General features: G+C 67.1%; 49 protein-coding genes and 2 CRISPR repeat arrays (2 of these 51 running past the window's edge). Of the genes, 9 read left to right on the top strand and 40 right to left on the bottom strand.

Annotation, left to right across the window (positions count from 1 at the left end):
* The 13 genes from ACFXNW_RS18240 to ACFXNW_RS18180 all read right to left on the bottom strand — a co-directional run.
* Positions 1 to 637: the 5' end (the start) of a vWA domain-containing protein gene (locus ACFXNW_RS18240; protein WP_379418874.1), read on the bottom strand. The gene continues 1,055 nt to the left of window position 1, outside the view; only the first 637 of its 1,692 coding nucleotides appear in the window; the start codon lies at positions 635 to 637; its stop codon lies off the left edge, out of view.
* A 41-nt stretch (positions 638 to 678) separates the two neighbouring features.
* The gene (locus ACFXNW_RS18235; protein WP_379418873.1) at positions 679 to 1,842 is read right to left on the bottom strand and encodes an AAA family ATPase; all 1,164 of its coding nucleotides are present in this window, start codon (positions 1,840 to 1,842) and stop codon (positions 679 to 681) included.
* A gap of 822 nt (positions 1,843 to 2,664) precedes the next feature.
* Entirely contained in the window at positions 2,665 to 4,488 is a 1,824-nt protein-coding gene (locus tag ACFXNW_RS18230; RefSeq protein WP_379418872.1) for a BTAD domain-containing putative transcriptional regulator, read from the bottom strand.
* Positions 4,489 to 4,579: 91 nt separating this feature from the next.
* Positions 4,580 to 4,996: a hypothetical protein gene (locus ACFXNW_RS18225; RefSeq protein ID WP_379418871.1), complete on the bottom strand. Its 417-nt coding sequence runs from the start codon at positions 4,994 to 4,996 to the stop codon at positions 4,580 to 4,582.
* Between the two features lie 332 nt (positions 4,997 to 5,328).
* Complete coding sequence (locus ACFXNW_RS18220) at positions 5,329 to 5,466, bottom strand: hypothetical protein (protein ID WP_379418870.1); 138 nt, start codon at positions 5,464 to 5,466, stop codon at positions 5,329 to 5,331.
* A gap of 25 nt (positions 5,467 to 5,491) precedes the next feature.
* Positions 5,492 to 6,673 carry an acyl-CoA dehydrogenase family protein gene (locus ACFXNW_RS18215; RefSeq protein WP_379418869.1) on the bottom strand — a complete coding sequence of 394 codons (1,182 nt, stop codon included), beginning with the start codon at positions 6,671 to 6,673 and terminating at the stop codon, positions 5,492 to 5,494.
* Positions 6,674 to 6,754: 81 nt separating this feature from the next.
* Positions 6,755 to 7,606: an MBL fold metallo-hydrolase gene (locus ACFXNW_RS18210; protein WP_379419086.1), complete on the bottom strand. Its 852-nt coding sequence runs from the start codon at positions 7,604 to 7,606 to the stop codon at positions 6,755 to 6,757.
* Between the two features lie 2 nt (positions 7,607 to 7,608).
* On the bottom strand, positions 7,609 to 8,703 hold the full coding sequence (locus ACFXNW_RS18205; protein ID WP_379418868.1) for a hypothetical protein: 1,095 nt from the start codon (positions 8,701 to 8,703) through the stop codon (positions 7,609 to 7,611).
* Positions 8,704 to 8,887: 184 nt separating this feature from the next.
* On the bottom strand, positions 8,888 to 9,562 hold the full coding sequence (locus tag ACFXNW_RS18200) for a hypothetical protein (RefSeq protein WP_379418867.1): 675 nt from the start codon (positions 9,560 to 9,562) through the stop codon (positions 8,888 to 8,890).
* A gap of 153 nt (positions 9,563 to 9,715) precedes the next feature.
* A complete protein-coding gene (locus ACFXNW_RS18195; RefSeq protein ID WP_379418866.1) occupies positions 9,716 to 10,219 on the bottom strand; it encodes a hypothetical protein in 504 nt (167 codons plus the stop codon).
* A gap of 371 nt (positions 10,220 to 10,590) precedes the next feature.
* Positions 10,591 to 11,733: a lipase family protein gene (locus tag ACFXNW_RS18190; RefSeq protein ID WP_379418865.1), complete on the bottom strand. Its 1,143-nt coding sequence runs from the start codon at positions 11,731 to 11,733 to the stop codon at positions 10,591 to 10,593.
* On the bottom strand, positions 11,730 to 12,950 hold the full coding sequence (locus ACFXNW_RS18185) for a cutinase family protein (protein ID WP_379418864.1): 1,221 nt from the start codon (positions 12,948 to 12,950) through the stop codon (positions 11,730 to 11,732). Before ACFXNW_RS18185 ends, ACFXNW_RS18190 begins: the two co-directional genes overlap by 4 nt.
* Positions 12,947 to 13,591, bottom strand: a complete 645-nt coding sequence (locus ACFXNW_RS18180; RefSeq protein WP_379418863.1) for a hypothetical protein — start codon at positions 13,589 to 13,591, stop codon at positions 12,947 to 12,949. Before ACFXNW_RS18180 ends, ACFXNW_RS18185 begins: the two co-directional genes overlap by 4 nt.
* A gap of 857 nt (positions 13,592 to 14,448) precedes the next feature.
* On the opposite strand from ACFXNW_RS18180, the gene ACFXNW_RS18175 reads away from it, so the two are divergent.
* Positions 14,449 to 15,255 (top strand): helix-turn-helix domain-containing protein, encoded by an 807-nt coding sequence (locus ACFXNW_RS18175; RefSeq protein ID WP_379418862.1) that lies wholly within the window; start codon positions 14,449 to 14,451, stop codon positions 15,253 to 15,255.
* 605 nt (positions 15,256 to 15,860) lie between these two features.
* The gene (locus tag ACFXNW_RS18170; RefSeq protein ID WP_379418861.1) at positions 15,861 to 16,769 is read left to right on the top strand and encodes an AraC family transcriptional regulator; all 909 of its coding nucleotides are present in this window, start codon (positions 15,861 to 15,863) and stop codon (positions 16,767 to 16,769) included.
* A gap of 180 nt (positions 16,770 to 16,949) precedes the next feature.
* Positions 16,950 to 18,314: direct repeats of the CRISPR family, unit length 28 nt; unit sequence GGACCATCCCCGCGTGTGCGGGACCGAC.
* A 40-nt stretch (positions 18,315 to 18,354) separates the two neighbouring features.
* On the opposite strand, the gene cas2e is transcribed toward ACFXNW_RS18170, so the two are convergent.
* From cas2e to ACFXNW_RS18100, 14 genes are all read right to left on the bottom strand, one after another.
* The gene (cas2e, locus tag ACFXNW_RS18165) at positions 18,355 to 18,726 is read right to left on the bottom strand and encodes a type I-E CRISPR-associated endoribonuclease Cas2e (RefSeq protein ID WP_379418860.1); all 372 of its coding nucleotides are present in this window, start codon (positions 18,724 to 18,726) and stop codon (positions 18,355 to 18,357) included.
* A 4-nt stretch (positions 18,727 to 18,730) separates the two neighbouring features.
* Positions 18,731 to 19,753, bottom strand: coding sequence for a type I-E CRISPR-associated endonuclease Cas1e (gene cas1e, locus ACFXNW_RS18160; protein ID WP_379418859.1), 1,023 nt, complete (start codon positions 19,751 to 19,753; stop codon positions 18,731 to 18,733).
* Position 19,754: 1 nt separating this feature from the next.
* On the bottom strand, positions 19,755 to 20,540 hold the full coding sequence (cas6e, locus tag ACFXNW_RS18155; RefSeq protein WP_379418858.1) for a type I-E CRISPR-associated protein Cas6/Cse3/CasE: 786 nt from the start codon (positions 20,538 to 20,540) through the stop codon (positions 19,755 to 19,757).
* An 11-nt stretch (positions 20,541 to 20,551) separates the two neighbouring features.
* Positions 20,552 to 21,358, bottom strand: coding sequence for a type I-E CRISPR-associated protein Cas5/CasD (gene cas5e / locus ACFXNW_RS18150; protein WP_379418857.1), 807 nt, complete (start codon positions 21,356 to 21,358; stop codon positions 20,552 to 20,554).
* Positions 21,355 to 22,488 (bottom strand): type I-E CRISPR-associated protein Cas7/Cse4/CasC, encoded by a 1,134-nt coding sequence (gene cas7e / locus ACFXNW_RS18145; RefSeq protein ID WP_379418856.1) that lies wholly within the window; start codon positions 22,486 to 22,488, stop codon positions 21,355 to 21,357. Before cas7e ends, cas5e begins: the two co-directional genes overlap by 4 nt.
* 49 nt (positions 22,489 to 22,537) lie before the next feature.
* Positions 22,538 to 23,101: a type I-E CRISPR-associated protein Cse2/CasB gene (gene casB / locus ACFXNW_RS18140; RefSeq protein ID WP_379418855.1), complete on the bottom strand. Its 564-nt coding sequence runs from the start codon at positions 23,099 to 23,101 to the stop codon at positions 22,538 to 22,540.
* Between the two features lie 13 nt (positions 23,102 to 23,114).
* Positions 23,115 to 24,743: a type I-E CRISPR-associated protein Cse1/CasA gene (gene casA / locus ACFXNW_RS18135; RefSeq protein WP_379418854.1), complete on the bottom strand. Its 1,629-nt coding sequence runs from the start codon at positions 24,741 to 24,743 to the stop codon at positions 23,115 to 23,117.
* Positions 24,744 to 24,952: 209 nt separating this feature from the next.
* Positions 24,953 to 27,772 carry a CRISPR-associated helicase Cas3' gene (gene cas3, locus ACFXNW_RS18130; RefSeq protein ID WP_379418853.1) on the bottom strand — a complete coding sequence of 940 codons (2,820 nt, stop codon included), beginning with the start codon at positions 27,770 to 27,772 and terminating at the stop codon, positions 24,953 to 24,955.
* 348 nt (positions 27,773 to 28,120) lie between these two features.
* A CRISPR array of direct repeats spans positions 28,121 to 28,697; the repeat unit is 28 nt; unit sequence GTCGGCCCCGCACACGCGGGGATGGTCC.
* A 331-nt stretch (positions 28,698 to 29,028) separates the two neighbouring features.
* Complete coding sequence (locus ACFXNW_RS18125) at positions 29,029 to 31,602, bottom strand: DEAD/DEAH box helicase (protein WP_379418852.1); 2,574 nt, start codon at positions 31,600 to 31,602, stop codon at positions 29,029 to 29,031.
* A 482-nt stretch (positions 31,603 to 32,084) separates the two neighbouring features.
* Positions 32,085 to 32,591, bottom strand: a complete 507-nt coding sequence (locus ACFXNW_RS18120; protein ID WP_379418851.1) for a hypothetical protein — start codon at positions 32,589 to 32,591, stop codon at positions 32,085 to 32,087.
* A 177-nt stretch (positions 32,592 to 32,768) separates the two neighbouring features.
* The gene (locus ACFXNW_RS18115) at positions 32,769 to 33,302 is read right to left on the bottom strand and encodes a hypothetical protein (protein ID WP_379418850.1); all 534 of its coding nucleotides are present in this window, start codon (positions 33,300 to 33,302) and stop codon (positions 32,769 to 32,771) included.
* Positions 33,303 to 33,712: 410 nt separating this feature from the next.
* On the bottom strand, positions 33,713 to 34,138 hold the full coding sequence (locus ACFXNW_RS18110; protein ID WP_379418849.1) for a hypothetical protein: 426 nt from the start codon (positions 34,136 to 34,138) through the stop codon (positions 33,713 to 33,715).
* A gap of 172 nt (positions 34,139 to 34,310) precedes the next feature.
* Positions 34,311 to 34,586, bottom strand: a complete 276-nt coding sequence (locus ACFXNW_RS18105) for a TIGR02391 family protein (protein WP_379418848.1) — start codon at positions 34,584 to 34,586, stop codon at positions 34,311 to 34,313.
* Positions 34,587 to 36,254: 1,668 nt separating this feature from the next.
* Entirely contained in the window at positions 36,255 to 37,145 is an 891-nt protein-coding gene (locus ACFXNW_RS18100; RefSeq protein ID WP_379418847.1) for a GNAT family N-acetyltransferase, read from the bottom strand.
* A 225-nt stretch (positions 37,146 to 37,370) separates the two neighbouring features.
* On the opposite strand from ACFXNW_RS18100, the gene ACFXNW_RS18095 reads away from it, so the two are divergent.
* The 4 genes from ACFXNW_RS18095 to ACFXNW_RS18080 all read left to right on the top strand — a co-directional run bounded on the left by ACFXNW_RS18095 (position 37,371) and on the right by ACFXNW_RS18080 (position 40,120).
* On the top strand, positions 37,371 to 37,886 hold the full coding sequence (locus ACFXNW_RS18095) for a phenylacetaldoxime dehydratase family protein (protein WP_379419085.1): 516 nt from the start codon (positions 37,371 to 37,373) through the stop codon (positions 37,884 to 37,886).
* A gap of 160 nt (positions 37,887 to 38,046) precedes the next feature.
* The gene (locus ACFXNW_RS18090; RefSeq protein ID WP_379418846.1) at positions 38,047 to 38,673 is read left to right on the top strand and encodes a low molecular weight phosphatase family protein; all 627 of its coding nucleotides are present in this window, start codon (positions 38,047 to 38,049) and stop codon (positions 38,671 to 38,673) included.
* 96 nt (positions 38,674 to 38,769) lie between these two features.
* Positions 38,770 to 39,177, top strand: a complete 408-nt coding sequence (locus tag ACFXNW_RS18085; RefSeq protein ID WP_379418845.1) for a hypothetical protein — start codon at positions 38,770 to 38,772, stop codon at positions 39,175 to 39,177.
* A 130-nt stretch (positions 39,178 to 39,307) separates the two neighbouring features.
* Positions 39,308 to 40,120: a CPBP family intramembrane glutamic endopeptidase gene (locus ACFXNW_RS18080; protein WP_379418844.1), complete on the top strand. Its 813-nt coding sequence runs from the start codon at positions 39,308 to 39,310 to the stop codon at positions 40,118 to 40,120.
* On the opposite strand, the gene ACFXNW_RS18075 is transcribed toward ACFXNW_RS18080, so the two are convergent.
* The 9 genes from ACFXNW_RS18075 to ACFXNW_RS18035 form a co-directional block, all read right to left on the bottom strand.
* Entirely contained in the window at positions 40,092 to 40,961 is an 870-nt protein-coding gene (locus ACFXNW_RS18075; protein ID WP_379419084.1) for an acyl-CoA thioesterase, read from the bottom strand. The genes ACFXNW_RS18080 and ACFXNW_RS18075 overlap by 29 nt on opposite strands.
* A 40-nt stretch (positions 40,962 to 41,001) precedes the next feature.
* Complete coding sequence (gene pyk / locus ACFXNW_RS18070) at positions 41,002 to 42,420, bottom strand: pyruvate kinase (protein ID WP_379418843.1); 1,419 nt, start codon at positions 42,418 to 42,420, stop codon at positions 41,002 to 41,004.
* A gap of 76 nt (positions 42,421 to 42,496) precedes the next feature.
* The gene (locus tag ACFXNW_RS18065; protein WP_379418842.1) at positions 42,497 to 43,126 is read right to left on the bottom strand and encodes a hypothetical protein; all 630 of its coding nucleotides are present in this window, start codon (positions 43,124 to 43,126) and stop codon (positions 42,497 to 42,499) included.
* 194 nt (positions 43,127 to 43,320) lie between these two features.
* Positions 43,321 to 44,841, bottom strand: coding sequence for a prolipoprotein diacylglyceryl transferase (gene lgt / locus ACFXNW_RS18060; RefSeq protein WP_379418841.1), 1,521 nt, complete (start codon positions 44,839 to 44,841; stop codon positions 43,321 to 43,323).
* A 42-nt stretch (positions 44,842 to 44,883) separates the two neighbouring features.
* Entirely contained in the window at positions 44,884 to 45,684 is an 801-nt protein-coding gene (gene trpA / locus ACFXNW_RS18055; protein ID WP_379418840.1) for a tryptophan synthase subunit alpha, read from the bottom strand.
* A complete protein-coding gene (trpB, locus tag ACFXNW_RS18050) occupies positions 45,684 to 46,955 on the bottom strand; it encodes a tryptophan synthase subunit beta (protein ID WP_379418839.1) in 1,272 nt (423 codons plus the stop codon). Before trpB ends, trpA begins: the two co-directional genes overlap by 1 nt.
* Positions 46,955 to 47,773, bottom strand: coding sequence for an indole-3-glycerol phosphate synthase TrpC (gene trpC / locus ACFXNW_RS18045; RefSeq protein ID WP_379418838.1), 819 nt, complete (start codon positions 47,771 to 47,773; stop codon positions 46,955 to 46,957). Before trpC ends, trpB begins: the two co-directional genes overlap by 1 nt.
* Before the next feature lie 175 nt (positions 47,774 to 47,948).
* Entirely contained in the window at positions 47,949 to 48,689 is a 741-nt protein-coding gene (locus tag ACFXNW_RS18040) for a TIGR02234 family membrane protein (RefSeq protein ID WP_379418837.1), read from the bottom strand.
* Positions 48,686 to 50,254, bottom strand: a complete 1,569-nt coding sequence (locus ACFXNW_RS18035) for an anthranilate synthase component I (RefSeq protein WP_379418836.1) — start codon at positions 50,252 to 50,254, stop codon at positions 48,686 to 48,688. The genes ACFXNW_RS18040 and ACFXNW_RS18035 overlap by 4 nt, the downstream gene beginning before the upstream one ends.
* A 62-nt stretch (positions 50,255 to 50,316) precedes the next feature.
* Between ACFXNW_RS18035 and ACFXNW_RS18030 the strand changes: the two genes are divergently transcribed.
* The 3 genes from ACFXNW_RS18030 (at position 50,317) to ACFXNW_RS18020 (ending at position 52,108) form a co-directional block, all read left to right on the top strand.
* Positions 50,317 to 50,778 carry a peroxiredoxin gene (locus ACFXNW_RS18030; RefSeq protein ID WP_379418835.1) on the top strand — a complete coding sequence of 154 codons (462 nt, stop codon included), beginning with the start codon at positions 50,317 to 50,319 and terminating at the stop codon, positions 50,776 to 50,778.
* 99 nt (positions 50,779 to 50,877) lie between these two features.
* Positions 50,878 to 51,501: a permease gene (locus ACFXNW_RS18025; protein WP_379418834.1), complete on the top strand. Its 624-nt coding sequence runs from the start codon at positions 50,878 to 50,880 to the stop codon at positions 51,499 to 51,501.
* Between the two features lie 172 nt (positions 51,502 to 51,673).
* The gene (locus tag ACFXNW_RS18020; protein ID WP_379418833.1) at positions 51,674 to 52,108 is read left to right on the top strand and encodes a MarR family winged helix-turn-helix transcriptional regulator; all 435 of its coding nucleotides are present in this window, start codon (positions 51,674 to 51,676) and stop codon (positions 52,106 to 52,108) included.
* 13 nt (positions 52,109 to 52,121) lie between these two features.
* Here the strand turns inward: ACFXNW_RS18020 and hisI are convergent, their stop codons facing one another.
* The 4 genes in view from hisI to ACFXNW_RS18000 are tightly spaced (at most 7 nt apart) and all read right to left on the bottom strand, a layout consistent with a single transcriptional unit that may run on beyond the window.
* Positions 52,122 to 52,469 carry a phosphoribosyl-AMP cyclohydrolase gene (gene hisI, locus ACFXNW_RS18015; protein ID WP_379418832.1) on the bottom strand — a complete coding sequence of 116 codons (348 nt, stop codon included), beginning with the start codon at positions 52,467 to 52,469 and terminating at the stop codon, positions 52,122 to 52,124.
* Positions 52,470 to 52,476: 7 nt separating this feature from the next.
* Positions 52,477 to 57,156: an aminotransferase class I/II-fold pyridoxal phosphate-dependent enzyme gene (locus ACFXNW_RS18010; RefSeq protein ID WP_379418831.1), complete on the bottom strand. Its 4,680-nt coding sequence runs from the start codon at positions 57,154 to 57,156 to the stop codon at positions 52,477 to 52,479.
* On the bottom strand, positions 57,153 to 57,467 hold the full coding sequence (locus tag ACFXNW_RS18005; RefSeq protein ID WP_379418830.1) for an acyl carrier protein: 315 nt from the start codon (positions 57,465 to 57,467) through the stop codon (positions 57,153 to 57,155). The genes ACFXNW_RS18010 and ACFXNW_RS18005 overlap by 4 nt, the downstream gene beginning before the upstream one ends.
* On the bottom strand, positions 57,464 to 57,671 hold the 3' portion of the coding sequence (locus ACFXNW_RS18000) for a fatty acyl-AMP ligase (protein WP_379418829.1). 1,475 nt of this gene lie beyond the right edge of the window; only the last 208 of its 1,683 coding nucleotides appear in the window; its start codon lies off the right edge, out of view — the gene reads right to left on this strand; it ends in the stop codon at positions 57,464 to 57,466. Before ACFXNW_RS18000 ends, ACFXNW_RS18005 begins: the two co-directional genes overlap by 4 nt.

The raw sequence follows: 57,671 nt of genomic DNA, 5'->3' as shown, positions 1-57,671 counted from the left end.
CGGCGAGTTTGTCGGTGCCGAGGATGGATTCGATCGCGGTGGCGGCCGGTGCGCATTCGGCCGGTTCGAGGATGCCGCCGTCGGCGCGGCCCAGGATCAGCGCGGCCGATTGGGCGGCGGCGTAGTCGGTGGCCGGTAGCGCGGCGATGGCGTCGGGGCCGCCGTTGTCGCCGATGACGATTTCGGTGGCGCTGGCGCGGAGCCAGTGGCGGTCGTCGGGGCGGCGGCGGATGTGGGCGGCCTCGATGCGCGATTCCTCGAGCAGCATGGCGGCCTCCACCACCCCCGGGTGCGCCAGTTGCGGCGGTTCCCAGCGGGAATGCTGGGCGTGGGCGCATTCGTGGGTGAACGCGCCCCACACGGCCGAATAGCGGGCGCGGTCGCTGTTGCGGTCGGGGCGCGCGGTCGCCGGGTCGATACCCAGGCGGGTGCCGTCGATCTCGATGGCCGCGCTGTGGGGCATGAACACGGCCGGGTGCCCGTAGGCCGCGCCGGGGGCGATCGTGACGACCAGGTCGTCACGATCGGCGATCGGCGGGGCCTCATCGGTCAATGCGGCCGACAGCGTTTCCCAGGCGGTCGTGGCGGGCGGCGCGGCGGGGGCGGTGGCGGGGTCGACGATCACGTGGGTGGTCATGGCGTGGTGGTCCTTTCAGCGATATGCGGGCGCGCGCGGGGTTAGCGGCGGGTGCCGAGGGCGAGGGGCTCCAGAGCGGTGCCGAACACGGTTTTGACGACGTCGGCGACGATGGCGCGGTCGTCCTCGGGGGCGGTGCCGATGAGGTTGGCGGCAGCGGTATGCGGGTCGGTGGCGTCGGCGATTTTCTGGAACGCCAACAGTTCCCGCAGTTGCGGGGCCCACCCGATTTCGCCCTTGGTGTGGCGGGTGGCCAGATTGCGCGCCACCCGAACCGCTTTCGGGTGCACACCGAGCCCGGCGGCGAGGTCGTAGTCGCTGCCGACCTGCACCTGGAACGCGAACCGCGACGCGAGCGCGTCGGACAGGATCGCCCCGTGTACGCCGGGGTTGTGTCCGGCCACCACGAAGAACCCCGGTGCGGCGGTGACGATTTCGCCCCCGTTGGCTTTGATCACGATTTCGCGGCGGCCGTCCATCGCGGGGTATACGCACGACAGCACGGTCGGCGGGATGAGGGTGGCGTCATCGACGAACAGCACCCGGCCCTCGCGCATCGCCCGGACGAGCGGGCCGTGTACGAAAACGAACGTCCCGTCGGGGGCCTGGGTGTATTCGCCCACGAAATCGGCGACCGTGGTGTCGCCGTCACCCTGCACGGTCAACAAGCCACCGAACGCCGCCTCGATCAGCGACGTTTTCCCGGTCCCGGGCGGCCCGTACAACAGCACCGGCACCTCGTTGTCGCGCATGGTGCGCAACACGTCCACATCGGCGCGGCCCGCCAACGTACGCGGGTGGTAGAGCTGCCCGTTCGGACGCGTCACCGGGCCACTGGCGGCCCGGGTGGGCGCGGCGGGCCGGGCGGAGGTCGGGGCGGCGGGCCGCTTCCGTGAGCCGCTGGCGGGCCGGGCGGGGGCGGTGGCCGGGGTGGGTGCGGGTGCTCCGGCCGCTGCGGTGTGGGTGGTGGCGGTGGCGCGATAGCGGCGCGGTTTGTCGTTGGTGCGGTCGGCATGACCGGCGGCGGTCAATGCCTCGAGCGCGTTGCCGACCGCACCCGATGAACGGCCCAGAATATGGGCGATTTCGCGCGGCCCGTAGTCGGTGGCGGAATTGTCGGCGAGCACCTTGGCGACCATGCGGCGCAGCTCGCCATTGCCCAATCGGGGCGCGGTTGCGGGGGTCGGTGCGGCGGGTGTGGTCATTTCTGTTCGTCTCCTCATGCTGGCGAATTATCTGATTTCGGGACGCCACCGACGGCGCATCGTTGCACACGGGTGGCGAATCGCCCTAATCGAATTCCGATTGTCATGATTTCCCCGGGGAATACGTCGACGCTATCTCGACTCGCCATTCGTCTCAACCGAATTCCGCCACCAATTTCGACTAATTTCCGCAGGCCAGGGCGTACTCGCGCAAGCAACAGGACGGAACAAGAATCTAACGCCGGCGGACACAGCATCCGATAGGAATTGCAGGAGCAGAATTGAATGGCAATGAAACGGGTATGACGACGGCAGCGAGGACGGTCACCTTATCAGCCGTCAAGCCCGAGAGCATCTGTCGATCGGCACCGGTCGAGGGCCGCGCCGCCCCGGCCGACCATGTCCTTTTGTGTCCCCGTACGGGGAGCCTGGGAGCCGGTGGCGCCACGAAGCGGGCCGTGAGCTGGGCTTATCGTCGGCGCACATGGGGCGTCTTAATGGCCCCACCGACTGCCCCACCGAGCGCCCCACCGACTGCCCCACCGAAGAGCCACAGTCCACACCCCGAGCAGGAATCAATATTCGACACCTATCAAAACTGTGCGCAGCGAAAGTCGACCTACGCGAATATCGACCCATTTTCAGGAATTCGAGAAATAACATTTGAACCTACGATGGCAGCGAAATAGGTGGCTGAAACCGTGGCGGTATGCTGTCAATTTAGCAGTTTTCCCACTAGATATCGATGCCCGCAAAACTGCCCAATCCCACTCAAACAGAAGGGGAACGAGATGTTTGTTGCGAGGCTTAGCCCGAGGGTGCTCAGTTCTCACCCCGACCGCCTGGGTGGTCGTTTGCCTTCTCCTCGTCAACCGTGTTACCCGTTTCCGGTGGCTTCCTGAGTCGTTGTGCGAGTTCGCGGGTCTCGCGGCTCGGGTGTTCTTCGATTTCCGCGAGACGCCTGGTCAGGAGTTCCAGCGTCGCGTCGATGGCGCCGGTTTCACCCATTCGCGTATAGAGCCGAAGAATGTCTTGGTAGATCTGTTCGTTGTAGGGGTCGGCCTCGATTGCCGATTCGAGCAGGTCGAGCGTTTCCCGTGGGTGGTGGTCGACGAGCATGCCCGCCAGCGAGCCCAGGGCGATGGCGGCGTCGCGGCGGACGGCCTCACGCAGCGGGAGAACCCATTCACCGGCCACGTCCTCGGCGAGAGTGCCGCGCCACGCGAGATCGAGGACGCGGCGCGCAGCTGCCGTACGGTCGGAGTCCGAGTCGCTGACGCGCCGTCGACGCACCGCCTCGGCGAATTCCCAGTAGTCGACGGCGACCTGGCGCGGGTCGAGCCGGTAGCGCAGCGGATCGTCGGCCAGGATGTCGCCGACGCGGCCTCCGGTAGCGGCGGTGATCGTCTCTCTCAGGCGATGCAGCGACATACTGAATGCGTTGGTGGGGCGGCGGGGACTGTGGTCGTGCCACAGCGCGGCAATCAGCTCGTCACGACTCATGCCGTCGGGATGAGTGGCCAGCAGCGCCAGCAATTCCCGGCTGCGCGGCTGAAGAGACGCGGTGATCTCCCCGCCCGGGCCCTCAGAGCCGATTCCAGGGCCCCAACGCACTCGCAGCGGCCCGAACAGCTCGATCGCCACTATCGGTCCGGGCTTGCCAGATTCGCGCACGGGCGCCGGCGATGCTGAAGGGGGCTCGCCGGGGCGATCGGTAGAGGTCTGTGCGGCAGCAGTTTCCATGCCGACGCCCTCACCGACGTCGGCGCTGGCACCTCTCGTCGAGTCACGCAGCGGAGCAGGCGCGGGAGCGGGAGCGGGTGCCGGCCGGGCGCGTGGCTCCGCGCGCGTGGCGGGCGCTGCATGGGGTGGCTCGCTCAACCCGTAGACCGACGGGCCGCCGCGGCGGCGCCCCGCGGCAGCGAGGGGCGATACTCGCCCGCGCCGCCAGACCGGCCCGCGGATCGGCACGGGTGATGCATGGTGCAGGCACTCACGCACCGCAGTGGCCACTGGACGCGCCGCCATGATCAGACGTGAGGCTTCGGTGCCGGGCGATTCGAGGAGCGCGACTGCTGCCTGCTCGTCGTGCGGGAGCATCCCGAGTACCGGCAGACCGGTCGGCGGCGGGATCCACCCGCGGCCAGATCCGATCACCACCACGCCGACGAGGTTCGGGCACCACCGGCGGATCTCGTGGAACGTCCGAGCGGCATCGTCGCTGCCCGTGTGATCCAGGACCAGCACGGTCGCGTCGGCGCCGGTCAAGATCGGACGGGCCACCGAACTCGCCTCGGCCCGACCGCAATCTGCGAGGAACACCACCGGGGTACCGCCAGCTCGCATCACGGCAGGTTGAGAAGGCGGCATCGAGGAGACCCGCGCTGTCAGCGCAGCCCGCGCCTCGATGCCCTCGCGCGGTGCCGCCACAACCAGCACACCCGCCGGAATCACCTGGACATGCTCGCCCAACTCCCCGCCGTCAGGAGCATGGGAGGAGGCCACCTCCTCGCTCAGGCTGACCAGGCCGCGTCGGTCGTCGACACCGAGTCCGGCGAATCGTCCGCCGGTCGGATCGGCCTCGATCACCACGGCACGCTCGTCTCGCGGCCACGCCGCCGCCAGCGCGACAGCGGTGGTCGTCACACCGGCGCTTGGACCAACACCCATGACCGCTATCAGCATCACAACCAAACCCAGCAGCCATAGGCAACCAATGGGCGACAAGACGTATCACTCATTTCTGTGGCCCATCCTGTTCGATGATCGCGATGATCAACGCACGGCCATCAGTCGAAGTCGTGGCGATCCGCTGCCGCCACACCACCGTCGGCTGGCCAGGTCGATACTCGACCAGCTCGAGGTGATACCAGCCCGGCAAGAGCGCCTCAATCCAGGCGCAATAGGCCGTTCCCGGTGGAACGGCGTCGATCCGCGCCTGAATCGACGCCGCATTCCCCACCGCCGCCTCGGGCGCCACCATTTTCAGCGCCAGCCCGCCGTTGCGTACGTCGTAGAAGGCAGCCACGAACGCGGCGATTGCTTCCGCACCCGAACGGGCCCGTGTACCCGCCTCGAGCGCAGCGACCGCGGGCACCGTGTCCGCGCCGCAAACTGCCGCTGTCCCAGTGACCAGCTCCGGGTCGCCGGCCACATCAGGGTCTCCGCCACCGCCTTTCGGCGCCACCGACGCCGCAGTCTCCCGCGCCGCGGATTCCTCGGGATCCGCGGCGCCAAGCCGGACCGCTGCGACGAAGACAGCGGCGAGGACCACTACGACCACAGCAACTGCAGCACCTCGGATACCGAGGCCACGAACCCCGCCGCCACGCCCGCGTGCCGGCGCGTGGCCGGACGTCGGGTCCGGACGGGTCGCGGTCGCCGCGACCAACCACTCCGCGAACCCGATGGTGTCGGTTGCCGAACCATCGCTCATACCCCGGCAGTTACGACCGAGCGGCGCGTCCTCGTCTACCCCGGCCATCATCAGCGTCCGAGGACCAGATGCTGGGTGGGCAGCACCGCGTCCACACCCTGCTGGATCTGCCGTGCCACCACAACAAGGACGTGCTCGACCGGTGACGCACTGACCGACACCACCGCCCTCGCGACCAGCGAAGCCACCGCAGCCACCTCGGGGACCACCGGGTTAGTAGATGGGATAGGTGGGTTCGAGTCCGGCGAGGACACGGCCATATTGCTCCGCGGCGCTGTCGTAGGCGAGGAAGGCATGGACAGACAGAGCCTGCATGTCCCGCAAGAGAATGGTGAGGGGACTGTGTCGGGTGTGGGCGGTGGCACCGGAGGCGGTGTCGATGATGTCGCAAGCCGTCCGGCAGAGGCGCACTGCACGGGCGGCATCGAAACGGCTTCGTACTCGTTCGACGATCGTCCAGGGTTCGCCGGTGGCGATGTGGTGGTCGACCGCACAGGCGAGGCGGGTGCCGAAGTAGTCGGCGGTGTCGATCAGCGCCTGGATTTCGGCGACCTGGTAGGCCGTGTTGGGTGCGTGGGCTTGTATCTGGTGCGGGGAGTAGGCGATTGCCCGGTGGTGGATGAGGTTGCTGAAGTAGCGGGAGGCGGCGGTGGCGATGCCGATGGCGGGGCCGGCCGATAGCGCGCAGATGATCGGGACGAGGGGTTGACCGTAGTAGGGGTCGTCATCGATGCGGGCGTCACGGCCGGTGGCGTCGAGGACGTTCTGGAATGTGATCGCGTGATGGTCGGGGACGAATGCGTTGTCGAGGCGTAGTGGGTGGGATCCGGTGCCGACGAGGCCGGTCATGTCCCAGGTTCCGGCGAGGTCGAACGCGCTGCGGGGCACCAGGAGCGCCAGGGGCTGGTCGTCGTGGTCGGAGTGGGCGGGTGCGACAACCCAGCCGGAATGGTGTTGTCCGGAAACGAACGGCCAGGCCCCGGTGACGGTGTAGCCGCCAGCGGTTTTGGTGGCGGTGCCGGTGATGGAGAAGACCCCGGCGGCGCGCGTGTTGTCGCTGGCGAGGAACTCGTTGAACACGTCGTTGCCGAACAGTCGGATCATGTGGGGTGTGGCGGTCCAGATCGCGGTGATCCAGGCGGTGGAGCCGTCGCGACCGGCCAGGGCGGTGAGCACCCGGTGTTGTTCGAGCATGCTCAGCTGCGCTCCACCGCGCGAGCGCGGCCAGCTCATCCGGGTCAGCCCGTTCGATTCGAGAGCCTCGGCAACTGTGTCGGTAGCGCGGCGCAGCCGCAACGCCTCCGGCTGAGAACTGGTGATGAGGTCACCGATCTCATCGACACGGGCGATGAGATCGGTGCCGGCGGATGCGTGAATGTCGGTGGTCAGGGTCATGACTTCTCCTCAGTGTGAAAGTGTCTGGGGTTGGTGTGTTGATGGACGGCGCGGGCGTATGGACCCCTCGGCGCCGGCGGTTCAGGTGGTGGGTTGCCAGGTTTGGGTGCCGTCGGGTGCGGTGGTGACGCGCCCGAATTGGGCGTCAGCGAAGTGCAGTCCGAAGCCGTCGGTGCCGGGGCCGGTGAGGTCATCGACGAGTGCTCGGGCGGTCGTGCGCGCGGCGGTGTGGTCGTCGTCGATGGCGGCGGTGAGGTCGGGGTGGCGGATTTGGATCGGGGATTGCAGGGCATCGCCGAAGCACACGAGCCGCCGGGTGCCGGTGGTGAGGGTGTAGGCGAGGTGGCCGAGGCTGTGGCCGGGTGTCGCGGTGGCGTGAAAGCCCGGCAAGATGGCGGTGCCCGGATCGATCGTGCAGACACGCTCTTTGAAGACGTCGAGCATTTCCGGGGCGACTCCGTCACTGACCGCGAGATCGCGGTGCTGCCATTCGGTGTCGCCGACCAGGACCGGGATGTCGGCGAACGGCGTGGATGAATGCCAGAGCCAGCCGATGTGGTCCAGGTGCAGGTGGGTCACGGCGATGGCATCGATGTCGCTTGGCATCTTGCCCGCCTGGGTGAGGCTGTGCAGGAGCTGGCCGCCGCGCATCAGCCCGAATGGTGTCAGGGTGGCCATCGGGCCGAATCCGGCGTCGATGAGCACGCACCGGTTGTCGTGTTCGATCAGCAGGGCGCCGATGCTGGCGACGAGCCATCCGTCGCGGTTGACGAGATGGGCGTGCTCGGCCCACATTTCGTCGGTGGAGGCGGGATACCACGTGTGGGGGTCGAGGTAGGCGGTGCCGTCTGGGAGGTAGGTGAGCCGATAGTCGCCGAGCTGATGGTGGTGCAGGGCGGCGGGGCTGGTGTAGCGGTCCAGGGCGAGGGTCATGATCACGCGACCTCCACATCGAGGCGGCGTGCACCGCGGCCGCCGTGGACGACGGGGCCATCGACCACCCAGACATCGACGCGGTTGAGGACCGATCCACTGCTCGTCGCGGCATCGCCTGTTGCGTTCGCCGGGTGCCGTGTTTCGAGGTCGGCGGTGCTGGTTTCGTCTTCGGAGGCCCCGTCAGTGTCACGTGCGGGGCCTGTCGGACGTACTGGTGGTTTCCAGTGCTGGCCGTCACTGCCGGCCCGGTAGGCGGCCTCGATATTGGCGGCGGAAACTCCGGCCGCCGCGGCGGCGCGGCGGGCGCTGCGGATGGCTCCCAACAGGGACTCCAGGCGGGCGACGAGGGTGTCGACCGCCTCGGGTGGTCCGTCCCACTCCCCTGCCAGGCGCGCGTGTTCGGCGGTGAGGTTTTGCAGCGTGATCAGCGTGTTGATCCGGTGGGTTTCGGGCGCGTCGGTGGCTGCGGTCGGTGCGGGGCGCAGCTGGGGCGGGAGCACCCCGGTGTGGTCGTCGCCGCCGGTGTCGAGGTCGCCGCAGAGTTCTTCGATGGCGAGGAGGCGATCGGTTTGGGCGATCACCGCGTCGACCTCGTCCAAGCTGACAGTCTCGGCTGCGCGCCCACCGAGGGCTCGATCCAGCAGGCTGCTGCCGCTCGTGCTGGGCGTGCCGACCGCGAGTGGCGGGGTCCAGCGGGCGCTGTCTTGGTTCGAGCCGGTGATTGTGGTGTTGAGGTGGCCGGTGAGTTCGGCGGCCTGGCTCAGGGTCTGCCACGTTCGATCCTCGATCGGGAGGTCTGCGGCGTTGCGGGCTTGGGACAGTCGCCGGAAGGCTCGGGCTGTGGTTTCTGGTCGGGCTTTCCATCCTCCGACGGCGGCTTCGAGCTCATGCCACAACGCGCGAGCGTCGTGGTCGGGGTCGCTGGTCCAGCGGTCCGCCAAGGTGGTGGCCTGTGCCAGGAGTTCGCGGGCGTGTGCGGGGGTGTCCGCGTGCGGGGCGATGGTGCACAGATTGTGGAACCGGGTGTAATCGCGGCGTAGCGCGGCGTCGGTCGCGGCGCGATCGGCCGCAGAAGTCAGGGTGGTGGTGGACATTGTCGCCTCCGGAACAAGAAGGGCGTTGGCCGCGACCGTGGAAAACGGTGCGGCCGTGGAATGTCCCCGGCAGATGAGGTTCAGCGAGCGCGGTCAGTACCCGTGACCGGCGCGCCGACATCGAAGCGAAACGTGAAAGCTAACGGTGGATCGTGATGTCAGCCCAATGACTACTACCTGGTTTTCACGGTCCCCGTCCCGTGTCGGAGGGGTACTCGGGCTCCGCTTCCTGCGGCGCACTCGTGGCTTCCGTCGATGACGGCTGCGGCCCAACCGATCTCGCCATCCCACTCCGTGGTGGTAGTGACTGGGCCTGCGTCCCTGGTGGCGGTGAGGCTGGTGGACAACTCCGGTCCAACGCTGTGGGCGCGGCGGCGGTCATCTCTGGCGGGATCGGCGAGATCGGAGCACAAGCCCTGCCGGTGGAGTGTGAGCGGGCGGCGGCAGGCGGCGGAGTCGTGGGATCTGATGCGGTGGTGGCGTAGTCGATCCACTCCTGGATCAGGATTCGTTCGGTCCACCCGCCGACCGCGACGGCATGGATCCGGCGGACGCCTTCGGCCCCGGCACCCCACAAGGCGTCGGCTTCGGCCGCCGTGAGTTCGGCTGCGCGGGCCAGGGCGTTGGCCCGCTCCCATCGGCGGACCATCGCCGCGTCGAAGCGCCGTTCCAATGCCGCGCCCACATGGATGGTCCATCGGCTTCTGGGGATCCTGTCTGCGCAGGTGGCCGCGAGGAACGCCATCCGTTCCAGATGCCACAGCTCCAGACTCAGCATCTCGACAAGGAACTGTTTGGCCGACTCATCTCGTATCGGCACCGCACTCACCGCGCAGCCGATTGCGTATGCAGCTGTCATATCGCTTACCTCCGAAACACGTTGTGCCGCCATGGTGCGAGCCATCGCGAGGCGGGTAAGAATCTGGCGCGAGATCGGTGCCGACGGCGGCACCACCATCGCTGTTCGGTCGAGCCGAGTCGGGCAGTTGTTGGGCCGGTCGGTCACGGGGTGTCACCGCTTCTGGATGTTGGTGATGCACACCGCGCGCGGGCGATCGGCACGGGGTGCGACGTTGACCACTTGTAGGTAGTCGACCCGCGAGCGATCCGGATGTAGCTCGACGAGGTGGATTTCGGCGGCGGTGTCGGCGATCGGAGTGATGGCCACGCAATGGGTGCTGCCGGGGGGGATGGATGCGATTCCGGCTGCTAGGGCCTCGGCGGTGATCCCGGTGTCGGGGGCCAGCACGTCCAGGGCGGCGGCTGGGTCGCGGCGCACGTAGTAGGCGTGCTCGAAGGCGGCGATCACCCCGGTCAGGCTGGCGTCATCGCCGGCGTCGCTGGTGATCGTGGTCCCGGACAGCCCCGTGCACGCGGCGGGCGCTGTCGGTGTGTCCGCGGGCTGGGCTACCGTCAAGCTCGGTGCGGTGACCTCGGCGGTCTCGCCCCCGGCGAGGTCGGCGACGCCGGCGCCGATCAGCGCGGCACTCACTGCGCCCGCCAGACCCAAACCCACGATCACCCGTCGCCGGGTTCGCGCGGGATCTCGATTGCTGCGTGCAAGTCGCGAATCCACCCACGACTCTTCCCGCGCGCTGCCTCCGGATGCGGATTCGCGGTGTGTAAGGCGCGTGGGTCCGCTAACCGGTTGTGGTGACGGAGGTTCGGGGTTGTCGAGCCAGACCCAACCGTGGTCGCTGCTGGTGTGGTCGGTGTCGTTCATCGGTGCTGTCACCTCCCCGGTCGGGGTCGTTGAATGGATTGGGGCCCTTCGAGGGGCGAGTGCCGAGGAAAGTCAGCGGACAGGCTGTCGGGTACGTCAGCGGACTCGATCTCGCCCCTGCGAAGGGGGTCTCGGTACCGACCATCGGTCGGCGGGCTAGGAAGTCATCCGGGGTAGCGCCCGGATAGGCGTGGGTGTGGCAGCAGCGTGGCCAGCCGGTCGACGGCGTCGTCGGCGGCAGCGGCGATGGTGGCGGCGTGGCCGGTGAGGTATTCATCCCAGGTCACTTCCACACCGTGGTCGCGGTAGCTCTCATGGACGGCGAAGGCCGTCCCGATGGGGATGAGGGCGTCGGTGGCGCCGTGGTAGAGGTGCACCGGCACCTGCGGGGTTCCTCGGCCGGTGATTTCGGCGCCGAGCAGGTGCCGCCACATCGGGTCGTGCCACGGATCGGGTCGTTCGCACCAGCGACCCAACGGTTGGTTGCGGAAGGTCACCAGTAGTGCGGCGGCGTCCATACCCGAGGCTTTTTCTGCCATCTGGTAGCCGGTTTCGGTGAGGGTGTGCGCTACCGGTAGATGGGCGTAGGTGCGTGCCAGCCCGATGAGCCCGGCCACCGCCAGGCCCGCCCAGGGGCCGCCGTCTGTGAGCGGGATCAGGCTGGCCGGGTCAGCGGCCACCGCGCCCGCGACGACCCCGCGCAGGTCCACCTCGGGTGCGTAGCTGGGCTGCTGCTCGGCCGCCCACACTGCCGCGCGACCCCCGTCTGCGTATCCCCAGACCGTCACCGCGGACTCGCGCGCACCGAGTTCCGGCAGCCCGGCGACAGCGCGAGCCAGATCCAGGACGGCGTGAGCGGCTGCCTTCCCGGCCAGGAACCGGTGCGGACCGATCCCGCTCACGCCTAGTCCGTGTCCATCCGGGACCGCGACGACCCAACCCTGTTTCAGCAGCGATCCGATCAGGCTTGCCTCTGGCTCGGGCCCGGCGCCGGCGAGCAGTTGCGACGGCGCGCACGCGCCGCCGAGCCCATGGAACATCGGCACGAACACCACCAGCGGCAGCGGGCTGCCGAGATCGTTGTCGATGTCCGGAGCGAGCACGATCCCCGATGCCGCCATCGGGGAGCCGAAATCTGACCGGGACGCGTAGAGCAGTTGCCAGGCGCGGGCGGCGTTGCGCAGTTGCGGGGTCGACACGGTGCGCCTGCGAAGGATGTCTCCTGGCGCGGTGTCGAACCCCAGCGCCGGAGCGGCGAAGAACGGGTCGCGGTTGACGGTGGTGACGGCGGGTAGCTGTCTGGTCATCGTGTGCTTCCTGCGATGTCGTGGGCGGCAGCGACCAGCCAGGCGATGGCTGGGCCGAGCTGCCCGGTGACGGCGTATCCGTTGTGCCGGGCGACGGTGTCGCCGTAGCGGACCCAGACACCGGCGTTGACCAGATCGGCGTTGTCGGCCAGCAGCTGCCCCCATGCCGCGCTCAACTGGGCGGCGAGCTTCGGCAGCACGGCGAGTGGGTTGGCCGTGGCGGTGGCGGTGATCTCGTTCCAGCGGGCCGTGGCTGTCGCCGTCTGGTCGGGAGTTGGTGCCGGGGTGCGGGGGGCGGCGGCGGCGATCAAGCGGTCGGCCAGGCTCTGCTGAGGCCGGTAGTCGACGGTGCCGCTACCGACGTGGAAATCGTTGAGCAGCACCGTGGTCCATGCCTCGCCGAGTGCGGCCGTGAACAAGGTGTGCATTGACGCCAGCGCGGCGAATGGGTCGCGCAGGTTGGCTTGGGCGGCGAGTTGCGCGCCGACCCGCAGCAGACCAGCGTGGTCGGGGGCGGAGCATGCCAGGTCGCCGTCGACACAGATATCGGCGACCCGCCCAACCAACGCCCCGTACCCGGAATCGCCACCGGCGATCCCACCACCCGCTGCCGGTGGCTGCGGCAACACCACACCCGCGACCGAGGAACCATTCGTGCCGGGAACGGGGTCCGGGATCGTTTGTCCCGGCCGTCCGGGAAACGTGGGCTCCCCGGGGGCGCGGTCAGGATTGGAGTACAGCACGATCGCCGCGATCCGATCCGCACCCACCGGCCCGGCACCGGCCCCGACATCTCGAGCGAACATCGACAATGCTTGGGCACCCTGGGAATAGCCGACCCCGGCGATCATGGTGCCGGGGCAGCGAGTGTTGAGGTCGGCGACCGCGGCATCCAACCCGCGGCGCGCTTCGACCACCGAGGCCGCATACGGATCGTTGCCGCCCCCGGGGACTGCGCCGCCGAAACCCGCCGGGTAGCTGATGTAGGCGCGTTGCACCAGGTGCGGCACCGCTGCCACGACCGGCCCGACCAGCGCACCGACGAGGCCGGTGTCGGCCAGCGGATCCGCTGCCGGAGAGGATTGCCCGGTGCCCTGAATGCCCAGCACCGCGAGCGCCGGGCATGGTGATCCGATCGGCACCGCCTGCGTCGGGCTCGCGGTGAGCGTGAGCGCACCGGCGGCGACGACCACGGCGGCGAGAGAGGCTGGCTTCATGGCTGGCCCACTCCCACACCGGCGCCGAACCCGGCACCGACGGTCCCGGCCACGACCGCGCCGACCACGGCAGCCGGGATCCCGACGACGGCCGCCCCCGCGGCGGCGCCCGTTGCCGCGCCGATGGCGGTGCCCGCGACGCCGGAGGTCACGGTGCCGATCACCGGGACCGGGACGACCGTTCCCAAGGCCGCACCAGCGATGCCGCCAATCGTGCCACCGATCGCGCCACCGACAGCCGCGCCGATCGCCGCGACCGGCCCACCGGCCACGACCGCCCCTGCTGCCCCACCGATACCCGCACCGGCCAGGGTCGCGCCGCTGACACGGTCAGAGCGCCCAGCCGGTATCCCGACCGAATCCAAAGCGGTAGCGACCTGCGCCTCGGCACCGGCCGCGACGTCGTTGATCGTGTCGGCGACGTGCGGGGGCACCCAGTCCGGGCGAGGAGCTTGCCATTGCCCGATCCGGATCGTGTTCTCCGGCGCTTCGATCGGCGCGACCGGCGGCACCGGCTCCGGCAGATGCAGCTGCTCGATGCGCACCGGCTCCACCGGAGCCTCCGGCGGCGGGGCCGGCCGCGAGGGTGCCTCGTTCCTGATCTCCGGCGGCTGCACGTAATACACCGGTGGCTCTGGCACAGGCTCGGGCTCCACAACCGGAGGCGGAGGAGGAGGCGGTGCGGGCGGGGTCGTGCCAGGTTGGGACGGGCCAGTAACGCCCGGCTGGTCGGCGACCGACGCACCGCCGCCAGTCAGCGCTGCGGCGTCGGTGGCAGCGGCCACGATCACCACTGGCACCGCGCCAGCCAGCAACAGAAGCGTCATCCGACGCCCGCCGCGTACCGGATGGCTGTGAATACTCCAGGATTTGGGCATGACAAATACACCCTTCGTCACAACGGATAAGGGAGAAGAATTTCAGAGAAAGGAACGCGCGACGCTGCGCGGAGATGTGGGTGCCTCCCAGCGGTGAATCCTGTTCTGGGAGGCGTTCGCTCACCTGACCTGTGTCACAGGAACGGCAGGATCAGCGTCAGTACATGACCCGCCACAGAGAGGCCGTTATTCAGCACGGACAGGCCGAGGTTGACGTAGTCGAGAATCACGAGAGGATCCACGGTCGGATTTCCTTTCATCGGTTGGGTGAGCTTGCATTCCCATCCAAACCGCGAAAAGAGGTGTAGCGCTAGGGGTTCGACTGACCAGGATTGTTGTAAACACCGTAGTGGTCAACCGATAACAGGGCCCTGAGCAGGTCGTTTCCATCCGATTGCAGTCGCCAGCGTGAATCCGCTTCCAGTCGTTTTCTCCACCGTAATTGTCGTTCCAGGGCACGTGGCACGGGATCAGCTATCTCATCGGCGGGTCGATATGCGACATGCCTTGCCGGACGATACCCACTCTGGTAGAACGAGAAACATCTGCTCGGGGGAACTCTTCATCATATCTGTGCCCCACCCTTCGATGGAAGACATCAGAAAGGGGGTCTTCCGGACATGTCCCGGAACCCCGCACGCCGACCCCACCCTTCCGACCACGACGGTCCCCAAATTCCAACGCTCGGTAGCGCCTGCTGGCTGATCCGCCGTGAACTCGGCATCTCCCGCGCCACCGCCTACACCCGCCACGGCGTGAGCACGACCTACCTCGCCGACATCGAAAGCGACCGGGCTATGCCCTCACTCGAAGTGCTCGAGCAGATCATCAACGGCTACCGCTGCAACCCGCACCAAGCGCGCTACCTGCGCGAGCTACGCGCACCCGCGGTCCACCTGGATCCCCCCGACAAACTACGGGAGCTGGTGACCAGCGACACGACCCTGACCGCCCAACTGACTCAACTCACCGACCGCTGCATCTTCGCCGCCTACGTCGACCCACTATGGAACATCCTGGCCTGTAACGACGGCTTCCGCGCAGCCCTTCCTGGCCTCGAGGTCACAGACTGCATCCCCACCTGGCTGTTCACGCCGTTGGCCCGGCAGGTCCTCATCGAATGGGAATCCGAAAGCGCACGCGCCATCGCCACCACCAAACCCGTCTTGGCCCGCTACCGCGATTCAGCCCAAGCCCGCGACATCATGCGCCGCCTCGTCCCCAACAAGGACTTCCGGCGCCTATGGGCAGCCAGAGGCGACGTCATCTACGGCCGCCCTGCCACCGACCTACTCCACATCCGCGACCCAGACTCCGGCCAGCTCATCTCTCTGCACGTCGTCATCGCCGAACCCGGCCAGCCCTACAACACCCAATTGCTCATCGCTACCCCACGGCCATATGCCGGTTCTCACCCCACGAAATAGTCTCGACACGCCGAAACGACACGCCAATGATGAGCTGGAACAACCGCCATACTCGCACGATTCGGCCGCTGACGATTCGCGACAAACCACCCGTCCACACCACCGACACGCAGCCACCAGCAAAGATCGAGCATCCAAACTGCCTTGACACCGGTTTGTCGCACAAGGACGGTGGCGAAACGGCCACGCAGTGACATTGGACCAATTATTGGGTGGTGTGACCGGCGCCTGTCGAGTCCGGTCGATGACGGAGCAGATCGTTCAACACGGAACCGATCAGCAGGATGAATGTGCGAGACACCGCCATATTCTCGAATGCCAGGCTGCGGATTTGTGCCACCAGAATTCGGCGAAAACCTTGTGGCAGAGATATTTCGGGATGGAGGAAGTCGGAATCGTCATCGGGTCCACGGAACGCGCGACATCTGCCGTGGTCGTGGCGATGCCATATGCTTGCGGCGAGTCATCTTCAGGACTGCTCGATTTACGACACGAATGCTCGATTCGCGACATCACGAAGGGGGGCTCGAATGAACGATCCGACATACGATCTCGACCAGCTGAGAACCGTCGAGCATCCACGATCCGATCGCATCGAGAGCTGGATGTCCTACGTCACAGGACACCACGGTGCGCTGGAGTACTCGTTTACCCGAGGTAGCCACGACTTCGTCGGAACCAGCAGAACCGCGCGGGCCGGCGACTACAAGCTAGTCGAATTCACATCCCACACCGCCAGCTACCGACGGACGCCACGACACCTACGCTCCAACGATTTCGGCAACCGCGTATCCCTCATCATCCCTGTCACCGGGACGGTTTCCCTCGAGCAATCCGACACGCAGATCACCCTCGCAACGGGGCAACTGGGCGTCATATCTATGGCTAGATCGCTCATGCTGACGCACACCAACAACGCCCGAATCCGGATGCTCACCTTTCCCCACGACGAGATCGACGACGTCCTTCGACGAAGTGCGCCGATAGCCGGCCAGCGAGGCCGTACGGCCCTCGCCGCCGTCGCCGCATTGACCACAACCCTTGCCACCCACCGAGAGTCGGTTACCGGCGACGAATTTCTCGCCATCACCACCCGGCTAGTCGACCTCTTGGCCGAATCCCTCCACGAAGACCATGCCTCAACCGCAACCCGCCTGACCCGCCTCGTCCACGACGCGCGTACCTACATCGCCAAGAACTCAGGGCAGCGCTGGCTCACCCCCGACGCTGTCGCCGATCACCTCGGCTGCTCAAAACGCACACTCGAACGAGCTCTACACCGCACTGGCGCCACGCCCGCAAAACTCATCCGCGATACTCGCCTCGATCACGCACAGCAGCTCCTAGCGGACCACCGCAACCGACAATCTATCCACGAAATCGCCACCGCCAGCGGCTTCCCTTCCATCGCCGCGTTCAACAAGGCATTCCGCCTCCGATACCACGTACCACCCAGCCATATCCGGACCACCAGCCCGAACACCGACACGAACCGCACCAATCGACCGGACTGAGCGGTGCCCGCCAACGACGAACTCCGGACGCGAGGCCGTCGTGCTGCGTAGATTGCGGGCGAAGTGGTCCCGTGCGTCGAGCTTCGCACCCCAAACCAGCTTCGAACGCTCACCTGACTGCGCAATCGGACGATCCCTGCTGCGCGGTACCCCACACCATCACCAAATCTCTTACCCGGACACGCCGTCCCGCATGCGCGGGACGTCGCCAATGGCACCAGCGCGGCCAGGATCACCGGACCATCCCGCATGTGCGGGACCGACATCGCCGTCCACTTGCTGGTGTCGGTGAGCGGGGGACCATTCCCGCGTGTGCGGGACCGACGTGGCTGGACCGGATACGGGGCGGTGACTTCGGGGACCATCCCCGCGTGTGCGGGACCGACTGGTAGATCATCCGGCCGTCGAGCGCACCCCACGGACCATCCCCGCGTGTGCGGGACCGACCGCCTCCACCGGGATCGAAATCGCCCGTTTCATGGACCATCCCCGCGTGTGCGGGACCGACCGGCGAGATTCCGCCGATGCCGCCGCGCCAGCCGGACCATCCCCGCGTGTGCGGGACCGACCAGCGGCCACCAAAAAGTTTGGGGCGCCCGTCAGGACCATTCCCGCGTGTGCGGGACCGACATCAGCGGACTCTCCACCGGCCGCAAGGACATCGGACCATCCCCGCGTGTGCGGGACCGACCCAGCCCTGGTCGCGACTTACGCAGCCAGCGCCGGACCATCCCCGCGTGTGCGGGACCGACAATGCGGCCATGTCGATGCCTGCCGGGTCGATCGGACCATCCCCGCGTGTGCGGGACCGACAGCTCCTGCGCTGCGGCCGCGAACGCTCCCGGCGGACCATCCCCGCGTGTGCGGGACCGACGCTCGATCGCGGGATCGGGCAGGGCGGTGTCGAGGACCATCCCCGCGTGTGCGGGACCGACGCCTTCAACGCCGTCGAGGCCGTCTTCATCCAGGGACCATCCCCGAGTGTGCGGGACCGACTCCCGCATCACCAGGTTGACCTCGTCGGCCATCGGACCATCCCCGCGTGTGCGGGACCGACCCGACCAGCCGCGCCATATCCGGGCTCGCGTCGGGACCATCCCCGCGTGTGCGGGACCGACTCGGGGTGGCGGACGCCGAAACCGGTATGCGAAGGACCATCCCCGCGTGTGCGGGACCGACTGCGCGGCCATCTTCGGCGACGGCGTCCAGTACGGACCATCCCCGCGTGTGCGGGACCGACATCGGGTGATGGCCTCGCGCGGCAAGTACGGCCGGACCATCCCCGCGTGTGCGGGACCGACGACACCGACCGCGATACCAGCGACGATGCCCGCGGACCATCCCCGCGTGTGCGGGACCGACCTCACGCAGCTGGGCCAGCTCGCCGCGGTGCGCGGACCATCCCCGCGTGTGCGGGACCGACCCACACCGCCCGAGGCCACCGAGGCCGACCCGAGGACCATCCCCGCGTGTGCGGGACCGACGTCGGAGGGGTGACTGCGCCGCATCAACCTCGAGGACCATCCCCGCGTGTGCGGGACCGACACTTATTTACCTGCACATTTGTTGGCCCGTGATGCTTTTTTCATTCACTTCGGTCGAAGCGTTGCCCTGTGGTTTTGCCCAGGCCGCGAGGCTTGGTTTGGTCTTGTGGGGTGTTGAGTCCGGGTGGGTGGGTTTGTGTTCTCGGTCGGGCGGAGAGGAGTAGTCCGTCGAAGTCGACGGGGCGCCAGCGGTCGCGGCCTGCGGTGCGGACGGCCCACCCTTGTTCGTTGTTGGCGGGTTCGATCATGACGGCTTGGCCGTCGTGGACGCGGTCGGCGAGGAGGTCCCAGAGGCGTTCTCGGACTCGTCGGCTGGGTTTGCCGACGAAGACACCGGCATTAACTTCGATCATCCATCGGGTGAGGTGGCCGCGGAGGCCGGGTGCGACGGCGATGAGGACGATGACGGTCATCGGCTCACCATTCGACTGGGGTTTCGAGTTCGGGCCCGATGATGGTGACCTGTTGGTCGCCGAAGCTGGGTTGTATTAGGTCGGCTTCTTTGTCTGCCCAGTTGGTACCGCCGTCGACGGTGCCGACCTTGTCGTCCCACAATTGGGGTCCGGAAGGGTCGTCCTCAGCTTCGCTGGCGTAGAGCAGTGTTCGGACGTCGCGGACGATTCGTGGGAGCAGCTTACGTTCGGCGATGAGGTCGCGGAGTCCGAGTCTTGCGTCGCGTTCTTCGGTGAGTTCGTCGGCGACGAGGTCGAATGCGAGAGGGATGGTGAATTCGGCCTTGTAGAGGTCGGCGATGTCGAGGACGAACGACATCGCCGATCCGGTGTGGACGAATCCTAGGCCGGGGCTGGCGCCGAGTCCGGTGACGACGGCGTGGCAGATGCCGTACAGGGCGGCGTTCGCGGCGGACAGGACTCGGTTGAGGTCGTCGCCGGCGGCGTGGGCGTCGCCGGCGGCGTGGGCGTCGCCGGCGACGTATTTACGGCCTTGCCAGGCGATGCCGGTTCGTGATGCGTGTTCGCGGTAGATGCGGCGGGCGCGGGTTCCTTCGCGGCCACGGAGCTGTTGCATGGTCAGTTCGCTGACGTCTTCGCCTGGGAACCGCATCGAGTACATGGCGCGGGCGACCTTCAGCCGTTCTTTGGGCCTGGTCACAAGGTAGGCCTGCTGCATCAGGAGTCCGGCGCCGCGGGAAGGGCCGATGCCCGCGGCATACATGCGGACTCCTTGTTGTCCGATCCAGCAGATTGTGGTGCCGGAATCGGCGAGCAGTGCCGCCGCGGCGTGTGTGATGCGGGTGCCGGGCCCCAACAGCATGGCCGCGACCAGGGCTGCGGGGACGCGGACGGTTTCTTTCTTGTTGATGACCACGACGGCGTTCTCGTCGCGGTCGATATGGGATCGTTCGACGTAGACGGTGGAGATGCGGTCTTGGAGTCGGTGCAGATCGTGGGGGTGCGCTTTCCACCAGATGTCGGCCATGTCAGGTCGCTGGAATGCGTGCGAGAGTGAGCAGTCCGCATCCGTATGCCTTGGACGGCCCTATCCCTGCGAGGAGGGTGGCGGTGAATCGTTCGGGGTCGGTGATCTCCAGGTGGCCTTCGAAGGTGGCGGTGTGGATGGTGACCCGGGATTTGCGCGTGCTGTTGTCTCGGTCTGGGTGTCCGAAACTCAGGCGTTGGCGCCCAAGGATTAGGACTTCGGGAGCGGGATCGTCGAGTTCGATTCCGGGTATTTGGGGTTCGATCTCGGAGGCGGGGATGCGGAAGCCCCATTTGGGTGTCCGGTCCAGGAACCAGGCTAGTTGAGCAGCGGCTGTGCGGTGGCCGAGTCGCAACGATCGGGGGCGGCGGCTCTCGGAGTCGGGCCTTTCCACTTCGGTTTCGGCTCGAGCGATTTGGGCTGCTGTGCGTTTCTGTGGGGTTTTAGTGTTTTGGACCGGGCTGGCGGTGACACGGAAGGCGTAATGGTGTCCGGTGTCGAGTCTTTCCAGCAGGGGACGGTAGTCGGCGATGTTGACATGTTCGCCCTCGGCGCTTGGCCAGCCCGCGTTCTCGACCAGGTGGGACCAGTCGGGTTTGGTGGGGGTCAGCGCATATAGCCATGGCCGATGTGGGTTGTCGGTGTCGAGCCGCCACAGGATGCGTTCTTTGGTGGCGTCTCCGGGGACGCCGTGCAGAACGGCGCTGCGCATGGCGCGGGGGTTTGCGAGCAGTTTCCTGCTTTGTGCGCGCAGTGGGTTGATGCGGATGCGTGAGAGATAGGTCATGGAAGTGTCTTTCACCAGTTCAGGAGGGAGAACGGGTCGTGACCGGCCGGTGGCGCTCCGCTATCGGCCCTATCGGCGTCGGATTCGGGAAAGCCGGTCGGGATCTGCACGGTGGTGTGGCGGACTCGGCGCTGCCGGTACTGCCGGTCGTGCAGGCCGAAGGACACGGGCACGTCCGGGCGGGTTTCGCCACCGGCGGGGTCGTCGATGGTGACCGGCAGATGCACGAATGCGGGTGTTGCGCCGCGTAGGTAGTCGGCACGGCCTGCCTCGCTGGCCTGCCACGGGTGCGTGGACAGTGCCGCTATCAGTTCGGTGGCTGGGGTATCGACCAGGATCGGATGGGTGGGTGGGCAGCTGCGCCGTCCGAGGGCCAGTGGGAAGGCCGGTCGTTTGACGGCGGCGGCGAGCTCAGCGACGGTGTCGGTTTGCCCGGCCAGCCCAACCAGAAACACGGCGTCCTGCAGATAATAGCGCTGGGTGACGTGGGTGTATTTCGCTGGTGCAGTGAGCTTCTGGAGTCCTTTTGCGTTGACCCCGCTCTGTTTCAGCGGCCTGCCGTAGTAGTCGGAGATGGTATGGAAGTCACGCAGCAAGGTACCGGCCTGGTCGGTGCGTACACCCATAGAGAGGTTGGTCAATGCGCTCAGGTCGGCGCCGCGCTCGAAGCCGAGCGCGGCGGCGAGGAGACCAACTACTCCGGATTTGGTTGGTTCGAGGCGTGTTTCGCGGCGGTTGAACTTGCTGTTCTCGCCCCAGGACTGGAGTGGTCCGGCCAAGCGGAGCAACAGAACCGCGGTGTCTTTGGGTGTGGTCATCGGGTCAGGTATCCCCGCAGCTGCTCGCGCAGGCCTTGGCGGAGTTCGGTGAAGGTGACTGCGGCCCCGAAGGCGGTTTCGAGATCCTTTTGGGTTTCGGAGTCGAAAGCGTGGGCGAAAGCAATATGAGCAGGTTTGTCGCCCCACATGTCGATGCTGCGTCGCTGCTCAGCGGCCAGCGCGCGGGCGGAGCGTTCAGCGATTCCGCCGTGGGGCGCGGAGATCGGTTTTTCGAACGCTGAGACCAGGTTGACCGGCTGGTCCTCTCGCACCACGACCGCGACCAGGGACGGCAGGGTGCGGTGGGCGAAGGAGTTGCCGTAGCCGGTGGGCATCGAGCGGGCGAAGCTGTCGACGAAGATGTCGATCGCCTCGAGCACCGCGTCGGTTTCGCCGAGGTTGTGGTGCAGTTGGTGGAGTCCGATGCTGGCGTAGCGGTAGAGGGTGGCGGAGTTGAAGCCGATCGAGCCGATCATGCCGGCGGCGGGGTCTGCGTCGTTTTCGTTCGCGTCGTCGACGGCGGTGTAGTAATCGAATTCGGCTTCGACTGCATGTGTGGAGAGGGCGTGTGCGACCTGCGCTGCGGCGTCGACGTTGAGTGCGGGGATATCGGCGACCATGCGCCCGAACAGTGCGACGTCCATGGGGTGGTTTTGAGTGAACTGGTCGGCGACTGGCAGCTCCTGCATCGCCTTCTCGAGCGCCTTGTCGTCGAGGGCGTCGAGTTCTTCTGCTCGGTCGGCGACGAGGTCGACCACTGCGTCGAGTTGACGGTTGCCGACGAACAGCAGGTAGGCGGTGTTGCCGGCCTTCTTCCCTGCCGTGATGCCGACCGGGGCCAGGACCGCAGTGCCGAGGCGCGCGGCCTTCTCATGGTCGAGAGCGGTGCGGTTCTCCAGGCGTTTGGCCAGTTCGGCGGCGACCTTGCGGGTGCGGGTCCCGAGGTCTTCCTTGGGGACATGTTCTTCGAATCGCATTCGCGCTGCCCGCTTCCAGGCTTGCGAAGACACGCGGGAGCGGCGGACGCCGCCGTATACGGCTTCCTTGGGGTTGCCGTGGTCGTCGCGGTTGAGGTTGGCCGGCGGGACGGTCTGGAGTATGTGCAGGTCGATACGTACGTGCTGAGTCATGTGCGGTCTGTCCTTTGGTGTAAATCGTTGTGCGGCTGGGGTGTCTTGGTCAATCGGTGGTGGTCTCGGCGGGTTTTTCCCACCGTTGATAGCCCTGCGCCCAGGCGGTGCGGACGCGTTGTCGTCGGTCGGGCCAGGGCCAGTGTTCGAGGTCTCGCAGGAGCCGGTCGTAGTCCAGTGGTTGTTTGATATCGCGGAGCTGGGTGACCAGCCCGCGCAACCGGTAGGTCAGCATCGATACCGACGTGGCGCTCACCATCGCCGACACTCGGCGATCTACTGCATCGGCGCTGTACTTTTCATGACCACGCAATACCCGCAGTGCGGAGCCGAGCCCGATACCAGGCATGTGCATCAGGGTTTTCTGGGACTGCTGATGGACCCCGAACAACGCCAGCGCAGCGTGTTCGGCCTGCTGGCCGGCGCTAGCGGCCCCGAAACGTTCCAGGTGTGCGCTTTCGTCGGGGGTGATGGTGTAGAACGGCCACATCTTGGGAACCGTCAATGCTTCACGGCCGACGCCGGACCGAAACGCCGCGAGATCTTCGCCCGGCGGCAGCACCTGACCTGCGGCGCCCTCGCGGGAAAACCTGTTCCAATACCGTTGAGCCATATGTCTACTCCTCTTAGTTCGACCGTTTGCGCAGCGCAGCGGCTCGGCGGAGGGTGTTGTTCACCGCGGAATGGAACATGTTCGCCGCCAGGCCGAGCTTGTAGTGACGTTCTTTGCTTCCCGACTTCTCGCTGCGGCCGCCAAATGCGGCGACGGGAAGCGCGAAAAGTGGTGCAGCGCAGCGATGGACGGCATCGAAGGCCATCAACTCCCACGCTTCACGGCCACGCGCAAGTTTGTCCTCATCATCGGCATCGACCGACACGCCTGCCAGGAGACGCCGAACCAACGGGTCGAGCGCGGCGAGTAGCTGTTCGCCTGGCCGCATGCCCTTGTTCCACGGGATCGGATCGGCGCCCACGGCACGACGCAGATCGGCAGAGAGAAGGTTGATCGCATTGACCAGCTGCTCGGCCTGCGTCGCGGCATCCACGACCAGCTCATAGGCCGGTCCGGCTCCTCGCAGTGACGCCACAGGCAGAGGCATAACGTCGTGGATCAGTTCCTCGATCACCGCGGATTGATTCCCATACACAATGCCGAAGGTCTCGACCCGCAGCGGATAGCCGGCGTCGATGACGCCCTCGTCGTCCAAACCTGCGATCTGATCGATCAGCTCGCTCGTTTGCGCCGCGCCGTTCTCTTTCTCCAGCGCCAATAGGGCGTCCAGGCCGCGCCATGCTGCCCTGCCGGCTGTATGTCGCAGAGGGCGCAGCGGCGTGGCACCAGTCCGTCTATCGGGCTTGTCCTTCCGCCATGCCGTATGGGTTTCCCACACCGGCACACCGACATTGAACCGGTCGCCGGCAGACAAGACCACCCGCTCGACAACGACGCCATCGTCCGTGCGCTCAGGGAGAAGGCGAATCCGTCGCGCCTGCCACGTCCACAGATCCAGCAGACCCTCCGGTGCGCGGACCTCCCACTGCGGGCCGAGAGGATCCTTCGCCCAGTGTGGGGGACCCAGACGCTTCTGCACACCGATCGGCGAGTTCAACAGTAAAGTCTCATACAGGGTTCGCCCGACCGGCATCACCACACCCAGCTGCCCCAACGGGCCCGTTGGGTTCCCCGATGTCTTGCCCGTTTTCTCGGCATTCAGGTCACCGACGACGCCGGTCTTTATGGCCGCGGTATCCCAGCATTGCGCATGCAGCATCCACCGGACCGCTGCATCCAGCGGCAAGCGTAAGACGTCGGCCTCGGTGCGGGTGGCGAACAACGGGACGTTGTTTCCCGAAGGCGCCGTGGCCACCAGCAACGCCGAACCCTTGGTTTCGCCCTTCTTTGTCCGCAGGTCGGCTACTTGCCCGAATGGGTGCACCGGGTGCAGGACATCGAACCGATCGGCGTGCTCGGCCAGATATGTAGCGAGTGCCTCGATCTCGGCAGTAGTGAACCGGCCCCGTTCGAAGCGCTGGCCCCACTCCCTCCGGGAGGGTGGCGACCCGAGCGCGTGCATCGTGATCGGCAGCAGGAGCTGGCGCAGAATGGCCGGCAGCATCGTCGGCACCTCGACATCTACACCGACGATCCGATGACTGTCCGCCAACGCCTGCCACACCGGGAAAGCCTCGACCGAACCGCTGTCGAACCTGCAGGGCAACAACGGAACCGCCCGAATCAAATCACCGTCATCCACACTGGCATCCATTCTTTAAAGAGCATTGTCTAGAATGTCTAGCGACCTTCGATCAGCGTACGGGGCCACTCGATTGGCTGTATGCGAAACTGAGGTGAAACCCACCGGTTTGTTTCGGCGGGCATGGTCCAGAGCAATGTCTGGGACCTCCTTCGGCCCCGCATGCTGCGGGGTGTGATGTAGTGGGGCACCTCTCGTGCCCCTCTACATCACTCGACGACCAGGCCGAGTCGTGCGTCGTAGCGAATCCGGGCCGTCCCCACCGCGCCTCGGCTGTCGTTATCGAGAATGAGTGCCGGGCAGTAGCGCAGCCACGGATGATCCCGCCAGCCGTCCAACGGCCTCAGCGATTCCATCCCCGGCCGAGCAAGCCGCATGGGTAGTCGGAGGGTGCCACCGAGGACGTCGTCGAGCACCTCTGCGGGAACCTCACCATTCGGACCCAGCCGACGTCCGTTCTCGGAGCGATAACCGCGGTCGTCCTCGCGCACGAGGATCACATCGATCGATTCCTCACCGTCACGCACGCGAACGTCATCGTCCTTCACGTACTCCCCGCGATGCAGCCCTTCCAACGTGGGGTACTCGTGCTCGCCGAGCCGGGTCAGCACGAACTGGGCTGCCGTATCGGCCCGTTTCCGTTGATCAGCCGTCCACGTCCGCAATGCGGCAGCGACCTCGTCCACCCACGCTTCGGGAACCGCTACCTGCGGGTCGTATGCGGCGACCACCAGCTCGGGAACCTGGGCAGGGACCTTCCAATGATCTCCGTCGGCTTGAAGGACGGCTGCAGCACTGCGCAGCAGTGGGTAGCGCCCGTAGATTGCTTCGCTGTCACCGTTAATACTCGGCGGGCCGTCCCCACCGGGGACGAAGCCGGTGATCACCACGGTCGGCTCGCGCAGGGCGGGCGGGCGGAGGACTCCGTCGTGGCGGTGCATACGCCCGATCCGCTGCAGCAACAAGTCCATCGGCGCCAGATCGGTGATCAGCAGGTCGGCATCCACGTCGAACGACTGCTCCGCGATCTGGGTGGCGACCACGATCGTCAAGGGACGTTGGACCCCATCCTTTTTCGGTCCCAGGCGATCGAGGCAGACATCGGTCACCTGGGCACGTTGACGCACATGCATCCGCGCGTGCAGCAACTCCACGGCTGAGCCGAACACCTGCTGCAACTCTGTGAAAGTTTCCTGTGCACGATCGACGGTGTTGCGGATGATCAGCACGCAGCCGCCATCGGACAGTCGATCGGTCAGCAGCTCTGCGATCGAGGCCCCTTCCCGAACGACCTGGACGTTTACTCGCAGGGACTCCGCCCGCCAGGCCGGTGCAGAAACTTGCTCGACCACAGGGCTGCCGACGGTGTCGGCCCACGCCGTGGTCACTCTCGGGTATCCCGGCTCCTCATCGAAGGCAACCGGCTCGAGCTCCTCGATGCTGCGGGCTCCGGCGAGGTATGCGCTGAGAAGCTGCTCGCGTTGCCCCGGGGGCAAGGTCGCCGACAGCAAGATGACCGGCACCCCGGCCTGGCCTAGCCAGCGCAACCCTTCCACGAGAAACTCCGACATGTACACATCGGCCGCGTGCACCTCGTCGAGGATGACGACCTTCCCCGCCAGCCCGGCCATCCGCAACATCACATGCTTGGTCCGCGTCGCCGCCAGCAACAACTGATCGATCGTGCCGACCACGAACGGCGCCAACAACCCTCGCTTGGCCCCGAGAAACCACTCCGCCGGCACGGTACGAACCGGTCGCTCGCAGGTACACGCGTCGAACCCCGAACTGCCGTACGGGTCATCGAGCCCGAACTCATCCTCACCCACACTCGCGAACCCCGAATCGGCATCCTCAGCGGATTCGACGAGTCGCTGCCATTCAGAGTTGAAGCGGCGCTTGCCATGCAGCAACGCCACCCCGCCGACAGCACCGGCATCCACGGCCTTGACCCACGCACGCACCTGCGTGAACATCGGATCACTGGTCGCCTGCGTTGGCATCCCCACGAACACGCCATCAAACCCGAACCGCGCCGCCATCACCTCCGCACACAGCAACGCCGTCCGCGTCTTTCCCTCCCCCATCGGCGCCTCGACGATCATCAGCCCAGGACGCGCCATCCGCGCCGCACACTCGATCGCCACGTACTGCGACGGTCGCGGCGGCACATGGAACCGCGCCTCGAAATCATCGGCTGAAGGCTCAGGAATCCGGCCCCATCCACGTGCCAGACCGAGCTCCTCCCATGCCTTCACCGCCCTCGAACGCGCCCCCTCGACACTGACCTCGTCCAAACAAACGATGCCCGGGAAGTGCTCCCCACTCGCGATCCAATCGGCCATCACAATGAACCCACTTAACTGCAACTGCAGCGCCCTCGACGGCACAACCCGCGGCTCCACATCCCGAAGCTCCCCACAGCCCAGCACCCGGGTAAACGCCACGAGAAGCGCGCGCTGCGCATCCGGCCAATCACCACCACCCCGCAGAGCGGACTCATGTCGCCTGCCGGGCCCTAAATCGCCGAGTGAAGGAAACTGGCCATGATGCCCAGCCACCAACGGCCACACCCAGTCTCGATGCTCTGCACCCCACCCGGCCTCGCGAGCCAGGTCCTTCAGGATCTTCGCGCCCGCCTTCTCATGCCGCCACCGCCGCCCTTTGACCGAGTGCTCGTCCCAGCTCAGCCCAACTCCACGAACCGCTGTAGCGCCGTCGCGATCAACGGACTGAAACACAGGCGTCGCCTTGCCCAAGTCATGAACACCACACAGCCATACGAACAATCGCCGCCCCGCATCACTGCTCCCCGCAACCACCGCCACCTGATGACGCACTGAATCCGCCAAGTACCTGTCCCAGATCAACTCAGCGACAGCCGCGGTATCCAGCATGTGCGACAACAACAAATTCGCCGTGCCACCCGCACGACTAGCAGACTTCCCCCACAACGCCCCCAACCACTCCCGCTCCCGCCCCGACAACCCCACCCACTTAATCGATCTCGCGTCCCCATCCGTGGTCATGGCGCCCACCATAAAGAGACCCACCGACACGAACAGCCCTGAAGCCGCCCGCCGAGACACCGGAGCTGCCCAGCTGCCGACGAACCTTAGTCCCTAGGGGCTCCCCGCCACGGGACCACCGCCTGTTGCGAATCCGGCCTGGTGGGTCACGCGCTGATCACCGCCTCACCTCGCACCCAACATCCTTCGGGAAGGAATTCCTTCCCCGTCAAGCCGCTACGCGACACCGCTCGTTCGAGGGCCATGGAAGAGGCGAGAGTAGCCTCAGCCGCGAATCAGATACATCCCGCACCGGGCGAAGTGAATGAAAAACAGCCACACACCCCACGTAAGAAGAGCTCAGGAAGTGTCGGCCCCGCACACGCGGGGATGGTCCCTACGACGGGGCCGCGCCCGGCGCGCGGTCGCGGTCGGCCCCGCACACGCGGGGATGGTCCTCCCGGTGCGGGTGCGCCAGATACCCCGGTCGGGTCGGCCCCGCACACGCGGGGATGGTCCGCGTACGAGGGCATCGTCGGCCGTCTGCGCGCGGTCGGCCCCGCACACGCGGGGATGGTCCTATGTTTGGTGCGCACGGATATTCGACACGTCAGTCGGCCCCGCACACGCGGGGATGGTCCGGGCAGCCGACAGACCGCGGTCATCGCCGAGGGGTCGGCCCCGACACGCGGGGATGGTCCCCGGAACGGGAGTGTGTTGTACAGCTCGGTGAAGTCGGCCCCCGCACATGCGGGGATGGTCCAGACTACGAGTTCGACGCCCGGTTCCTGCTGTGGTTGGCACCGCACACGCGGGGATGGTCCGGGAGTGGACACGTAGGCCCTCCGATTGAGTTAGTCGGCCCCGCACTCGTGGGGATGGCCCGCATCTGTCCGACGCCGCCCGCACCAAGGTCATGTCGGCCCCGCACACGCGGGGATAGTCTGAGCTGTCGCAGGATGCGAGCAAGGTCTACGACGTCGGTCCCCGCACGCAGGGATGGATTGTCCGTACGGTTCGCCGGCCGTGGCGCACGGTCTTGTCGGCCCAGCGCACGCGAGGACGGCTCCGAACGCGTCGAGCGGGGGCTGAGGACCCCACACACGCGGGGATGATCCCGACAGGTGGCGCCGCGGCCCCCGTGTGTGGAAGCACCAGGATCCCACGGTCGCGGCAGCGCGCATCGAGACGACGATCCGACCCTGCGAAATGCCGACCCAGCATACGGAAAGGCGTGCACACCAGAGAGGGGCGACTCGACGCAAACTGCGTTCTTGCTAGTCACCGGGGCGGATCCTGTTCTGGGTGAGGCGGTCGATCACCTGACTCGGCAGGCATCCGTTCTCTGTCATGACGGAACGAACGTGTTGCCGCTGGGCAGGCTCCGACGAAATCCCCACGGCCGTCGACAGCAGATCGCCCCACACCGCCACCACGTCACTAGCGATCTGTCCAATGACGTCGGTCGAAGTCAGATAGAGGTTCGGATTCGCAGCCGGTGCGTGCCGCGGATCGACAGTCAGCCGGTCCGACACGATGATCGCCGGGCTGTCCGCTGGCGGATGGTCCATTCCCTGATCCGCCGCTAACTGGTCGAGCTGCGTGTTGGCCTGGCGAACATCTTTGAGCGGAAGCAGTCCGTCGTCGTGCTCCTCCGACTTGGCCTCAATCGTCATCCATAGAGCGGTGCCCCACACCCACGCGGAGTCGCAGCGTCCCTGCCCCTTCGGCTTGGATGCCTCAGCTCCGAGGAACGAACCGAGGGTCGTCAGACCACGTTCATAGACTGTGGCTGTGTCCTGGGCGAGCGCTTCAGACATTCCGATGAGCTCGGTGTTCATCTGATTGGGACGGAGCTGTCTACGCAGGCGCGCGACGATCGCGTTGACCGCCACGACGTCCATAGGCACCAACGGCACTTCCTCAGCGCCTGGTAGATCCTGCATCTCCTTTAGCCATGTGCCACGATTGGCCGCCAGGGCCGCGTCTCGCACCAGCTGCCGGGCCCGTGCGCGCTGAGTCTCATCCTGTGCGCCGAGGTAGAGCCACACGCCGGCGATATAGAGGAGCAGACCCCGGTAGCCGCGCGTCGCTGCCGGGCCAACGTGCGGAACTGCTGCCTGCAGTTTCTCACTGCCGCCGATCCAATCCCCGGTGAAGGCCAGCTGCCACGCTTCAACTTCCAGCGCAGCCGCCCTACCTAGGGCATCCGCCGCCGGGGACACTACCTTTACGGCCTCCTGCCGAAACTCGGCCACCATCGGCTCGCCCTGCTCACGCCACTCCGTGCCATGCGCGAGAAACGTCTCGACGTTCGAGATGACCTCGTCCGGGTCGGTGCCCTTGCTGTTCTGCCAGCCGAACTCCACCTCAGCCTGGAGGTCCGGTTCGAGTGCCCGGAGATTGTCGGGCCGACTAAAGTACTTCGTAATGTCCGAGCCGAGCACCACCACGACGGCGTAATCGTTCGGGCCGCGGGTGCACCGGCCCACGCCCTGCACGATGCGCGTCCGCAGGCGCTCCGCTAGGGCGGCATTGGCATCGGCCCGCTCGCCCAGGAAGCGTTCCTGCAGGCCGACCGCGTCCGGATTGCCGCCCAGGACCACGATCCGGCAAGCACTACCCGGCAGATCTAAGCCGTCGTAACGGTTAGCCAGACCCAGCACACCGGCGGGTGCAGTAGCAAACACATCGAGGCCCTGCTGCTCAAGGATCTCGCGGCCAAAGACCCTGATGCCCTCGCCTGCGAGCGCCGCAGCAGCGGCCTCAGTCTTGGCCACCGTCTGCTGACTCAGTACCAGAGCCTTGTTGGTAAGACCAATGATCCGCTTCGTCAACCCGTCGGGGTCCCCACCCTTGACCAGATCCGGGAAGACGAACATGCGCCGACCAGAGCGGGGCGGCGTCTTGGTAGGCAGCGGCATTCGGACGATCTCGCGACGACCGAAAGCCCGCTCCAACTCACCGCCCGAACCAAGCGTGGCCGACAGGTAGATCCGCTGCTGGGCATGACTGAAGACGCGGTTCTCGAACGTCGGCGGAATCATCGGGCGCACCTGAACACCACCGTAGGCCAAGTACACGCAGCACGCCGCCAGGCCCGAGCGGATCATGGCGAACTCATACTTATGCGGCTCCGGAAGATGAGCCAACGCCGCGTCAAGCTTCGCCAAGGCCGTCGAATCGACCGCTGGCAAGATCAGACGCACCTGATGGTGAGCACCGGGGTCCGGCTCACCCTCAAGTCGTTGGATCTGCAACCCCGACAAGAACGGCTTCAGCGGCTCAAGGATCGCCGTATAGACCGCAGGGCTTTCATAACGCCGAACTTTGACACCGTACTCGTTGCCGACGAACTGCTCGCCTGCGTGCGCATCGTCGAAGATCAGCAACCGCGGCTCGGGAAGCTTCGGGCTGCTATTAAAGACGGCACTATAGGTTGTGATGCCAATCATTTCGCCACCCTCGACGGCGGACTCGTCGAGGGTGTCCCAGTTCCGAGCCGGGCCGATCAGCAGCGCGCCGGGAACACCCTCACGTTGCGCAGTCGCGGCGACCTGCCGGGCAAGTTGCTTGGTCGGCGTGACGTAGATGACTGGCCCCTGCGCCTTACGGCGCACCCACTCGGCGATCAGCAGCCCTGGCAGTGTCTTGCCGGTGCCGGTCGGCAGTTCGAGTGCCAGGTCAGCCGTGTTCTGGTGATTCTCGGCGTAGGCTCGGATAACGTCGCCCTGGTGGAGCCACAACGAGTCCACTGCTTCCGTCGTTCTCGGCAGCGTGCCACTCAGATACAACTCCTCCGGCGAGGGGAATTGCGAAACCACCCTCTTCGGCTTGCCCTGAAACGCCATGCCTGACTTCCCCTTCCGCCAAACCATGGTCGGCGCACTCTGTCAAGTTGCACTGCCTCTATGCCCGCGCTACACGCCTGATCCTACGGATCCCGCACCTCCTGTTCGGCACAACCGACTGAGCAGGGGTTGTCGAATACGTTCCCAATCGCGCGGATAGGGCCCAGGGCCCTCGAACAGTGGCGGGCTAGCTGGGGTTGCGCCGCCAGGTGTGAAACGCTACGGCGGTCGAGGTCCCTGCTGCCGTGAGAACGGTCGCCCCGGCGTTACCGAACACGACGAGAACGACGACAGCGGTGACGATCACGATGAAAACCAGCACATCCAGCCCTCGACCGGGCTGTCGTGACGGCGTCGGGTCCTCCTCGCGTGGCGGGCTCCCAGACACAATGGATGAGATGTGCGAGTTTGGGGCAGTGGTCCTGCGGCGCAACCTTCGTACTGGTGAGCGGTCGGGACACACAAGCGTCGTCGGGACGGTTTCAGAGGGCATCGAAGTAGACCTCCGCAGTGCGCCGAATCTGAGCCAGTCGTTTGGACACCGCGCTGTGATTGGCGTAACCGAGTCGGTGCGCGATCTCGGTGGCGCGGGACATCCCGCTGGAGAGCAGTACGACGATCTCGCGGTTACGCGGGTCGAGAAGGGCAAGGAAGTCGTTGGTGACGATATTGCCCACCACGTCGGATTCGGGTCCTTGGACCGGGATAGTGTCAGGCAGCTCCATGAAGCTGACCTTGACCTTGCGTCGTTTACCGTGCAGCTTGCGTTCGAAATCCTCACGGGCGTAGGACCACCGAGGTGAAAAATCGTCCTCAGCGCGGTGCGAACAAACTGCGTCGAGGATACCGCGCAACCGACCGGTCCGATCGGCAGCTTCGATCGTCTCCGCAACGACATCGGCAGCGTCGTCCTCGCCGGACCACACCGTCCCACCCGTGCGAGGTCGGCCAGTGACCACGCCCTGCAATACAGTGCCGTCGACCAACATAGCCGGTCCTACTGGATCACCATCGATTTCCGGGAACTCTCGCAACCTGCGCTGGATGGCAGCAGTAACGGCCGGGACCCAAAAGTCGAGATTGTGGGCGAGCATCCGGATCGGATCATCGCCGGAAAACGCACCCAGGCCTGAGCCCGACACCAGATGTGGCCAAACCACGCTCGCTCACGCCCTGCTCAGCAGGCCCTCGAAATCGGGCGGAAGGAACTCGTCGATATGAGGTTTGTCCGTAATGAACGGCCACATCCCGGCGCGCAGTGACGGCAACCCGAACCGATCCAGGACGTGCTTGGGCAACAGGTGCACCAGCGGGGCATACTCGAAATACCGTGAACGAGTCCGTGGTACGAAGGTCACGTTGACGTCGCCGAACTCGGCGACCTTGGCGATCGACGCGGGCAGGTCGTCCTCGTCGAACAGACGTCGACGGAACTGCGCGGCCTCCCAAAGCATGTTCCATCGCGCGATCACGGCTTCGAGCTCCACCCGGTCAGCCGGGGGGATTACCAGCGTGACAAACTCCGTCGGCTCCGGGTCGAGGGGGCGGATCATGCCCTTGACCATGAAGGCCGCGGACAGGTTCCGCATGCGAGGGTACTCCGCGGGAGTGATCTCGTCGTCGGGCTGGAAGGTATCCTCACGGCGCCACTGCAACACCTTGGCCATGGTCTGCTCAACGCCGTCCAGCCCCTTGGCCACCGGCACCGGCTCCTTACTCGGTCGAACTTGCTCAGCTGTCTGCCTCATATCTAATCTCACGACACCTGCTCCCGAATCCGTTCCGACTCCGCAACAGATTCTCCGGCTTACCTAAACCGACCGGCCAGGACTGACCGTCTGATGACACGGACAACCGGTCCACAGGATGACTCACCGAGCGGTTCTGCACCCGCCGCCTCCCCGTGCGCAACACGATCTGGAAATCGCACATAGAGCCGCCTACCACCAAGGTGGCCGAACGACCTCAGGCAGCCGGCCAGGCACAGCGAATCCCGTACCCGAGCACCTCGCCCGAAGGGGCGGTCATGACGCTCACAGCTTGGGCCCGCTCCGAGATTCCGAACTCCGCGAGACCGACCCCGACATCCACGATGTTTACGCAGTAGATATCAGGGGGCCTGCGGCGGGATCTCGTCCTGCAACAACCACAGCTCCCGCCCCTGCTCCACGGTGATGATCCCCCGCTCCTTAGCCAGCTTGATCACCTCACAGAGCACAGATTCGGCGTGGTCCTGCTTCGCCTTCTCCATCACAGCGTTTCCTTCTCCGACGATCTCAGCCAGTTGATCCCCTAGACGCACATGCCCTTTGTGCCCGTAGGTGAGACTGTCACCCTTGACCGGCACGGTGTTCCCGATGAGTTCGCCCCAGTCGCTGTCAGTGATGTGAACCTGCACGTTCACCGGCCCGAAGCTGGCGACCGTTCCATGAGATCGTCGCCCGTATCCGTGACCGCCTTTGACAATCTGATTGCACACAGTGACCGGATCCCCCACCCGCAGATCCCGCCCCTCGCTGTCCTGTTCTACTCCCACTTGCAACTCTCCTCCCGCGCGCAGGCTTCGCCGCTCTGACGAGCAGTACGCGGCTGTGCAATAGTGCCTGGCCGCTTCGGCGTTCGGAAATCGATCGCTGACCACCACGCTCCGCAATCCAGCGGACCGCCGCCCGTCATCCTCCCACCGCCCCGCACGGCACGCGCACTCATCACCACGTCACCACGTCACCACGACGAAACTCGCCACAGAGGCAGCGGCGTCTGGAGCCGCCCTGGGGGCGACGGACGACCTTCAGCAGGAGATCCGCGAGCTGGATGAGCCCGGCGGCCTCTACGGCGTCGTCGAATTGGTTAGTCCGGTGATTTGCTGGGTTCTTGAACGCACCGATCGCACCGGCGAACAGGTCCATCATTGCGGTCTTCTCGCCGCCCTCAGCAGCCGGGTCGGTCAGCGGCCCGCCCTCGGGCTTGAACTCTGTGCGCATCAACGTTTACCCCGATCACCGAGTGATCCAGCACCGCGACATCGCGCAACAACGAAGACCCGCCGACACAAACAGCACTGAAACCTCCCCGCCGAGACACCAGGGCGCCACGCTGCTACCGGCGACATATCGCATCCCCCGGGAACCCACGGCCCGTTGCGAATCCCGGACTGACGGTCACGCGCTGAACACCGCCGCACAACGCGCCCAACCTCCTTCAGGAACCGCCTTTCCCCGTCAAACCGTTGCGCGACACCGGGCGCTCGCTCAAGGACCATGAAGAGGGCGAGAGTATCCTCAGCCACGTCTCAGAGACATCGAGCCCACCCTGAGCAAGCTGAACGAAAAAACCGCCACACACCCCACATAAGACGAGCTCAGGAAGTGTCGGCCCCGCACACGCGGGGATGGTCCGGTTCGGGGCGTCCGGGTCCACCGGGTCACCCGGTCGGCCCCGCACACGCGGGAATGGTCCCACGTCCAACACTGGCCGCCCTACGCCCACCCCGTCGGCCCCGCACACGCGGGATGGTCCTTTGATAGGCGTGGCGAAGATGCCCTTGATCTTGTCGGCCCCGCACACGCGGGGATGGTCCGTCAGCACGCCAGTCGTAGTCCCCGTCCGCGTCGTCGGCCCCGCACACGCGGGGATGGCCCTTGGCAGGGCGAGGCGTGGGACATGCTCGACCTGTCGGCCCCGACACGCGGGGATGGTCCCTCACGCATCACATGCTCAGGTCGGGTCGAGCGGTCGGCCCGCACACGTGGGATGGTCGTACGCCTCGACCGCGCCGTTGCAGGTGCGCATCGTCGGCCCCGCACGCGGATAGACCCTGTTCGCGGCCGTCCCGACCCCCCGCACACCACGGCGTATGGCCACCATGCGGCTACAAACGACAGCAGGTACCCCCTTCATGCCACCTGGGGCTCCAATACCGCTGCGCAACGGGCGGAGATAGACATTTGAGATAGCGACTCGATCATAGGAATTACGACCGGAAGCGTGCGCACGGTTCACACCGCGTGCAGCGCTTCCTCTGGTGCCGGAACCCACGATGACCGCGACGCCTCTCAGCGCCTACGCTGGGCCGCGCCGAGGTGAATCGTCGACACACCCGACAGCCGCGGAACGTTCCCATCGGGGCGATCCGGTCCGCAATCGGTCCGCAGCGGCGCCGGAACGTGCCGATGGCAACCAACGAGACCAATGAACAAATTCGCTGGTCAGCAGGATTCCACCATTGGAACCAACACGCGCCGATCACTGCAAACGTCGAAAGCGACGGTCTCAAAAACCGTTGTCCGAAAGGGCGTGTGGGTTCGAGTCCCACACTCGGCACCAAGGTCTGATGATATGTCGATCGTCGCTAGCGACATTCCCCTCTCACGCAGTCCGCAACTGGTCCGCAGCAGTTCACGCGCCCGCATCCCTCTCGACCGCCACGGCCTCGAAGGCGGCGAACCAATCCCAGCGCAGCGCCGCGGGACAGGACCTCAGCCGTAACCAGGCGTGGACAACACACGCCCATGCCGCTGATCGCGCCGTTCGAACCGGCCGCGAAACCGAGCGCACCGGCGAGACCTGCTGCGGTTCAGAACATCTGCTACCGCCGATGTGCGTATTCGATCTGGTCGACCATGCGCGTTCACCGGTCGTGTGAGCCCGCGTCAGGGGCGGGCGGCGACGTCGATCCGGATATCCCGGCATTGGTCCCGGGTCTCGGGGAGTTGCTGGAAACCTGCCGATCTGTAGGTGGCGACGGCGCCGATATTGGAGCTCGGGGTGCAGACGACCGCGCTGGAGGAGCCCAGCTCCTGAAGTGTGGCCGCCGCGGCGATGGTGATGGCCGTGCCGTAGCCGCGGCCGCGATGTTCCCGATGCACGCCCACCGGCTCGAGCAACCCGGGCTTGTCCGGACCGGCCCACCACACCGTCGCCGCCGCTACCGCATTGCCCTGGTCGTCGTAGGCGACCAGGCACCGGGCGTCGGCGTACAGCGATCCGGCCGCCATCATGTGCCAGCGTTCGTCGGTGAACGTCGACCGGTCGAACGATGCCCGATGAACGGCCGTCCGCACATACGCCTGCTCCGGCCCGATCAACTCGATCCGCACGCCCGGGTCCTGCACCGGCTCGGTCAGGTCGCAACGCAGCGGCGTCCACGGCTCGTCGGCATTCCAGCCGTTCTCGGACAGACGCGCTCGGACCAGCGCACCCTGCGGCGCGTCCACAGACACCTCCCCTGCTACCAGGACGCCGCGCTCCGGGTCGACCACATCCACGACCAGCTGCCGCGCCAGCTCCTCGTCCTGCTGAGCGTCCGGCGCGATCGCCAGCCGCAACAACGTGGGTCCGTCCAGCAGCCCGGCGGGCAGGATCTGGCCGTTGTGGCTCCAGGTCCGGACCGCCGTGGCCGTCGCCTCTGCACCGAACCGCCAGAACCAGCCCAGGTCCCCGGGATGTAGTTGCATCGGTGCCCCGTCGTATTGCCACTCCCGCAGCACGCCTGCGACCTTGCTCAGCCCGTCTACTCCCGGTGTGCCCAATTCAACCGTCATACCCCCGAGCACACACCACCCAGCCGGCTGTCCGCACGCCGTTTTCGACAGACCGGCGTGGCGAAGGTTTGGGTGGGGCGGACCAGTCATGAGTGTCCTCCTGCCCTGACCGAATACGGTCGCGACGAACGGAACCCGCCAGGCCCCGAATTGATACTCGGCGCCATGCTGTTGAACTCCAGGCTGCGCGGCTACGTACACCCGTACGACGTCGTGGAGGTTTGCATGCGGGTGACCAGGTCGACGGTGGATCTGTCGGGGTATCCGGACCTCGTGGTGATCTACCTGGGGATGCGGGTGCGTAAGCCGCGGGGGATGCTGCGTCTGCTCGGTGTGGGGCCGAAACTGTATCGGTCGCATCAGGATCAGCCCGACGGTTTGCTGCTGCACGAGGACGTCGTCTGGTCGCTGTTTCCGCCGCACTGGGGGGCGCGGCAGTACTGGCGCGACCTCGACAGCCTGGAGCGCTGGACCCGGTCCGCGCCGCACCGGGACTGGTGGCAGAAGTTCCTGCGTGATTCCGGCGGCACCGGGTTCTGGCATGAGGCCTACTTCCTGCGCGGCGGCATCGACGCCGTGTACGACGACATGACCACCCCCACCGGACTGGCCCGGTTCGCACCAGTCAACGCCAGCCGCGGCCGCATGTTCTCCACCCGCGGCCGGGTACACGGCGAACCTCCGGCATACCCGCCGGTGGTGACCGAAAACGACTATTACCCCGATGATTCCGTAAGATAGCCACCGCCCCACAGCTATTCGCGACACACCCGAACACGAAACGACGCCCGCGCGGCGATTGTGTACAGGATGCTAAGCGCAGATGAATATGTGGCCGAGCGAGTGTGATATTGCACTTTTCATACTTCTGGTCGGTAATCGCGCGATTTACCGTATCCGCATGCACGTCCTGTTCGTTTGCAATGGCAATGTGTGCCGTTCGGTGATCGCCGAACGGCTCGCACGCGCCATCGCGCTCGAACACGGCCTCACCGGACTCACCGCGGAGAGCGCGGGCACCCGGGCGCTGGTCGGATTCCCCGCCGAACCATTGGCCGCGCAGACAATTGCCGGGCTCGGCGCCGACCCGGACGGCTTCCGCGCGCGCAAGCTCACACCCGAGCACATCGACCGCGCGGACCTGGTCCTCGCCATGACCGAACCGATCCGTGACCAGGCCGCGAGCATGGCCTTCGGCGCCGCCGTGCGCACCTTCACCCTCCTCGAAGCCCACCGCATCGCCAAGGTCACCGGCGCCCGCACCGTGGCCGACCTGCATCAGGCCCGCAACGACCTGTCGCTGGTCGGCCGGGAGAACATCGCCGACCCGGTCGGCCTGTCCGAACCGGCCTTCTGCGCGGTCGGTGACCGCATCGCCGAGGCCCTCCTGCCGCTGCTGCTCGCCCTCGGCGCCGACGAACCACCACAGGCCGATGATGAGCGTCCGGGGCTGGTGCTGCAACCCGCACACGGACCCGCACCGATGGCGACATTTCTCGCCGCCCAGCGCACCGGCTGGTATGCCTGACGCCCGCGCCCGAAAGGACTACACTCCCGCGAAAAGACTTCCGCTGTCGACGATTCGACCCGACGGCGCCCTCCGAACACACGACAGGAATCAGACATGCCGAAACGCATTTCGGATGTTTCGCTCCATGTTTATGTGACACCGGAAAACCTCGAACGCATCGTCGAGGCCGTCCGAACGGCACTCGACGACCACCTACAAGACCGTGATGTCTTCGCCTGGCGTTTCACGCTACCGGCGGCCCCGGACGACCCACTCCACAGAGAATTCGAAACGCACTGGCGTGCATCGAATTCCGGCACATTGCCGACCGGATACGGCACCTACGAGATCGCCCTGAGCTTGGTCGGCGAACCCGCCGAGCTCACTGATGCCGATATGACCGCCTTGCAGGACCGGCTACGGACCGGCATCACCGGGGCTACCGCACGTGAGGCCCCATTCCGCATCCGCGCCCATCAGCGCACCGACGTCGACCTCTACCCCACCATCGAACGCATCTGAACCGGGCGGGCGGCGAATGCCGGTTCCACCCACAACCTTTCCGCGCCCCGGCGACATCGTCATCACCCGGCTGCCGCGCAGCGCCAGGTACCGTCGGAGCGGAAAGCCTGCTGCGACAGAGGGGACAGCGATGGGCACCGACGTCATCCCCCGCCCATCACTTGGCAGGTTCTTCGGGTTGGTGTTCGCACTGTCAGTGCCGTTCATCGCGCTGGGCGCGGCCGCTGGGACGATCCCGGGCCTGCCCAACGACCTGCCGGTCAGCGCGCTGATGTTTGTCAGCCCGGCGCTGGCTGCGGTGCTGCTCGTCGGTCGCGCGGGCATCGGCCCGCTGCTGCGGCGCACGCTGCGCATCGGCGCGGCACGGGCCCGCAGATGGCTGGTGATCGCCGCCGCTGTGGCGCCCGTGGTCTCGGCGCTCGGCTATCTCGCGCTGCGCGCGGCCGGTGCGGGCGAGCCCGCCGACGATGTGCCGTGGGCCGCGGTGCCGGTGTTCGTGGCGGCGTTTCTCCTCTCGGCTCTCGGCGAGGAGACCGGCTGGATGGGCTACGCCGTCGACGAGATGCGGCGGCGCTGGAATCTGCTCACGACCGGCGTGTTGCTCGGCATCGTCTGGGGCGTCTGGCATCTGGTGCCGCTGGCGCAAGCGGGCCGGGGCACGTCCTGGATCGCGGGCTGGTTCTTGTCGACGGTGGCGCTGCGGGTGATCATCGTCTGGCTCTACGACGCCTCGGGTGAACTGATCCTCACCGCGATACTCGCCCACGCCAGCAGCAATGTCGTCTCGTCACTGCTACCGGGATACCTGGAACCGGCGACGATGTGGGCGGTCGCCGTCGCCCTCACCGTGTGCGCGGCGGTGCTGACCGCGCTGCGGCCGGCACCCGGAACATCCGGGCGCCGGCCGTGCGAAGTCAGCGGCGGGACGGGAAGTGGCGGATGAGCCCTTCCTGCACTGTGGTCGCCAGCAGTTCACCGCTGCGGGAGTAGAAGCGGCCGGTGGCCAGGCCGCGCGAGCCGGCCGCGACCGGGGATTCGGTGGCGTAGAGCGCCCACTCGTCGAAACGGAAGGGGCGATGGAACCAGATGGAATGATTCACCGTCGCCGCCACGATCCGGTCCAGGCCCCAGGACAGACCGTGGGTGGTGATGATCGAATCGAGCACCGTGGTGTCGGAGGAGTAGCCGAGAGTCGCCACGTGGATCAGCGGGTCGTCCGGCAGGGTGCCGTCGGCGCGCATCCACACCCGATTGTGGTTGAGCCGCTCACCGGTGCCCTTGAGGATCCAGGACGGGTCGTTGGTGTAGCGCATATCGATCGGGTGCGGCGCCTTGACGAACATCTCCAGCTTGTCCTCCAAGCCTTCGAAGCTCTCCTCCACCCGCGGCAACGTCTCCGGGTCCGGGACCTCGGGCTGCTCATGGGCGTGCTCGAGCCCCTTGCCCCAGTCCTGGAAAGCGGCCAGCATGACGAACAGTTCCTGGCCGTCCTGGCTGGCGGTGACCGTGCGGTTGGCGAAGGAACGGCCGTCGCGGTGCCGGTCGACCCGGTATTCGATCGGCTTCTTCACATCGCCGCCGCGCACGAAATGCGCGTTGACGGCATGCACCGGACGGTCACCGACCGTCCGGCCCGCCGCCATGATCGCCTGCGACACCAGCTGTCCGCCGAACGTACGGCTCCACACCTTCTCCGGGTGCTGCCCGACGAAGACGTCTTCGCCGGTCTGTTCCAGATCCAGCAGATCCAGCAATACGTCTAGGTCGGATTGGCGCGACGACATCGATTCGACGTCGACGGGGTCGCCGAGCGAGGTGCTCACTCTAATGGTCCTCCTCACCGATACGGTGCACGTGGATCAGGTTGGTGGAACCGACGGTACCGGGCGGGGAGCCCGCGACGATAACCACCAGGTCGCCCTTCTGATACCGGTTCATGCTCAGCAGTGCCTGGTCGACCTGCTTGATCATGGCGTCGGTGCTGTCGACCGTCGGGACGATGAAGGTCTCGGTACCCCAGGTCAGCGCGAGCTGGCTGCGTACCTCCGGCAACGGGGTGAATGCCAGCAGCGGCAGCGGGGTGTGCAGCCGGGCGAGGCGGCGCACGGTGTCACCGGACTGGGTGAAGGCCACCAGCGCCTTGGCGTTGAGCCGTTCACCGATATCGCGGGCCGCGTAGGAGATGACACCGCGCTTGGTGCGCGGCACATGCGTCAGCGGCGGCACCCGGGTGGATTCGGTTTCCACCGCGTGCACGATGCGCGCCATGGTGCGCACCGTCTCGATCGGGTACGCGCCGACCGAGGTCTCACCGGACAGCATCACCGCGTCCGCGCCGTCGAGCACCGCGTTGGCGACGTCGGAGGCCTCGGCCCGGGTGGGGCGCGAGTTCTCGATCATCGACTCCAGCATCTGCGTGGCCACGATGACGGGTTTGGCGTTCTCCCTTGCCATCTGGATGGCGCGCTTCTGCACGATCGGCACCTGCTCGAGCGGCAGCTCCACGCCGAGATCGCCGCGCGCGACCATGACCGCGTCGAAGGCGAGCACGACGGCCTCGAGGTTGTCGATGGCTTCGGGCTTCTCCAGCTTGCCGATCACCGGGACGCGGCGGCCGACGCGGTCCATCACCTCGTGCACCAGCTCGACATCCGACGGCGAACGCACGAACGACAGTGCGATGAAGTCGACGCCCAGTTTCAGGGCGAACTCGAGGTCTTCGATGTCCTTGTCCGACAGCGCGGGCACCGACACGTCCATGCCGGGCAGCGAGACGCCCTTGTTGTTGCTGACCGGGCCGCCCTCGGTGACCCGGCACACCACGTCGTTGCCGTCGACGGCGGTGACGGTCAGGCCGACCTTGCCGTCGTCGACGAGCAGGCGGTCACCGGGCTTGGCGTCCTCGGCGAGTTCTTTGTAGGTGGTCGAGACGCGGTCGTGGGTGCCGTCACAGTCCTCGACGGTGATGCGCACCTCTTCGCCCGTCGCCCAGACGGTCCGGCCTTCGATGAATCGGCCGAGGCGGATCTTGGGGCCCTGGAGATCGGCGAGAATGCCGACGGCGCGGCCGACATGGTCGGAGGCCTGCCGCACCTTCTTGTAGTTGTCGGCATGGTCTGAGTGCTCACCGTGGCTGAAATTCAGCCGCGCCACATCCATACCGCTCTCGACGAGTTCTCGAATACGGTCCTCGGTGGCAGTGGCCGGGCCGAGGGTGCACACAATCTTCGTCCGTCGCATCACGAGTAGAGCCTAGTCCCGTGGCGGGACCAGGGCGCGTTGTGGCCTGCCGAGTCGCCGTGGCTGGGAACTGTGATGCTCACCTCGCGCTGAGCGAGCGCGCGTAATTCACCTGATGCAGCAGCATCGGGAAGGTCTGCTGGTTCTGGGCCGGGATCATCGTGGAGTGGTAGCGGCCCCCGCTGGTAACCGTCACCTGCACGTAGCCGACCGTGTTCTTCTCCTTGACCAGCAGGAACAGCAGGCCGAGGAAACACAGGGGGAACAGCAGGATCGCCAGCACGACCGCGTAGGTCGGGATCTTCTCGGAGCTCTGCGACATATCGGTGATCGTCCAGATCGCTCCGCGCAACGGCATGCTGCCCGCCGGGGTGGTGACCGAGTCCTCGGAGATACCGATATCGCCGATCGACATCAGGAACCCGCCGGGCACTCCCATCGGCATCGGTCCGGTCATGCCGGGCAGCATGGCCGGGTACATCCCGCTCGGCACGGGCGGGAAAGCGGCCGTGGGTCGCGGGCCCGCGGGCTGTTGTGGATAGCCGGAGAACGTGCCCGGCTGCGCCGGACCACCGTCGGCCGGATACGCCTGATCCCCCGGGTGCGAACTCAGTGGCGGATCGGTGGCCTTGCGCAGACTCGGCCCGGTGCCGGGCGGGCCGTACTGCGGGCCCCCGGATCCCGGCGAATTCTGATCTGACCCGGCCACTCGCGTCCTCCTGTCCTGCGGGCGCTCGCGCCGCCCCCCGAAACTCGTCCTCGCCCATCCGCGGCCCGTGCGGGCCTACCGCCCATTCTGTCGGGCGGCGCCGTCGCTGTCGCCCGAACCGGCGCCCACCTCTGAGCGACAACGCCCGCAGTTGTCGCTCAGAGGTGGGCGAACAGTATCGGCGTGCGTGCCGATCAGCTGCCCTTCTTCACCCCGGCAGCCTCATTCGACTCGGCGTCCTTGCCGTCACCGGCGGCTTCGCTCGACTCGGCACCCTCGGCCGACTCCGCGTCTTTTCCGGACGCGGTGTCATCGCCCGACTCGTCGGCATCACTAGCGTCGGCATCCTTGCTCGACTTGGTGCCACCGGGCTTTTCGGTCGTGGACTCGGTGTCATCGCCGGACTCGGCGTCCTCGCCTGACTTCGCGTCCTTGCCGGACTTCGCGCCCTTGCCGGACTCCGCATCCTTGCCCGACTTCCCGTCCTTGCCGGACTCCGCGCCCTTGCCGGACTTCGCCCCTGTGCCGGACTTCGCGTCCTCGCCCGCCGCCGCGTCCTTGCCGGACTCCGCGTTGCCCGACTTCGCGCCCTTGTCCAACTTCGCGCCCTGGCCGGACTTCGCACCCGTGTCCGGTTTGGTGTCCTCGTCAGCTCCGGCCTTCTCGGCCTCATCTGCGGTCGAGTCGGCCCCGACGCTGTCGACCCGGTCCTTCTCGGCTGCCACTGCCGACGCCGCACCGGCGCGGCGCAGCGCCCCGATCTGCCACGGCCACGGCCGCTTCTCCGCTCCGGGCTGGAGCTGCGCGGCAGTTTCGCGGCCCTTGGTCGCGAAGACGAAGTAGGCGATGGCGGCCAGGAAGACCAGGGCGGAGGTGAAGGAGTTGACGCGGATGCCTGCGATGAGGGTGGCCTCGTCGTCGCGCATGAGTTCGACGAAGAAGCGGCCGAAGCTGTAGCCGGCGACGTACAGGGCGAACAGGCGGCCGTGGCCGATGCGGAAACGCTTGTCGATGTAGACCAGCAGCAGCACGACGGCCACGTTCCACACCAGTTCGTACAGGAACGTCGGGTGCACGACCTTCTCCACCACACCGGTGGAGACGCCGTTCATCATGTCCAGGCGGCCCTGGTCGTCGAAGCGCTGGTAGATCTCGAGGCCCCACGGCACTTCGGTCTCACGGCCGTACAGTTCCTGGTTGAAGTAGTTGCCGAGGCGTCCGATGGCTTGGGCCAGCAGGATCGGCGGTGCGATCGCGTCGCCGAGGGCGGGCAGCGGGATCTTGTAGACGCGGCAGCCGATCCAGGCGCCGATACCGCCGAGGAACACCGCACCCCAGATGCCGAGGCCGCCCTGATAGATCTTGAGCGCGTCCATCGGATTGCCGTCGGCGCCGAAGTACTTCTGCCAGTCGGTGGCGACGTGGTAGAGCCTGCCACCGATGAGACCGAACGGGACGGCGAACATCGCGACATCCAGCACTGCACCCTGCTGCCCGCCGCGCTCACGCCAGCGTCGCTCACCCCACCAGATGGCGACGATGATGCCGATGATGATGCACAGCGCGTAGGCCCGCAGCGGGAACGGCCCGATCTGCCACACGCCTTGCGGCGGGCTGGGGAGATAGGCGAGCACATCGGCGGCGGCGCCGCTCAGAACGCCGTCACCGCGCGTGCCGATGCTGGAAACACTGTCTGCCAGGACTTGTAAGGTCACGGGGGCCACCGTAGTCGAGCGGCGGGCCGGTGCGTCTTCGGGTCAGGAGGCGACGGTCGCCGAGCGCACGCCCTCGGCCAGTTCCGCGGTCAGCGTGCGCACCGCGTCCAGCCCTTCGGCCGCCGCGCTCACCAACGCCGACCCGACGATCACGCCGTCGGCGTAGGCGGCGATCTCAGCGGCCTGCGCACCCGAACGCACACCGAGCCCGACGCCGATCGGGATATCGGAATGCGCGCGGACTCGCGCGCACAACGCGGGCGCTGCCGAAGAAACGGCGTCACGGGCGCCGGTCACACCCATGGTGGAGGCGGCGTAGACGAAGCCACGCGACGCTTCCAGGGTCTTGACCAGCCGCTCCTCGGTGGACGACGGCGCGACCAGGAATATCCGGTCCAGATCGTGGGCGGCCGAGGCGACGAACCACTCGTCGGCTTCGTCCGGGATCAGATTCGGGGTGATGATGCCGGCGCCACCCGCGCCGGCGAGGTCACGGGCGAACCGATCCACCCCGTACTTGAGCACGGGATTCCAGTAGCTCATGACCACGGCCTGCGCTCCAGCCGCAGTGACGGCCTCGACCACGGAGAACACATCGCGCACCCGCACACCGCCGCGCAATGCCTGCTCGGCGGCCTGCTGGATGGTCGGTCCGTCCATCACCGGATCGGAATAGGCCACGCCGACCTCGACGATGTCGCAGCCGGCCTCGACCATGGCGCGCACGGTGGCGATCGAGCCGTCCAGATCAGGGAAGCCCGCGGGCAGATAACCGATCAGGGCGGCGCGGTGTTCGGCGCGGCAGGCCGCGAAGGTGTTGGCGAGTCTGGACTGCTGGCTCACTACGCGTTCCCCTTGCCCTCTGCGGCGTCGTCGTCGAACAGTCCGAACCAGCGGGCGGCGGTGTCCATATCCTTGTCCCCGCGACCGGACAGGTTCACCAGGATGATGGCGCCCGGGCCGAGCTGCTTGCCGAGCTCGAGCGCACCGGCCACAGCGTGTGCGGATTCGATCGCCGGAATGATGCCCTCGGCGCGGCTGAGCAGCAGCAGCGCATCCATCGCCGCGGTGTCGGTGACCGGCAGGTACTCGGCGCGGCCGGTGTCCTTGAGGTAGGCGTGCTCGGGGCCGACACCCGGGTAGTCCAGGCCCGCGGAGATGGAATGCGATTCGATGGTCTGCCCGTCCTCGTCCTGCAGCAGGTACGAGTAGGCGCCCTGGAAGGCACCGGGGGTGCCACCGGTGAAGGTGGCGGCGTGGCGGCCGGTCTCGACGCCGTCACCGGCGGCCTCGTAGCCGACCAGGCGTACGCCGGGATCGTCGATGAAGGCGTGGAAGATACCGATGGCGTTGGAGCCGCCACCCACGCAGGCGGCGACGGCGTCGGGGAGCCTGCCGGTCATCGACTGCACCTGCTCGCGGGCCTCGAGGCCGACCACGCGCTGGAAGTCGCGCACCATGAGCGGGAACGGATGCGGTCCGGCGGCGGTGCCGAAGCAGTAGTAGGTGTCGTCGGCGTTGGAGACCCAGTCGCGCAGCGCCTCGTTGATGGCGTCCTTGAGCGTCTGCGAGCCGGTGGTCACCGAGACGACCTCGGCGCCGAGCAGCCGCATCCGCGCGACGTTGAGCGCCTGCCTGGCGGTATCGACGGCACCCATGTAGATGATGCAATCCAGCCCGAGCAGCGCACAGGCGGTCGCGGTGGCCACACCGTGCTGACCGGCGCCGGTTTCGGCGATGACGCGGGTCTTGCCCATGCGCTTGGCGAGCAGCGCCTGCCCGAGCACGTTGTTGATCTTGTGCGAACCGGTGTGATTCAGGTCCTCGCGCTTGAGGAGGATGCGCGCGCCACCGGCGTGCTCGGCCAGCCGAGTGCATTCGAAGACCGGCGACGGACGTCCGGTGTAGTCGCGCTGCAACCGATCGAGCTCGGTAAGGAAACCGGGGTCGGCGCGGACTTTGTCGTATTCGGCGGTGACCTCTTCGATGACCGCCATGAGCGCCTCGGGCACATGCCTGCCGCCGTAGACGCCGAAGTGGCCGCCGCTGTCGGGCTCGTGTCCGCTGCGGTGGGCTACGCCCGCGCTCGCGGCAGGAAGCTCGCCGCCCGCCATTACCGGGCCCGCCGTGCTGGCTTCGGGCAGGACGGATGGGTGCCTGCGGTCACCAGCTGCGAGACCGCCGCACGCGGGTCGCCACTGGTCACCAGGCCTTCACCGACGAGCACGGCGTCCGCGCCGGCACCGGCGTAGGCCATCAGATCCGCCGTGCCGCGCACACCGGACTCGGCGATGCGGATGACCTCGGTAGGCAGCCCGGGTGCGATCCGCGCGAAGCAGTCCCGGTCCACTTCCAGAGTCTTGAGGTTGCGTGCGTTGATGCCGACGACCGAGGCGCCCGCGGTGAGCGCGCGGTCGGCCTCTTCTTCGGTGTGCACCTCGACCAGCGCGGTCATCCCGAGCGATTCGGTGCGGTCGATGAGCGAGCTGAGCGTGTCCTGCTCCAGCGCGGCGACGATCAGCAGAATGACGTCGGCGCCATGGGCCCGGGCCTCGTGGATCTGGTACGGGCCGACGACGAAGTCCTTGCGCAGCACCGGAATGTTCACGGCGGCGCGCACGGCGTCCAGGTCGTCGAGCGAGCCGTGGAAGCGACGGCCCTCGGTGAGCACGCTGATGATGCGGGCGCCGCCGTCTTCATAGGCCTTGGCCAGGCTGGCCGGATCGGCGATCTCGGCGAGCGCGCCCTTGGACGGGCTGGCCCGCTTGACCTCGGCGATGACACCGATACCGTCTTCGTGCAGTGCCGCGAGTGCGTCCCGGGGTGGCGGCGCGGCGGCCGCGGCGGCCTTGATGGCCTGGAAGTCCAGCAGGGATTCCCGTGCGGCCACATCCGCGCGGACCCCGTCGAGAATCGAGTCGAGTACCGTCATCTGGCTCGAATCCTTTCTGGGGAGACGGACTCACTGCCTGAGAAATCCCCCCAGGCGCTGTCTCACCGGTGCTGATCAAGAGTAAAGGGATGGGTGTGGCGCGCGTGCGCCGGGGTTGGCACCCGGGTTGCGGGCGTCCGCCACATGTGCTGCGACGGGTCGCCCGATCATCGGATCATCTGTCGTCGAGCCTGGATGAGTCGTCGTCGCGGCCGTTGCGCGGGCGATCTTCGGTGGGGTCGGTACCCGCGTCGAGCGCGTCCCAGAGCACCCGTTCGGTGACCGGTGGCGCGGCGCTGTCGCCGTCGGCGCCGCGGCCGGTGACCAGGTCGGTGGCGGCGGCGCGGCGAGCGACCGGATTGTCGTACTTGCCCGACATCGGCGCGCTCTCCTTCGGCATCTTGGCCAGCAGCACGCCCGCGGCGAAGGCGGCAAGTGCGCCCGCCATGGTCAGGACAGCGGGCAGGGCGGACGTGGTCACCTCGTCGACCTGTGCGCGTCCGGGGAGTTCGGCGAGGGTGGCCGCACGCTGCGACGTCGCGCCGGAACCGGTGAGCACCGCCAGCGCGGGCACCGCGACGACCGCGCCGACCAGCGCCACCAGTACACCCACTACCCGCCGCAGCCAGCCCTTGGTGGCCAGCACCGCCGCGATGGCGGCGAGCAGCACCAGCGCCAGCGGGGTGAGCGCGCCGAACCACACGCCGCCGTCGAGGTCGTCGGTGCGTGGTTCGGTGAGACCGTCGGAGGAGGTGACGCTCACCCACGTCATCCGCGACGAACCCCACAGGGCGACCGCGGCCAGTGCGAGCAGCACCACGGGAACGACGGGATAACGCCTGCGCGCAGCGACCGGAACCGCCGTTGCGGCCTCCTGTGCCGAACTGCCGGTGTCCGGATCGTGTTCCGCGGTCATTCGGACGCCTCGTCGCTGTCGGGATCCGCGCGGTAGGCGCGCACCGTCTTCGCGGCCGCGACCGCACGCAGCACCGCCATCGCCTTGTTGCGCGATTCGGTGTCCTCGTACTCGGGTTCGGAGTCGGCGACCACACCCGCACCGGCCTGGACGTAGGCGGTGCCGTCCTTGAGTAGAGCGGTGCGGATGGCGATCGCGGTATCGGCGTCACCGGCGAAATCGAGATAGCCGACCACGCCGCCGTACACCCCGCGACGGGTGGGCTCGAGTTCCTCGATGAGTTCCATCGCCCGCACCTTCGGCGCGCCGGACAGGGTGCCCGCCGGGAAGCAGGCACGCACCGCGTCCAGCGCGATCTTGCCCGGCGCCAGCCGCCCGGACACCGTGGACACCAGGTGCATGACGTGGCTGTAGCGCTCGACGTGCCGGTAGTCGGTGACGCGCACCGTGCCCGGCTGACATACCCGGCCGAGGTCGTTGCGGCCGAGATCGACGAGCATCAGATGCTCGGCGTTTTCCTTCTCGTCGGCGAGCAGACCCTTCTCCAGCAGCAGGTCGTCCTCTTCGGTGGCGCCGCGCCAGCGGGTACCGGCGATCGGGTGCGTGGTGGCCACGCCTTCCTTCACCGTCACCAGCGACTCCGGGCTGGAGCCGACGATGGAGAACGCGGTGCCGCCGGAGCCGTCGGGCACATGCAGCATGTACATGTACGGGCTCGGGTTGGACGCGCGCAGCATCCGGTACAGGTCGATCGGCGCGCCGTCGTAGTCCATCTCGAAGCGCTGCGACAGCACCACCTGGAAGGCTTCGCCCGCCTCGATCTCCTTGACCAGCCTGCGCACCCCGGCGCCGTATTCCTCGGTGGTGCGCCGGCGCAGGTAATCCGGTTGGGGCTGGTCGAACACCGACACCGTCGACGGCGCGGGCGCGGCCAGTGCGGCGGTCATCCGGTCCAGGCGGGCAACCGCGTCGTCGTAGGCCTCGTCGACCCGCTCGGCGGTGCCGTTCCAGTTGACGGCATTGGCGATGAGGGTGATGGCGCCCTCGTGGTGATCGAAGGCGGCGAGATCGGTGGCCAGCAGCAGCACCATATCGGGCAGTTGCAGATCGTCGGCGGCCAGCTCGGGCAGGCGCTCCATCCGCCGCACCGCATCGTAGGCGAGGTAGCCGACCATGCCACCGGTCAGCGGCGGCAGTCCGGGCATGCGCTCGGTGCGCAGCAGTTCGAGGGTTTCGTGTAGCGCGTCGAGCGGATCACCACCGGACGGGGCGTCGGCGGGGGTGGTGCCGAGCCACGCGGCCTCGCCGTCGACCACCGTCAGCGCCGACGGGCTGCCCGCGCCGATGAACGACCAGCGCGACCAGGACCGCCCGTTCTCCGCGGACTCGAACAGGAAGGTGCCCGCCCGGTCGCCGGCCAGTTTGCGATAGGCCGACAGTGGAGTTTCGGAGTCCGCCAGCACCTTTCGAGTCACCGGCACCACCCGGTGTTCGGCGGCGAGCTGGTGGAACTGTTCGCGGGTCGTGGTGGCCGTGGTGTCCTGGCGGTGGGATGCGCCCTGCATCGGTCCATCATCCCAGGCCGGTCCGACCGGCCGATGGGCGCACCCATCGGTACTGTCGATCCATGAAGACTGGCCAGCTCGCTCCGCAGTTCGAGCTCCCCGACCAATCCGGCACCAAACGCTCCCTCGACGATCTGCTCGTCGACGGCCCTCTCGTGCTCTTCTTCTATCCCGCCGCCAATACCCCGGTCTGCACCGCCGAGGCCTGCCATTTCCGCGATCTGGCCGAGGAATTCGCCGCGGCCGGCGCGAGCTGCGCGGGCATCAGTGCCGACGAGGTCGACACCCAGGCCGGGTTCGCGGGCAAGCAGCGCCTGGACTACCCACTGCTCTCGGATCCGGACGGGGTGGTCGCCCAGCAGTTCGGCGTCAAGCGCGGGCTGCTCGGCAAGCTGGCTCCGGTCAAGCGGCAGACCTTCGTCATCGACAAGGACCGGACCGTGCTCACCGTCATCACCGGTGAACTGCGCGCCAACGTGCACGCCGACGAGGCCCTGCGCTTCCTTCGCGAACGCGCCAACTGATCCGCCGCCGGTCCGGGCACGCCCTGGACCGGCACTTTTCTGCCGAAACACCGGGCCGATCACCGGCACGCCGGTGCCAGGCGGACCTACGCTGGATTCATGACCACGCCCGAGCGCACGCCGGACACGCGGACATCCACCTCGATCTCCTGGCGCACCCGGATCATCGCGGGAGCCGTCCTGGTCGTGGTGCTGATCGTCGCCTACCTCATCCTCGCGGCGTTCATCCCCCGCTGGTGGGCCCAGCGCGTCGGCGAGATGGTTGGCGGCAGCTTCTCCAAGGGCATCGGCTGGGGCCTGGTCTACGGCGGCCTGTGTACCGCCGTTCCGTTGTTCCTGTTGCTGGTCGCGGTGCTGGTCTGGAAGCGCCGCGGCGGCAAGGTGATCGCGGGCGGCGCGGTGGTGCTCGCCGTCGTCTTCGCGATTCCGAACCTGATGACGCTGACGGTGGTGCTCGGCGGCAACAACGCCGCGCACGCGGGCGAGCGCATCATGGACGTCGACGCGCCCGCCTTCCGCGGCGCCTCACTGGCCGGAGCCCTCATCGCGCTGCTGATCTTCCTCGCCGTGGTGTTCCTGGTGGTCAAGCGCGGGTGGCGGCGCCGCGCGGAAGCCAAGGCGGCCGTCAAGGCGGGCGACGTGGCGCCCATCGAATCGACCGAAACCGTCGGCAAGTCCGGCGGTATTCCCGCAACCGAGGCTCACCGCACCGAAAACCTGTGAGTGACCTCACGTCATTCAGCGTCTCGCAGACGGCCGAGCGAAGTCGTGGCAAACTCGTGGGCGCGGGTGACTGTTAGTGCGAAACCACGTCACTTGGCTCGAGAGAAGGCGCACAGTGACGAAGTGGCTAAATCCAGTAGAACAACGAGCTTGGCGGGCGATTGTCGCGTTGATGACACGCCTGCCGGGCGCTTTGGACACCCAGCTGCAACGCGAGGCCGGCGTCACCCACTTCGAATTCTGGGTGCTGTCGCTGTTGTCGGAGGAGCCGGGGCACCGACTTCAGATGAGTGAGCTTGCCCACAGGGCAAATGCATCGCTATCGCGACTGTCCCATGTGGTATCGAAGCTCGAGCGCATGGGCTGGGCCGAACGGACCGTCACCGCCGGACGTCGCGGTGTGCAGGCCGTGCTCACCGACGACGGCTACAAGAAGGTAGTCGAGGCCGCCCCCGGCTATCTGGACGCGGTCCGCAGACTGGTGCTCGACGGTCTGGACGCCGGTCAGACCGCCGCCCTCGCCGATCTCGGCGAAGTGATGACCACTCAGCTCTCCGACGGCCTCGGCAGTCCGATCCGGACGAAGGACGAGACCTCCGGCTACTGATCCGGGGCCGCGCTCAGGGTTGCGCGGCGAGCAGCACGTCGGCATCGAAACAGGTGTGGGTGCCGGTGTGGCAGGCCGCCCCCTCCTGGTCGACCACGAGTAGCACGGTGTCGCCATCGCAGTCCAGGCGCACTTCGTGCACGTACTGGGTATGCCCGGACGTCTCCCCCTTGACCCAGTACTGCTGCCGCGAGCGGGAGTAGTAGGTGCCCTTGCGGGTGGCCAGCGTACGGGCCAGCGCCTCGTCGTCCATCCACGCGACCATCAGCACATCGCCGGTGCCGCGCTCCTGCGCGACGGCGGCGAACAGGCCCGCCTCATTGCGCTTGAGGCGGGCGGCGATGGCGGGGTCGAGTGTCATGTCACCGTTATAGCAGTGCCATCTCCTCGGCGAGGATCGCGACGGTCTCGCGGATCTGCTGCTCGCTGTGGCAGGCCGTGACGAAGAACCGCAGGCGCGCGAGATCTTCCGGGACCGCCGGGTACAGGATCGGATTGACGTTGACGCCGCGGCGCAGCAGCGCATTGGACAGCTTCAGCGTCTTCAGCGAGTCACCGACGATGCACGGGACGATCGGGGTGTCGTGGCTGTCGCCGGTATCGATCCCGGCTTCCCGTGCCAGCGTGAGGAACAGCTGGGAGTTGCGCCGTAGACGTTCGAGCGGTTCGGGATCGGTGCGCAGCTGACGGATCGCCTCGGCGGAGGCCGCCGCGTTCATCGGAGTCATGCCGACGCTGTAGACGAATCCGGGTGTGGTGTATTTCAGGAAGCGAATCAACTCCGCGCTGCCCGCCACATACCCACCGCACCCGGCCAGTGCCTTGGACATGGTGCCCGACCACAACTCGACATCGCGCCGGTCGACATCGAAGTGCTCGCCGATGCCGCCACCGCCCGCGCCGAGCACGCCGATGCTGTGCGCCTCGTCGATCATCAGCATCGCCTGGTGCCGCTTCTTGATCTCGATGATCGCGGGCAGGTCGGGGATGTCACCGTCTTGGCTGTAGACCCCTTCGATGAGGATCAGGACCCGGCGGTAGCGGGGCCGCAGCTCGGTCAGCAGCTGGTCGAGCGCGGCGTGATCGTTGTGCGGGAACGGCCTGCGGGTGGCGCCGGACAGCTTGCAGCCCTGCAGGATGCTGTCGTGGGCCAGGCTGTCGTGGATCACCAGGTCGGACGGCCCGACGATATGCCCGATGATGGTGACGTTGGTGGAGTGACCGCCGACCAGTGCCATGGCATCGTCGGTGCCGAGCAGTGCGGCGAGTTCGGCTTCGAGTTCGCGATGCACCGGCTTCTCCCCCGACAGCACTCGGCTCGCCGAGCATGAACTGCCGTAGCGGGCGACGGCGTCCTGGACGGCGTCGACCACGGCCGGATGCCCGGACAGGCCGAGGTAGTTGTAGCTGGAGAAGTTGACGACCGGCCTCCCGTCGATCACCGAGGTGTCCCGCGTGACACCGTCGTTGACCAAGAAATACGGATTCGACAGCCCGAGCGACTCGGCGCCCGCCAGCCGCCCCTCGATCGCTTTCACCTCGGCGAAATCGCTGATGCTGTACTCCGGCTCGACCAGCGGGGGCACAGGGACAAGGTCGGAGGTCATCGTGGTGGGCTCGGGATCAGGTACCGTCACGGCAGGCGCGGGATCCGGTGTCATCGGAGTCGACTCGGGGTTCGGCGTCATCACGGCGGTTCCGGGTGCCGGCTTCACCACGCCGACCCCGGAGCCCGGCACAATCCCGGCCGACTCGCGCTCCGTGGTCGTCACAGTGAGCGCCGCATCCCGGGGCGACGCGTGATTCCGGAGCGTCGCACCCGGACTCACGTGCTGAACCCTGCTATCGGCACCGCGGTTCCCGGCCCGGGCGCCTCGATCCGCGACATAGCCGACTACATCGCCGAGCGTCGAGTGCTCCCCGAACCGAGCCGGGTCGATGATCAGCCCGGGAATCCGCCGGGTGATCCCGGTGAACAGATCGGCGGTCATGATCGAATCGAATCCGAGGTCACCACTGAGGGTTTGGCTCTCACGTAGCCGATCGGCCAGGTATCCGGTCACCCTGGCTGCTTCGGTGTGGACGATCCCGGCGGCGTGCGCGACGCCGTCGCCCTGTTCGACAACGGTGCCGACGACCGGCGCACTCACCCCCGGGCCCGGGACACCGGACAGGGGAGCGCCGACAGCGACCCCGGCCATCGGCGACGGCGCAGGCGAATCCGCATGGGCGTGCGCGAGCCTCGCCAGCAGCGCGTTCTGTTCGCGGAAGAGCGCGATCATCTGGTCCATGGTGGTGTCCTCGGGTTGTGCTGGAGAAGTCGTGGGGGTTCGGAGTTCGTGGTGTGCTGGAGAATTCGTGGCGGTGCCCGTTCCGGGCGGAACCGGCGAGTTCACGCCGGCCCGAGGCTCGAGCCAGAACCGGTGCTCGGTGGAGAACTCATACGTCGGCAGGCGGAGGCGCACGCGCTGCTCGGGGTCGTAGAGCTCGCCCCAGTCGGGGTCGAAACCGTCGCGGTACAGCGCGGCGACGACGTCGGAAAGTTCGCGGCCCGTGGCGCCGGGGCCGGGGCTCGGCGCCAGGCAGCGGGTGGCTGATTCCGGTCGGATCCGGCCGACCAGCGGGGTCAGCACCTTGCGCGGTCCGACCTCGACGATGTGGGTCGGCGTGGTGGCCAGCGCGGCGTCGATGGCTTCGCCGAAACGGACAGTGGCACTGATGTGTTCGGTCCAGTAGGCAGCGTCCATCGTTTCGCCGGGCTCGAGCAGGCGCCCGCGCACCGTCGAGTAGATCGGCAGGCTGGGCGCGCGGTAGGTGCAGGTGCGGGCGGCGGCCTCGAACTCGGCAAGCATCGGCGACATCAGCGGGCTGTGGAAGGCGTGGGACACGGCGAGCGGCTTCGTGATCAGTGCACGCGCGTCCAGTTCCGCCTTGATCCGCGCGATCGCGGTGGCGTCGCCGGAGAGCACGAGATCGGCCGGGCTATTGGCTGCGGCGATCGCGACCTCCGGTTCGGCGGCAAGCAGATCGGCGACCGCTGCCGTATCCGCCCGTACTGCCAGCATCGCGCCACCCTCGGGTAGCTGCCGCATCAGGGCGCCGCGGGCTACGACCAGCCGGCACGCGTCGTCGAGGTCGAACACGCCCGCGACCGCCGCCGCAGCGTATTCGCCGATGCTGTGTCCGACCAGCCAGGCGGGCCGCAGCCCCAGTTCGGCCAACGACTGCGCGAGCGCGTATTCCATCGCGAAGATCGCCGGCTGCGCCAGCTCGGTGCTGTCGATGTTGATCTGATCGTCGAGAAGCAGCTCCCGCACCGAGCGGCCGAGGTGCGGGGCCATGGCCTCGTCGACCATGCCGAGGGCGCGCCCGAAGCCCCTGCTCGCCGCATGCAGCGCCCGGCCCATGCCGCTGAACTGCGAACCCTGCCCGCTGAACATCCAACCTGCGGTAACCGGTTGCGCGATACCGGCTTCCGCGCCACCACGCAACTGTGCGATCGCATCGTCGCGATCGGCGGCGACGATCGCGATCCTGCTGCGGCCGGAGGCCTTCACCTGGTTGCTGGTCCAGCACAGCTGCGCGAACTCGTCGCCGGGCACGGCCGCCAGCGCGCCGGCCATCCGCAGCGCATTGCGACGTAGCCCGGCAGCGTTATCCGACGAAAGTGTCAGCACCCCGCCGAGCCCATTTCCCAGCCGGTCGGCAGTACCCGAGCCAGGCACCAACACAGTGCGGAGCCCATCGCGCACTCCAACCCTGGCGCCCGCCGGCGCACTCGCGAGCACGATATGCGCGTTCGTCCCACCGACCCCGAAGCTGCTGACCCCGCCCATCGCGCGCTCGGGCAGCGGCATCGGCTCGGCAAGTAGACGCAGACCGTGCTGCGCCATCCGCAGCTTCGGGTTCGCGGTGTCGGCGAACCGCGACGGCGGCACGACACCGTGGTGCAGTCCGAGCGCGACCTTGATCAACCCTGCGACACCCGCGGCACCTTCGGTATGGCCGAGATTGCCTTTGATGGAACCGATCCCGCACGGCTGGGCACGGTCGCTCGAATGTAGTTTGCCCAGCGCCTTGACCTCGATCATGTCGCCGAGCACGGTTCCGGTGCCGTGCGCTTCGACGAAGTCGACCTCCTGCGGCCGCACACCGGCCCGCTGATAGGCCTGTTCGACGACCTGCTGTTGCGCCCACCGGTTCGGTGCGGTGATGCCGTTGCTGCGGCCGTCGGAGTTGACCGCGCTGCCCTTGATGACCGCGTAGATCGGCAGGCCTTCTGCCTCTGCGTCGGCCAGTCGCCGCAGCACCAGCACTGCCACACCCTCGCCGCGCACGATCCCGTCGGCATCGGCACTGAACGGTTTGCATCGGGCGTCGGGTGCGGACAGTCCGGCCTGGGTGTAGAAGATGCCGACTGCGGGCGTCAGCACCAGGTTGACCCCGCCTGCCAGCGCCTGATCGCATTCGCCCGAAGCCAGTGCCGCACAGGCGAGATGGATCGCGACCAGCGACGACGAGCAGGCGGTGTCGACCGCCATACTCGGGCCTTTCAGGTCGAGCTGATAGGACAGCCGGTTGGCGGTCATGAAATATCCGTTGCCCGAACCGTGCTGCGCTGTGATCGCCGCATAGTCGCTCATCTGCAGGTTCGCCCATTCGTTGGCCATCACGCCGACGTAGACGCCGGTCCGGGAACCGGCCTGGGCTCGCGGATCGAGCGTGGCGTCCTCGAACGCCCGCCATGCGGTTTGCAGCAGCAGCCGCTGTTGCGGATCCATCGCTTCGGCTTCGCGCGGTGCGATGCCGAAGAACTCGTGATCGAAGGCATCGGCGTCGTCGAGGAAGCCGCCGCTGCGCGCGTTGATGGTGCCGGGGGCGCCGGCCGGGTCGTGGAACTCGTCGGCGTTCCAGCGGTTCGCCGGAACCTCCGAGATCACATCACCGCCGCCCATCAGCAGCTCCCACAGCGCTGCCGGGTCGGGTGTGTGTGGGAACCGGCAGTCGAGCCCGACGATCGCGATATCGCTGTGTCTGTCGGCGCTCATGCGGCGAGAGCGGTTTCGGCCGCGAGGAAGGCGGCGATATCGGCGATGGTCGGGTAGTCGAAGACCAGCGTCGGGTCCACGTCCAGGGACCATCGGTCCTCGATCTCGCCGCACAGCGCCACCGCGGAGACGGAGTCGATGCCGAGTTCGGCCAGCGGGACGGCCGGGTCCACCTGATGCGGCGCACGCTCGGTGTAGTCGGCGACTCGTTCGGCGAGCCAGCCGGTGATCGTGCTCGGATGGGCGGTGGGTGCGGTGTCGAACATCTGGGTTTCCTCGGTGGGGTATCGATCGTCGGGATAGGAGGTCATCGGCTCAGAGCTGGTTCGAGGTCCTGGTGCAGCACACCGTCGACGCGGCGTCGCAGAAACGCCGATCGCATCGAGCTGCGCTGCACCTTGCCGCTGGTGGTGCGATGCACCGAGCGGGGTTCGACGAGCACGACATTCGGTGCGGGAACGTCGAATCCGCGCGACACCGCGGTTTTGATCGCCGCGGTCAGCTCCGCCAATGTG

The organism is Nocardia sp. NPDC059180, from assembly GCF_042754945.1.
Lineage (GTDB): Bacteria > Actinomycetota > Actinomycetes > Mycobacteriales > Mycobacteriaceae > Nocardia.
The sequence above is the reverse complement of the archived record's forward strand: the minus strand, read 5'-3'. Positions and strand labels throughout refer to the sequence as shown.

Excerpts from the sequence above, each read along its gene's own strand:
- ACFXNW_RS18210 (WP_379419086.1), bottom strand. The coding sequence starts at position 7,606 with ATGACCCTCGCCCTGGACCGCTACACCAGCCCCGCCGCCCTGCACCAC.
- ACFXNW_RS18025 (WP_379418834.1), top strand. The coding sequence starts at position 50,878 with ATGACCACGCCCGAGCGCACGCCGGACACGCGGACATCCACCTCGATC.
- ACFXNW_RS18175 (WP_379418862.1), top strand. The coding sequence starts at position 14,449 with ATGTCCCGGAACCCCGCACGCCGACCCCACCCTTCCGACCACGACGGT.
- ACFXNW_RS18075 (WP_379419084.1), bottom strand. The coding sequence starts at position 40,961 with ATGTCGTCGCGCCAATCCGACCTAGACGTATTGCTGGATCTGCTGGAT.
- ACFXNW_RS18005 (WP_379418830.1), bottom strand. The coding sequence starts at position 57,467 with ATGACCTCCTATCCCGACGATCGATACCCCACCGAGGAAACCCAGATG.
- ACFXNW_RS18020 (WP_379418833.1), top strand. The coding sequence starts at position 51,674 with ATGACACGCCTGCCGGGCGCTTTGGACACCCAGCTGCAACGCGAGGCC.
- cas5e (WP_379418857.1), bottom strand. The coding sequence starts at position 21,358 with ATGACCACACCCAAAGACACCGCGGTTCTGTTGCTCCGCTTGGCCGGA.
- cas1e (WP_379418859.1), bottom strand. The coding sequence starts at position 19,753 with ATGGCCGACATCTGGTGGAAAGCGCACCCCCACGATCTGCACCGACTC.
- trpC (WP_379418838.1), bottom strand. The coding sequence starts at position 47,773 with ATGACGGTACTCGACTCGATTCTCGACGGGGTCCGCGCGGATGTGGCC.
- trpB (WP_379418839.1), bottom strand. The coding sequence starts at position 46,955 with ATGGCGGGCGGCGAGCTTCCTGCCGCGAGCGCGGGCGTAGCCCACCGC.
- ACFXNW_RS18215 (WP_379418869.1), bottom strand. The coding sequence starts at position 6,673 with ATGACCCTGACCACCGACATTCACGCATCCGCCGGCACCGATCTCATC.
- ACFXNW_RS18190 (WP_379418865.1), bottom strand. The coding sequence starts at position 11,733 with ATGACCAGACAGCTACCCGCCGTCACCACCGTCAACCGCGACCCGTTC.
- ACFXNW_RS18185 (WP_379418864.1), bottom strand. The coding sequence starts at position 12,950 with ATGAAGCCAGCCTCTCTCGCCGCCGTGGTCGTCGCCGCCGGTGCGCTC.
- cas3 (WP_379418853.1), bottom strand. The coding sequence starts at position 27,772 with ATGACCACGGATGGGGACGCGAGATCGATTAAGTGGGTGGGGTTGTCG.
- ACFXNW_RS18085 (WP_379418845.1), top strand. The coding sequence starts at position 38,770 with ATGCCGAAACGCATTTCGGATGTTTCGCTCCATGTTTATGTGACACCG.
- ACFXNW_RS18170 (WP_379418861.1), top strand. The coding sequence starts at position 15,861 with ATGTCCTACGTCACAGGACACCACGGTGCGCTGGAGTACTCGTTTACC.
- ACFXNW_RS18040 (WP_379418837.1), bottom strand. The coding sequence starts at position 48,689 with ATGACCGCGGAACACGATCCGGACACCGGCAGTTCGGCACAGGAGGCC.
- ACFXNW_RS18035 (WP_379418836.1), bottom strand. The coding sequence starts at position 50,254 with ATGCAGGGCGCATCCCACCGCCAGGACACCACGGCCACCACGACCCGC.
- ACFXNW_RS18090 (WP_379418846.1), top strand. The coding sequence starts at position 38,047 with ATGCACGTCCTGTTCGTTTGCAATGGCAATGTGTGCCGTTCGGTGATC.
- ACFXNW_RS18100 (WP_379418847.1), bottom strand. The coding sequence starts at position 37,145 with ATGACGGTTGAATTGGGCACACCGGGAGTAGACGGGCTGAGCAAGGTC.
- ACFXNW_RS18010 (WP_379418831.1), bottom strand. The coding sequence starts at position 57,156 with ATGAGCGCCGACAGACACAGCGATATCGCGATCGTCGGGCTCGACTGC.
- cas6e (WP_379418858.1), bottom strand. The coding sequence starts at position 20,540 with ATGACCTATCTCTCACGCATCCGCATCAACCCACTGCGCGCACAAAGC.
- ACFXNW_RS18125 (WP_379418852.1), bottom strand. The coding sequence starts at position 31,602 with ATGGCGTTTCAGGGCAAGCCGAAGAGGGTGGTTTCGCAATTCCCCTCG.
- ACFXNW_RS18030 (WP_379418835.1), top strand. The coding sequence starts at position 50,317 with ATGAAGACTGGCCAGCTCGCTCCGCAGTTCGAGCTCCCCGACCAATCC.
- ACFXNW_RS18080 (WP_379418844.1), top strand. The coding sequence starts at position 39,308 with ATGGGCACCGACGTCATCCCCCGCCCATCACTTGGCAGGTTCTTCGGG.
- ACFXNW_RS18200 (WP_379418867.1), bottom strand. The coding sequence starts at position 9,562 with ATGACAGCTGCATACGCAATCGGCTGCGCGGTGAGTGCGGTGCCGATA.
- casB (WP_379418855.1), bottom strand. The coding sequence starts at position 23,101 with ATGGCTCAACGGTATTGGAACAGGTTTTCCCGCGAGGGCGCCGCAGGT.
- cas2e (WP_379418860.1), bottom strand. The coding sequence starts at position 18,726 with ATGACCGTCATCGTCCTCATCGCCGTCGCACCCGGCCTCCGCGGCCAC.
- ACFXNW_RS18095 (WP_379419085.1), top strand. The coding sequence starts at position 37,371 with ATGCGGGTGACCAGGTCGACGGTGGATCTGTCGGGGTATCCGGACCTC.
- ACFXNW_RS18120 (WP_379418851.1), bottom strand. The coding sequence starts at position 32,591 with ATGTTGGTCGACGGCACTGTATTGCAGGGCGTGGTCACTGGCCGACCT.
- hisI (WP_379418832.1), bottom strand. The coding sequence starts at position 52,469 with ATGACACTCGACCCCGCCATCGCCGCCCGCCTCAAGCGCAATGAGGCG.
- ACFXNW_RS18205 (WP_379418868.1), bottom strand. The coding sequence starts at position 8,703 with ATGTCCACCACCACCCTGACTTCTGCGGCCGATCGCGCCGCGACCGAC.
- ACFXNW_RS18105 (WP_379418848.1), bottom strand. The coding sequence starts at position 34,586 with ATGCGCACAGAGTTCAAGCCCGAGGGCGGGCCGCTGACCGACCCGGCT.
- cas7e (WP_379418856.1), bottom strand. The coding sequence starts at position 22,488 with ATGACTCAGCACGTACGTATCGACCTGCACATACTCCAGACCGTCCCG.
- ACFXNW_RS18235 (WP_379418873.1), bottom strand. The coding sequence starts at position 1,842 with ATGACCACACCCGCCGCACCGACCCCCGCAACCGCGCCCCGATTGGGC.